This window comes from Halorubrum coriense DSM 10284 (assembly GCF_000337035.1).
Lineage (GTDB): Archaea > Halobacteriota > Halobacteria > Halobacteriales > Haloferacaceae > Halorubrum > Halorubrum coriense.
The window spans coordinates 1-56,175 of sequence record NZ_AOJL01000008.1; the positions used below are offsets into that span (position 1 = coordinate 1).

Here is a 56,175-nt window from a genome sequence, read left to right on the forward strand (position 1 = left end):
ATGTGTATAAGAGACAGGTGCTCGACGACGTCCTCGACGGGCCCGTCACCACGGCCGACGCCGGCGTCACGATATCTGCGGCGGCCGCCCGCGAACTCGGGATCGAGTAGCTCGGAGCCGCGGAAAATCGGTGCGTCGGCCCCCTGCCGTTGGAAGCCATTAAATACTCTCGGCTAATTCGTCGGCCTATGAGCGTCTCCGAGATACTCGAGGGAACGAACCTCACGCACCGTCAGATGGGGGCCATCATGGTCGCGTGGATCCTGCTGGTCTCGATCGTCGCCGTCGGCATGCTGCTGTACACCTCCTCGATATAGGCCGCGACGACGCCGCTGACCGCGAGCGAGCGACCCGGCGGGCGGGGCCGCGAGCGCAATCCTCTTTTAGCCGTTCGTTGTCGGTGTCGGTATGGTACGAGACAGCGACGCACACGGCGGTGAGGGCGACAGGGGGGACGGAGACGGGGGCGACGCGGAGCCGGAGCGCCGACTCGTCGGCGGGTGGGAGGGGCGTTACTACGAGGACTTCGCGGTCGGGGACGTGTACAAACACCCGTACGGGCGAACGGTGACCGAGACGGACAACGTCTGGTTCACCAACCTCTCGATGAACCTCAACCCGATGCACTTCAACGAGGCGTACGCCGCCGAGACGGAGTTCGGCGAGCGCCTCGTCGACGGCACCTTCGTCATCGCCCTGGCGGTCGGGATGAGCGTCATCGACGTGAGCGCGAACGCGACGGCGAACCTCGGCTACGACGAGATCCGCCACCATGCGCCCGTCTTCCACGGCGACACGCTGTTCGCGGAGTCGGAGGTCGTAGCGAAGCGCGAGTCCTCCTCCCGGGACCACGTCGGCATCGTCACCACGGAGCTGCGCGCGTACAACCAGAACGACGAGCTGGTGCTCTCCCTGGAGCGCACGCCGATGGTGTTGAAGCGCTCGCACGCCGAGCCGAGCGCGGCGCGGCCCACGGGCTGGCCCGAGGGGATCGGTACCCAGCCGGAGGACCTGGAGTGACGCCCGCACCCTCGGGTCCCGCGGCACCGACGCTCGACGACCCGGTGCCGGCGACGCGGCTCGGCGGCGACCTCCCGTTCGCCGCTCCCGAGGAGGCGGCCGCGCTCGTCCCCGAGACCGCGACGCTGCTCGTCTCCGGCTTCGGCGGCGTCGGCTACCCGAAGTTGGTCCCGGAGGCGCTGGCGGCGGCCGACGACGAGCGCGATCTCACGGTGGTCTCCGGCGGCGGCGTCGGCGACGAGATCGACCGCGACCTCGTCGAGTCCGGCGACATGGCGCGGCGCTACCCGTTCGTCCCAAACGAGACCTCGCGGGCGGCCGCCAACGAGGGCCGGATCCAGTTCCACGACCGCCACATCTCGCGGCTCGCCGACGAGGTGCGGTTCGGCGGGCTCCGCGCGGGCATGCGCGGCGAGACGATCGCGGTCGTCGAGGCGGTCGCGGTCGGCCCGGACTGGCTCGTCCCGTCTACCTCGATCGGGCACACGCCCGCGTACGTGGGCGTGGCCGACCGGATCGTCGTCGAGGTGAACCGCGCGCAGCCGATCGACCTCGCCCGCGTCCACGACGTCCACGTCCGCGACGACCCGCCGAACCGGCGGCCGATCCCGCTCGACGACCCGCTCGGCGAGACGGACGGCCCGGCGGTCCGGTTCGACCCCGGGAAGCTCGCCGCGGTCGTGGAGACGGACCGGGCGGACGACCCGTACGAGTTCCGCGAGGTCTCCCCGACCGACGAGGCCATCGCGGAGAACCTCGGCGCGTTCCTGAAGGCCGAACTCGACCGCAACCCGCTGCTCGCCGACGCGGTGAACCTCCAGTTCGGCGTCGGCAGCCTCGGCAACGCGCTGATGGGCGCGCTCTCGGACGTCGACTTCGGCGACCGCGACTTGGCGTACGTCGGCGAGGTCGTTCAGGACGGGCTCCTCGACATGCTCGACGCGGGCGACCTCCGAGGCGCGAGCGCCACCTCGCTGGCGCTGTCGAGCGAGGGTCAAGAGCGCCTGTTCGCGGACGTCGAGCGCTACGCCGAGGACGTGGTGTTGCGGCCGGCGGACGTCTCGAACGCCCCCGAACTGATCGACCGGTTCGGCGTCGTCGGCGTCAACAGCGCCGTCGAGGTCGACCTCTACGGCAACGTGAACGCGACCCACATCGGCGGCACCCGCGTCGTCAACGGCATCGGCGGCGGCGGCGACTTCGCGCGCAACTCCCGGCTCGGCGTCGTCGCGCTCCCCTCGACGGCGGTCGGCGGCGACGTCTCCCGGATCGTCCCGCTGACGCCGCACGTCGACCACTCGGAACACGACGCGAGCGTGATCGTCACCGAACACGGCGTCGCCGACCTCCGCGGACGCTCCCCCCGCGAGCGGGCCGAGGCGCTGACCGCGGTGGCGGACCCCTCGTTCCGCGAGGCGCTCGACGACTATCGCGCGCGAGCCGGAGCGGGCGGTGGCAACACGCCGCACCATCTCCCGTCGGCGTTCTCGTGGGACCGACCCGACACGTAGCCGAGCGGATCTCGTTTTTCCAACTCGTAAGCAGTGAAATTTCTCCCAAAGTAACTCGCTCCGTAGTACGGTTTCTCCGGCGATACCCGCTCTTTCCGTCAATTCTCGGGAGCGACGATACGCTTTTACGAGTCCACGGTATGGCTAAATCTACATGGTAGATAGTGACAAGCCGACTCGACGCGACGTGGTGAAGGGCGCGGCCGCGATGGGTGCCGTCGGACTCGCCGGCTGTTCCGGCGGCGACGGCGGCGACGGCGGTGACGGCGGCGGCGACGTGACCGTCACCATCGGCGGGACCTCGACCGGCAGTTCGACGCAGGCGGCCGGACAGGCGCTCGCCCGCGCCGCGTCCCAGCACAGCGACTTCCTGAACATCTCCGTTCAGGAGACGCAGGGCTGGACCGCGAACCTCTACGCGTACGACAACGGCGACATCCCGGCGATGGGCGTCGACAACAACTCGCTCGCGAAGGCGCTCAGCGAGGGGGGCCCGTTCGCCGACGACCCCGTCGACACGCTGCCGAATCAGGGGTTCCTGTTCACGTCGCTTCAGATCCACTGGGTCGGCCTCGACGGCAGCGGCGTCGAGTCCGTCTCCGACCTCCGCGAGGGCGGCTACACGATCTACCCGATCCAGCCCGGCTTCGGGACGCGGCTGCTCACCGAGGAGATCCTCAAGGAGGCCGGCATGTGGGAGCCGAACGAGATCCTCAACGTCGACACCGGCGACATCCCGGGGGCCGTCGAGGAGGGCCGCGTCGACGCGCTGTGCCTGTACGGCGCGAACGGCGTCAACCTCTCCGGCTGGTGTCAGAACGTCGACGTTCGCAGCGGCGGCGGCCTGAACCTGCTGGAGGTCGACGACGAGTTCCGCTCCGTCATCGAGAACAACCCCGGCGCGCTCCTCGAAGAGGTCGAGCCGTACGGGTACGAGCAGGAGGTCACCGCCTACACCGACACGATGACGACCTGGTCGCTCGCCGGCCAGTGGGCGTTCAGTCCCGACATCCCGGCCCGCGCCACCGAGGAGATCTGCCGCCTCGCGATCGAACACGAGGACACGCTCCGCGAGTCCGACCCGACGACGCTCGAGTACTCGCCCGACGCGATGACCCAGACCGTGATCCCGGAGATCGACATCCACGCCGGCGTGGCGAACTTCTTCGAGGAGAACGACGTCTGGAACGACTCCTGGAGTCGCGGCGACGAGTAGTCCCGACGACAGGCGTACAACCACCTGACCGCCCCCTTTCACCCTTTGACGGATGGCCACCAACCCCGACACTCCACCTGATCCGACCGATCCGCCGACCGACCCCGAGGTAGCAGAGGACGGCCTGCTCGCCGACGAGGAATCGCTCGACCTCGCGCCCGGCGACCGCGGCCGCAGACAGCTCTGGCTGTATCTCCTCTCGTTGCCCTTCTGGCTGGGGCTCGTCTTCGGTCCCACCGTCGTCCTGCCGGCGCTCCTGAGCGGCGGGGCAGCGGAGACGGTCGAGGCGATGACGCCGACGATCATCGCCGTCGGTGGCGCGGTCGGCGTCGGCGGTGCCGCGTTGGCGTCCTTCCGGCTCGGGTCGGACATCGAAGAGCGACTCCGGATGGTCCTTATCTGCTACTCGGTCCCGTTCTGGACGGTCGTCATGTGGTACTCGTACACCCAGCAGATGCCCCGCGGGCAGTACGCGGTCGCGTTCCTCGGCGGTATTCTGGGCCTGTACGTCCTCTCCGAACTCGACGAACCGCTGATCGAGCGCGACTGGGTCGAGACGGGGCTGCTCGTCGTCTCCGGACTGATCTCGCTCGGGACGAGCGGCTACCTCTTCCTGAACTACCAGCAGGTCGCGATCGACACCGTCGGGCGCGCGACCGAGCCCCAGATCGCGATGGCGTTCGCGTTCACGCTCGCCATCATCTACCTGACGTGGCGCTCGTTCGGGATCACGTTCCTCGCGGTCGTGCTGGTCGGTATCGGCTACGGGCTGGCCGGCCCGCAGATGCCCGGCGCGCTGGCCCACGGCGGCCTGAGCCCCTCGCGGATCCTCCGGATCCTCGTGGTGAGCGTCGACGGCTTCTACGGCTTCCTCACCCGGCTCGTGGCGGCGTGGATCGCCCTGTTCCTGCTGTACGCGGGCCTGCTGAAGGCGTACGGCGCGTTCGACCTCATCCTTCGGCTGGCGGTCCGCTCGGCGAAGTACGTCGACTCGGGGATCGCCCAGACCGCCGTCATCTCCAGCGCGGTCATCGGCTCCGTCAACGGGAGTCAGACCGCCAACGCCGGAATGACGGGCTCGTTCACGATCCCGCTGATGAAGAAGAACGGGATCAAACCGGAGACGGCCGGCGGGATCGAGGCGGTCGCCTCCACCGCCGGACAGGTGTTGCCGCCGGTGATGGGTGCCGGGGCGTTCATCATGGCGCAGCTCATCAGCGGAGCTACCTACGTCGACGTGATAATCTCGGGGTTGATCCCGGCGGCGGTCCTCGTGGTCTCGATCGCGATGGCGGTCCACTACGTGGCCGCGGCGCAGATCGACGACCCCGAGATGGACGGCCTCATCGGCGACACGATGGCGACGCAGACGGTGCTGCTGGAGGCGGTGAAGTACGGCGTCCCGCTCGTCATCCTGATCTACGTCCTCGGGGTGCTCCAGTACACGGTGATGACGGCGGCGCTGTACACCGTCATCTCCATGATCGCCTTCGGGATCGGCATCCCGCAGATCCAAGCGTTGCTCGACGGCGAGAGCAACCGCGAGGCGTTCGTCGGGACGCTCGAACAGACGGTCGACGGCTTCCGGGAGGGGGTCCTCGTCGTCGCGCCGGTGACGATCATCCTCGCGGCGATCAACGGCGTCGTCGACATCCTGATGGCAACCGGCGTGCCGACCGCCATCTCGCTCACGCTGCTCGACCTCTCGGGCGGTATCGCGATCATCGCGTTCATGCTGGCGATGATCATCTGTATCATCCTCGGGCTCGGCATGCCGACGACCGCCGCGTACACGGTCGTGGCGCTGCTCGTCGCTCCGACGCTGATCAACCAGTTCGCGGTGCCCGAGTTCGCGGGCCACTTCTTCGTGTTCTACGCCGCCATCTTGGCCGGGTTGACGCCGCCGATCGCGACCTGCGTCGCCGTCACCTGCGGCATCTCCGGCGGCGGGTTCTGGGGGAGCTGTAAGGAGGCGCTGCGCATCTCCGCGCCGCTCTTCGTCCTCCCGTTCGCGTTCGCCTACCACCCCGAACTCGTCTCCGGGACGTTCGACTACGCCTCGCTGTCCGCGGGGCTGCTCGCGATGCTCGGCTCGCTCGCAATCATCCACGGGATCAACTACCAGTTCGCGTTCGGCCGCGGGCAGACGTACGGGCTGCGGGTCGCGTTCTTCGCCGCCGGCGTGGTGGCGATGGTCCACCCGATGCAGGCGGTTCAGGTGGGGGCGCTCGCGGGCGTCCTCGCGCTGTACGTGCTCCAGACGGTGATCGGTCGGGCGAACCCGCTGGGCACCCTGCGCGGCGCGGTCGGGACGCTGTCGGGTCGGAAGCGCTAACTCCGAAATCGCTTCCACGGTCGTCTCTCGGTGTTTTTGCCCGCTTCGGCGCAGACCTCGGCCCGCCCCGAGCGCCCGCTCAGTACGACCGCGGCAGCCCGAGCACGCGCTCGCCGAGGTAGTTCAGGGCGAGCTGCTGGGTGACGGGGACGAGCCGCGTCAGCCGGGCCTCCCGGAAGTAGCGCTCCACGTCGTACTCGCGGGCGACGCCGAAGCCGCCGTGGGTCTGGACCGCGGCGTCGGCCGCCTCGAACGCGGCCTCCGCGGCGAGGTACTTCGCGACGTTCGCCTCCGCACCGGCCTCGGTGCGTTCGAGGTCGTCGAGGCGGTCGGCGGCGCTGTAGATCACCTTCTTGGCCGCGAGCAGGTCGGCGTACGCCTCGGCGAGCGGATGTTGGACCGCCTGGTTCGCGCCGATGGGGTCGCCGAACACCTCGCGCTCGTTCGCGTACTCGATCCCGCGCTCCAGGGCGACCTCGCCGAGCCCCAGACACTCGGCGGCGATGACCAGCCGCTCCTCGTTGAGCCCGTCGAGGACCTGATAGAACCCCTTCCCCTCCTCGCCGATCAGGTTCCGCGCGGGGACCCGGAGGCCGTCGAAGTACAGCTGGTAGGAGTGGACCGCCCGGCTCGCGGTCTTCGGAATCCGCTCGATCTCCAGCCCGTTGCCGTAGGCGTCCGCCAGGTCGACGAGGATCATCGAGATGCCGCGGGTGCGCTTGTCGACCTCCTCGCGGGGCGTTGTCCGCGCCATGAGCAGCAGGTAGTCGCTGTCCTCGACCCGGGAGATCCACACCTTCTCGCCGTCGATCACGTACTCGTCGCCGTCGCACTCCGCGGCGGTGCCGCCCCGCTCCGAGGCGCGCGACGCCTCGCGCCGGGCCCGCGTCTCCATCGCCGTCGAGTCGGACCCGGCGTTCGGCTCGGTGAGGCCGAACGCCTGGATCCGGGCGTCTCCGTCGGCGACGCGCGGCAGGAGGTCTTCTTTCAGCTCCTCGTCGGCGTACTTCACGATCGGCACGGAGTTGTAGATCCCGCCGTGGATCGACTGCGGGCCGGCGAAGCCGCCGCCGCTGGCGGCGATCTCTTCCATCATCACCACGGCCTCGCTCGTCGACATCCCCACGCCGCCGTACTCCTCGGGCACGAGCATCCCGAGCCAGCCGTCGTCGGCGAGCGCGTCGACGAACGCCGTCGGGTACGTCGCCGTGCGGTCGCGCTCGCGCCAGTACTCGTCGCCGAACTCGGCGCAGAGGTCCCGGATGCTGCGCCGGACGAGCGACTGCTGTTGGCTGAGCTCGACCGAGTCCCGCCAGTCTTGTGTCATGGTCTTTCATCCTAGTCGCGGCTCATAAGGATTCGTACCCGGGCGGTCCGCGCCGAGCGGTCGTCGCCCGTCGGGGCCGGCCCGGTTGCCGCGACGGGACCGCTTATACACCGTGGCGTGGTGGCTGGCGGTGAATGGACCGCTCCTACTGGCGCACCGTCTCGCTGGTGACCCTCTGGCAGGTGTCCGCGAGCATCTGTTACTACACCGTCTTCGCCGCGACGACGTTCTTCCGCGACGAGTTCGGACTCTCCCGGTTTCAGGTCGGACTCGTCGTCACGACGCTCACCCTCGGCTACGCGCTGTTCCTTTTGCCCGTGGGGGCGATAACCGACCGCGTCGGCGAGCGCAAGACGCTCTCGCTGGGGCTCGTCGGCCTCGCCGCGGGGACGGTGCTCGTCGCCGGCGCGCCCTCCTATGCGCTCCTCCTCGTCGCCGTCTTCCTGCTCGGTTCGGTGTACAGCACCGCGATGCCGGGGACGAACAAGGCAGTGTACGACAGCGTCTCCCCCGGCCGACAGAACACCGCGATGGGGATCAAACAGGTCGGCGTCACCGGCGGCAGCGGGATCAGCGCCCTGCTCGTCACCGGCCTCGCGGGCTACCTCTTCTGGCAGGCGGGCTTCCTGATCGCCGCGGGGGTCGGGTCCGTCGTCGCGGTCGCCTTCGCGGTCCTCTACCGCGGCGCGGGCGGCGGCTCGACGGACCGCCCGGACCTCCGCGGACTGGCGGGCAACCGGCCGTACGTCCTCCTCGTCGTCGCCGGGCTGTTCCTCGGCGCGGCGCTGTTCACGACGACCGGCTACACCGTCCTCTACGTCGAGGAGTCGGTCGGCTCGTCGGTCGCGTTCGCCGGCACGGTGCTGGCGATCGTCCAGCTGTTCGGGAGCGGCGGGCGGCTCCTCGGCGGCTGGCTCTCCGACCACCTCCCCGGCGAGCCGCGGACCCGGATCGGCGGCATCCTCCTCGTTCAGACGCTCGCGAGCGCGGGGCTGTTCCTCGTGGTCGCGCGGACCGCGACCGAGGCGACCGCCGCGGTCGCGTTCGCCGCGCTCGGGTTCTTCGTCCTCGGTTTCACCGGCGTCTACTACTCCGTGATGGCGACGCTGGTCCCGGCCGACCAGATGGGGAGCGCGACCGCCGGCTGTCAGGTCGCACTCACCTCCGGGGCGCTGTTCGCCCCGCCCGCGTTCGGCTACCTCGCCGACACCGCGACCTACCGCGCGAGCTGGACGCTGCTCGCCGGGATCTGTATCGTCGCCGCCGTCCTCGTCGCCGCCGTCATCCGCGCCGAGCCGCCGGTCGGCGAGACGGCGATGGCGGAGTGACGCGGCCGCGACGGAGTCGCCACCGCGCCCGCTCGGGGTCTCGGCAACCGCGGCGGCTACCCCCGAGGTTATGCGCGGACCCGACGAACCGTCGATTCGCATGGACGCGGCCGAGCGGCGGATCGTCGGGTTCACCGCCGGATCGCACGGGCTCGTCCACACCTACGAGCTGTCGATCCCGATCCTGCTGACGGTGTGGGTCGGCGAGTTCTCGACGACCGCCGCCGCGCTCGGCGTCGTCGTCACGGTCGGCTACGGGCTGTTCGGGGTCGGGGCGCTGCCCGGCGGCATCCTCGTCGACCGCTTCGGGTCGAAGCCGCTCATCCTCGCCTGCCTCGCCGGCATGGCGGGGTCGTTCCTCCTCGTGAGCCTCGCGCCGACGCTCCCCGTCCTCGCCGCGGCCGTCGCGTGCTGGGGGCTCGCGGCCAGCGTCTACCACCCCGCGGGGCTCTCGCTGCTCTCGAAGTCGGTCGACGAACGCGGGACCGCGTTCGGCTACCACGGCATCGGCGGCAATCTCGGCATCGCGCTCGGCCCGCTCGCAACCGCGGTGCTGCTCTTGGCGTTCGACTGGCGGCTGGTCACGGCCGCGCTCGCGCTCCCCGCGGTCGCCGTCGCCGCCTACGGCGTCACCGTCGACGTCGACGAGGGGGACTCCGGCGACGCGGACGCCGACGGTGCGGACGCCGCCGACGAGTCGCCGAACGGGTCGAGCGACGGCAGGAAAGGCGGGGTCTCGCTGGCGTCGATCACCGCGGACACGCGGCTCCTGATCGCCGGCGGCTTCCTGATCGTGTTCGCGTTCGTCACGTTCAGCGGGCTCTACTACCGGACGTTCCTCACCTTCCTGCCGGACCTCCTCGGCGACGTGCTCGGCGGGCTCGTCGACATCCGGATCGTCGACCCCGACAGCCCGTACGCCGACCAGTTCGACGTGGGGCGGTACCTGTACGTGGCGGTCCTCACGGTCGGCGTGTTCGGACAGTACCTCGGCGGGCGGATCGCGGACCGCGTCCCACCGGAGCGGGGGCTGACGGCGCTGATGACGATCCTGGCGGCGCTCGCGCTGCTCTTCGTCCCCGCGACCGGCGCGGTCGCCACCTTCGTCGCGGTGTCGCTCGCGCTCGGGGTCGCGCTGTTCACGGTCCAGCCGCTCTCGCAGGCGACGGTCGCGGCCTACTCGCCGAGCGAGGCGCGCGGCCTCTCGTTCGGCTACACCTACTCCGGGATCTTCGGGATCGGCGCGCTCGGCTCCACGCTGGCCGGGACGATCCTCACCCGGGCCGGTCCCCGGGAGCTGTTCGTCGTCCTCGCCGTCATCGCGGCGCTCGGCGCGCTGTCCGCGACCGCGGTGTCGCGCTTCGCGACGCGCCGCGACTGAGTCGGTTCGGGGGCGCTCGGATCCGCCGGGGGAGTTTAACAAGACCGACGTTCAACCCCGTCGCATGTACCACGTCCTGCTGCCGGTCGACGTCGAGGCGGACCGCGCGCTCTCGCAGGTCGACATCCTCGAATCGCTCCCGGCCGACGCGGCCGAGATCGAGGCCACGCTGTTACACGTGTACGAGTCCGTCGACGCGCCGGCGGACGAGGCGGGCTCGGCGATCATCGACGAGATCAACGAATCGATCGAAGCGCTCCGCGGGATCCCGGAATCGCTGGAGGCCGTCGAGGCGCGGCTCGACGAACTCGGGGTCGCCCACGACCGCGAACTCCACGCCGGCGACGCCGCGGACGCGATCCTCGCGGTGGCGGCCGAGCGCGACGTCGACTCCATCGTGCTCGGGATGCGCGAGCGCTCCCCGGTCGGCAAGGCGCTGTTCGGCAGCGTGAGCCAGTCGGTCATCCTCAACGCCGACCGCCCGGTCATCGTCGGGAAGCCGTCCGACGCGGAGTAGCGGCCCGCGTCCCGCCGCTCCTCACTCCGCGGTCGCCGCGTCCACGAGATCCGCGACTGACCGCTCGGGAAGCGACTCGACGACGGCCGCGAGGCGGTCGGCGTCGACGCCGCTCCCCGCCAGTAGACCCGCCGCCTTCTCTTCCGTCTCCGCCGCCGACAGCGGCCGCCCCGGCTCGCCGAGCGGGACGCTCACCGACGCCTCGCGCGTCTCGTCGTCCGCGGTGACGGCCACCCGAGCGCCCCACTCTTCGGGGAACCGGCGCTCGATCGCCGGGTCCGTCCCGACGCTCGTCGCGTCCATGAGCCGGTGGACCTCGGGGTCGTCCCAGCGCGGCGGTTCGTCGAGCCGACCGACCGCGCGCAGGAACGCCTCGGCGCCGGCGGTCCCCTCGGTGAGCGTCAGCGCGGCGGCGAACGGCGCGGAGAACTGACAGTCGACGAAGCCGTCCGGGCGGCGCTTCGCGTCGATCGGCTCGCCTGTGAGTCGGACGCCGGCGCTCGGGATCGCGACCTCGACGGCCTCGACCGCGCCGCGGTCGACCGCCGGCGCGATCTCGCGGAGGGCGTCGATCGCGGCGTGGAGGTACCGACAGCAGGGGTACGGCTTGCGCCCCGTCTCGGCCACCGCGTCGCGCTCGCCGATCCGGTCGACCGCGGCGGGGTTCGGCTCGTCGGAGTAGCCGGCGAAGAAGCCGTGCTCGCCCGCGAGCGGGTCGGCCGCGCCGACGAACCCGGCGAGGGCGAGGTCGGTCGCCTCGATCCCCCGGCGCGCCGCGAGCCCGGGGTGGAGCCGCTTGTTCCACGCGCCGTTCGCGAGGAACTGGAGCGAGCCGGCCGCCTGGCTCCCCGCGACCCCGAACGCGTTCCGGAGCTCGTCGGCGTCGAGGCCGCGGACCACGCCCGCGGCCGCGACCGCCCCGAAGGTCCCGCAGGTCGCGGTGACGTGGAAGCCGCGGTCGTAGTGCGCGTCCGGGCCGACCGCCTCACCGACGGTACAGGCGACGTCGTAGCCGGCCGCGACGCCCGCGCGGAAGCGGTCCGCGGGCGCCTCCTCGCCCTCCCCCTCCGCCGCCGCGAGCGCGGCCGCGATCACGGGCGCGCCGGGGTGGAGCGACGAGGGGAGGTGCGTGTCGTCGAAGTCGAGGCTGTGCGCGAGCGCCCCGTTCGCGAGCGCGGCGTCGGCCGGCGTCAGCCGCTCGCCGCTCGGGAGGAGCGTCGCGGTCTCGTCGGCGTCTGGGTCCGGGGTCGGCCCCGCGATCCGTCGGACGCCGTCGAGGATCGCCGGTGTGGAGTCGGCGTGAGTCGCGCCGCCGACCGCGACCGCGAACCAGTCGAGGAGGTGCGCCGGGAGGGCCGGCCGGTCGCCGTCGACCGACAGGCAGTGGTCGACGATGCGGTCAGTTACCATGGCCGGGGCTCGTCGCCGCCGACAATCAAGGTTCGCTCCGCGGCGGGGGCGCGCCGATCAGTCCGCGCGTTCGTCGTCCCCGTCGCCCTCGTCGAAATCGCCCTCGCTGCCCTCCTCGCCGTCGTCCGCCTCGGATTCGTGGTCGTCGTCCGCCTCGGACTCGTGGTCGTTGTCCGCCTCGGACTCGTGGTCGTCGTCACCGTCCTCGGAGTCTCTCTCTTCCGACTCGACGTCGATCGTCACGGGTCCGTTGTCGGTCGCGGTCGCGTCCGGGTCGGGCTCCGCCGTCTCGTGACCGGCGTCGCCGTCGTCGTGATCGAACTCCTCGTCCGCCATCGACTCCATCTCGCTCAGCGCGTAGCCGACGGCGTAGCCCGTCGACCCGCCGAGCAGCGCGCCGATGCCGGCCCCGACGGGACCGCCCCGAGCGCCGAGGACCGCGCCGGTGAAGCCGCCGACCGTCGCCGCGCGCTCCGCGTCGCGCTCGGGGTCGCCGGTCGGTTCGAGCGGGTCCGTTTCGTGTCGGTCCGCGTCGCCGCCGTGTTCGTGGCTGTTCATACCGATCGTTGCGGCCGCGCAGGGGTATATCTCCCGCCGACCCGCGCGCTCGCGACCCGGACGTTCGGGCGGCGGGGCGTCCGCCCGGCGGATCAGGCTGTGTGCTTCGCTTCCTCGGGGTCCTCGACGACCTCGACGCCGCGGTTGTTGACCGCGTACGGGTCGAGGCCCTGCTCTTGGAGGAACTGCTTATAGAGCCGCTCGGCCGTCTCGCCGTCCTTCTGCTTGTCGCTGGCGCGGTCGCAGAGTTCGAGGAGGGTCTCGGGCACGTCGTTCTCGTGGACGATCCAGTGGTTGATCGTGTCCGACAGCCGCCGGATGGGCGAGGTGAAGTGCCCGTAGATGTCGAAGTTGAGCGCGTGGTGGCCGCCGAACGGGTCGTTCATGTACTTCGCGCGCGGCATCACCTTCAGCACGGCGCGCTGGATCTTGTTGAGCTGGCGCTCGGGCGACTCTTCGAGGGCGGCGTTGACCGCCTTCCGCGGGTCGTCGCCCCACGCGTCGCCCGGGATGGAGACGCCGTCGAGCTCTTGGATCTCCTTGAGCGCCTCGTTCCACTGGTCGGGGGTCGGCTGCGGGTGGACGCGGTACATCGCCTCGACGCCGCGGTCCCACATCAGCGTGTGCGTCACCGCCTTGTTCGCTTTCAGCATCGACTCCTCGATGATTGTGTGCGCGCGGTCGCGCCGGGGGTTCAAGACGAGCGACCCGTCCGCCTTGCGCTGCTCGTGCATCCGGTCCGCGAGCTCGAAGGCGAGTTCGTTCTCCGCGCCGAGGGGGAGCGACGGGTCGTCGAGGCGGTTCTCGCACTCCGAGTAGGTGAGCCGCTCGTCGGAGTTGATGACCGACTTGTAGATGTCGATGTCCTCGAACGAGAGCGTCTCGTCGTCGATCTCCATCTCGACGGTGTGCGCGAGCCGGTCCTCGTTCGGGACGAGCGAGCAGACCGTCTCGGCCAGCACCGGCGGGAGCATGTGGATCGTGTAGTCGGGCAGGTAGACGGTGTTGGCGCGCTCGACCGCCTCCTCCCACATCGCGGTGTCCGGGGTGACGTAGTGGGTGACGTCGGCGATGTGGACCCACAGCCGGTAGGCGTCCTCCTCGCGCTCGATCGAGATGGCGTCGTCGAAGTCCTGCGCGTCGACCGGGTCGGTGGTCCACGTCGTGAGGTCGCGGAGGTCCTCGCGGTCGTCGATCTCGGCTTCGATCTCCTCGTAGACCCCCTCGGTCCGCGCCTCCGCCTCGCGCAGGACCTCGCTCGGGAACTCGTCGCGGATCTCGAACTCCTCGAACAGCTCCTCGCGCTTCTCGGCGAGTCGGTCCGCCAGCTCCGGCGTGATCGTCACGGGGCCCTGGTCCTCGGCGGACCCGGGCTTCGGCTCGTCGTCTGACATACCTCCACCAACGCGGGTCCGTTAGAAAGGCCTGTCGGGCGGGGTGACACGAGCGCGCGGCGGGCCGCCGAGCGCGCCGTCCCGCCCGCGCGGGCGAGCTCAGACGAACGCCGCGATCGCCGGCGACAGCGCCAGCGCGGCGACGACGAGCGCGACCGCGCCGAGGACGAGCGGGACGACCGCCCCTCCGACCAGCCCGAGCGCGGTCCGTCGCGCGCTCGCGTCCGAGACGACGAACGGCGAACCGCCCGCGATCCGCGATTTCACCTCGCCGACGGGCGCGTCCGGGAACGCCTCGCTGTCGCCGACGACCGTCACCTCGTCGCCCGGACGAAGCGCCCGCTGGACGTACCGCCGCCGGGGGTCGTCGCCGATCGTGAGCGGGCCGACCTCGTACCCAGTCTCCGTGTCGTCGACCGCGTCGACCGCGTCGATGAACCCTCGGACGCGCTCCGGCGGCTCCTCGCCGGCGTCGAGCTTGACCTTCTCGTCGACGTCGAGCGAGAACGACGCCGCGGCCGGGTCGACCCGGACGCCGGTCCCGCCGTCGTCGACCCGGAAGGGAACGCCGGCCTCGCCGCCGTCGATCGTAACCCACGACTGCCCCTTCCCCTGACTGCGAAGCTCCGAAACGTCGTACTCGACGCAGAGGCACGGGTCGCCGCCGAACGGCGCGGGCAGCGTCTCGCCGTCGACCTCGGCGGCGCGCCCGGTGACCCGTATCCGTCGTTCCGCGCCGTCGAGCTCCGCGGGACCGGTCGCGGTCGCTCGGAGGACCCTGATCGCGTCCCGAGCGCCGGCCGCGCCGTACGCGATGACGGCGAGACCGGTGACCAGCGCGGCGACGCCGATCGCCGTCGGGACCGGTTCGACGCTGTCGACGGCTGTCGAGACGGAGCTGACGACCGCGGCCGGAGTCGGAACCGCGGCTACCGGGTGGAGGGCGGACATGCGTACGGCCGGCATACCGAACCGCGACGGGTAGAATTATCGGTCGCGGTCGAAGCGGTCGGAGCGGTCGGAGCGGTCGCGGTCGGAGCGGCGTCGATCCGACCGGCCGCGGTCCGAGGGCCCTCCCGATCCGCCCTCGTCGGTGCGGTCGCCGTCGCCGCCCGTCACCGCGTCGACGTAGCGGCCGAGGAACTCCTCGTCGGTGAGTCCGTCCGCCTCGATCGAACAGATCAGCGACTCGAGCCCGTCGCGGGGCTGATGACAGAGCCCGTCGTCGCAGTCGGCACAGAGGTACTCGAACTCCTTGTCGCGCCGGCTCCAGCGGTCGCCCTCCTTGTCGTACTCGCGCGCGTCCGCCCGCAGCACGGAGTCCCCGCACGCGATACACACGACCGTCCGCCGGTCCCGACTCCCGCGGGAGCCCCACATAGGAGCCACGTCGGCCCCGGTCCACTTAGCGTTTGGTGCGCGGACGCCGTCCGTCGGACGCGCTCCGGTCGGCGACCGTCGACCGCGGCGGTCGAGGTACAGACATATTACCGTGGGCTCTCTGGTCACGCCATGACGATTCGCGAGTCCGACCTCCCGGGAGTCGGGAAGAAGTTCGAGATCGAGTTGGGCGGCGGCGAGGAGATGGTCGTCGTCATCCACAACACGGGCAAACGCGAGGTGTTCCGCCGCTCCGACCCCGACGCCGACTCCGTGAAGGCGTTCGAGTTCTCCGACGACCTCGCGCGGACGATCGGGTCGATCATCGAGGGGGCGTACTTCCAGCCGGTCGAGCCGGAGACGCAGGAGACGACGCTGCCGGGTGGGATCCTCCTGGAGTGGTACGAGCTCCCGCCCGGGTCGCCGCTCGTCGGCGAGACGTTAGAGGGCGCCGACATCGGCAACCGGACCGGGCTCGCAGTGGTCGCCATCCAGCGCGGCGACGCGGTGATCGACAGCCCGGACGCCGAGACCACGCTCCGCGAGGGCGACACGGTCATCGGCGTCGGGACGCCGGACGACTGCGCGGCCTTCGAGGAGATCCTCACCGAATGAGCGGCCGGCACGCGGCGACGGGTCGGGACCGGGCGGTCGGCTCTCACGGCGGTGACCGGTAGTGGCGCTGCTCGACGTCGGCGTCATGTTCGCCGCGGTCGCGGTCGCCGGCGGGGTCGCGACCCGCCTCGGGCAGTCCGTGATCCCCGCGTACATCCTCGCCGGGATGCTGCTCGGGGAGTTCGTTCTCGGCCGCGTCGCTCTTCCCTCGGTGGGGACCGTCTACGTCCCAGAGACGGAGTTCATCTCGCTCGGGGCGGAGCTCGGGATCGTCTTCCTCCTATTCTTCCTCGGCTTGGAGTTCAACCTCGACCGCCTGTTCGCCCGCGGCCGTCAGATCGGGACGGCGGGCACGATCGACCTCGCGAACTTCGGCGTCGGGCTGGTCCTCGGCTGGCTCGTCTTCGGCGCGCTCCTGCCGGCGTTCCTCGTCGCGGGCATCGTCTACATCTCCTCCTCGGCGGTGATCACGAAGTCGCTCATCGACCTCGGCTGGATCGCCAACGACGAGGCGGAGCCGCTGCTCGGCACGCTGGTGTACGAGGACCTGTTCATCGCCGTCTACCTCTCGGTCGCGTCGGCGCTCGTCCTCGGCGGCGGCGACGTCGTCGCGGCCGCGGTCGACGTGGGCGTCGCGCTCGCGTTCATCGCCGGCCTGCTCGCCGTCGTCCAGTTCGGCGGCCCGCTGTTCGAGCGGCTCGTCGCGACGGACAACCGGGAGTTCGTGGCGCTGCGCGCCGTGGCCGCGGTCGTGTTCGTCGCCGGCGCGGCGCTCGCGCTCGGCGTCAGCGAGGCGGTGGCGGCCTTCTTCGTCGGGATGGCCTTCTCGGCGACGGACCGGGTCCACGCGATCGAGACGATCCTCGAACCGGTCCGGGACGTCTTCGCCGCGGTGTTCTTCTTCTGGATCGGGCTCGTCACCGACCCGGCGCTGTTCGCCGACGTCGCGGCGCTCGTCGCGCTCGCGGTCGTCGTCACCACGCCGACGAAGGTCGTCACGGGCTACCTCGCCGGGCGCGCGTTCGACCTCGACGCCCGGCGCTCGACGCGGGTCGGCCTCGGCATGACCACCCGCGGGGAGTTCTCGCTGATCATCGCGACGGTCGCGGTCACCGGCGCGGACGCCGGCGCGTTCGACCCGGCGCTCGCGGCGACGATCAACGCGTTCGCGGTCGCCTACGTCCTCGTGATGGCGGTGCTAGGAACGACGCTGATGGGGTACTCCGCGCCGTTCGAGTCGCTCGCGGTCTCGTGGCTGGAGCGCGACGGAGCCGACGGCGGTGGGGTAGGGGGGTAGAATTCCGACGCTGGGGTCGTTTATTTATACGTAATCGCCGCCAGATCGACGGCGAACAGCTACAAAGCCCCCGCCCCGCACAGCACCACAACCGCGCCTCACGCCTCCCCAGCCTCGTCAGTCGCCTCCGCTTCGCTCCGGCGACCGACTCCCTCGCACGCGCTCCTCGCGGGCCGGTGGCCCGCTCGGAGACGCGCGCCGACCGCCGGTTTATAAACAGAATCGTCGCGTTCGACGCCTACTCGGTCGCGACCGGGCCGCGACCGACGACCGCCTCGACCGCTCGGACGAAGTCGCCTCGGCTCTCGAAGAGGGGGACCTCGCTCTCCGCGAGCACGTCGTCGAGCGTGCGCGGTCCCTCGGGCGTCCGGACCTCGACGTCGCCCTCCTGTTCGCGGACATCGCTGCGCGTCGCGGGCCAGGTGAGCCGCGACGCGACGCGGGCGACCGGCTCGCCGGCCACGTCCGGCCCGTCGCCGAGTCCGACGGCCGGCTCCACTTCCGCCTCCTCGTCTCCGTCGTCCGCATCGGTGTCGCTCATGCCCCGCGGTTCCGCTCGGGCGACACTAATGGTTTCGATGCCGCTCGGCCCTCCGCGGGGGACACGCCGCGGAACTCCATCCGACTGGGAGAATACACCCGAAATAATACGGTAATACTGTTATATTATATAACGGCAATCCACTAGTGGGGGTAGGCACACGACTCCCGCGTTCGCGTGTCGACGTCCGGCACGCCGATCCCGGTGTTTCTCGCTTCGTCAGGGAACCGGCCGCCGCCCTCGACGGCCGTCAGTCCCACCCGCGGTCGGTTCGATTCAGCCGCTCGCAGCCGTCCTCGGTGACCACCACGAGGTCCTCGATCCGGCAGCCGAACCGCCCGTCGAGGTAGATTCCCGGTTCGACCGAGCAGACCATCCCCGGCTCCAGCGGGCGGTCGTTGCCGGCGACGAGGTACGGCTCCTCGTGGACGTCTAGGCCCACGCCGTGACCGATCCGGTGGACGAACGCGTCGCCGTACCCCGCCGCTTCGATCACCTCGCGCGCGGCGCGGTCGACGGCGGACGCGGGGACGCCGGGCTCGACGGCCGCGACGCCGGCCGCCTGCGCCTCGCGCACGACCCCGTGGACCTCGGCGTACGCCTCGGACGGATCGCCGCCGAAGACGAGCGTCCGCGTCTGGTCGGACGGGTAGCCGTCGACGCGCGTCCCGAAGTCGAGGACGACCGGCTCGCCCGCCCGTATCTCCCGGTCGCCGTGGCCGTGGTGGGGTTTCGCGCCGTTCTCGCCCGCCGCGACGACCGTCTCGAAGCTGACGCCGCGCCCGCCGCGCTCGGCCAGCCGCTCCGCGATCCGGTCGGCGAGCGCGGCCTCGGTCATCCCGACCGCGTCCGCGCCCAGTTCGCGGAGGTCGCCGACGACCGCGTCCGCGACCGCGGCGGCCTCGCGCAGCGCCGCCAGCTCGGCCTCGTCCTTCCGGACCCGGAGGTCGGCGAGCGCCTCGCTCGCGAGCCCCCACGACGCGCCGGGGGCCGCCGCGCGGAGGTCCTGCGAGAACCGCGCCCACATGGTGTCGTCGACGAGGAGCCGCCCGGCGTCGAGCCCCCGGTCCGCGAGCAGTTCTCGCGTCGCGGCCACCGGGTCCTCGCCGTCGGCCCACGTCCGGACCTCCGCGACGGTCGTCGCCTCGCGGACCTGCGTCTCGTACAGCGCCGGCACGAGCAGCGCCGGCTCCGGGTCGGCGGCGCTCGCGGCCGGCACGACGAGGAAGAAGTGCCGCTCGCCCGGCTCCTCGGCGAAGCCGGTGAGGTACTGGAGGTTACGGCTCGGGAACGCGACCAGCCCCGCGGCGTCGACCTCGTCGAGCCGCCGCGCGGTCCGCCCGCGTCGTCGCTCGTGCGGTCGGGCGGGCTCCCCCGCGTCCCCCTCGTCCGCGTGTGCGTCGTCGGTCACGCGCCGGGGTTTGGGCTCGGTATATAAGTAGGATGGTGTTGACGGGGCAGCAAGCGACGCATAACTAGGGGTGGCCGGCGGCTACGCGATACCATGTCGACCGAAGACGCCGCGACGTTCGACTGTCCCGAGTGCGACGTGAGCGCCCCCTCGACGTCGGTCCCGTACGACTCGCTCGGCTACGTCGTCTGTCCGGTGTGCGGGTACGCGGCCACCCCGGAAGCCGAGAACCCGGCGATCGCGGACCGCTCGCCGAGCGCGAGCGACTGACCCGCGGGGACGAACAGCCGACCGGAGCCGCGTCCCCGCGACCGACTCGGAACCGCACCGCTTTAGCCGCGGGGCGCGTCCGTCCGGGTATGAGCTGGTCGCTGGAGCGCGACGACGGCACGGTCACCGAGTGGGAGCGATCTGACGGGTACGCGACCGTCAGGCTCCGCGAGCGGTCGGCCGGCGGCGTCGTCGCCCGCCTCGACGTGATGGAGCAGGCGGTCGACGAGTCGGCCTACGAGCGGGAGCGGTTCGACGACCGCGAGGCCGCCGAGGAGCGGGCGGCGGCGTGGCGCGACGCCCGCGACCTCGACGACTGAGCGCGGTTCGCCGGCCCTCGGTCACCTCACTCGATGTCGACGCCGTCGTCGAGGAACACCTGACACTCGACGGTCCGGCCCTCGGGGTCCTCGGCGAAGCACTGGTAGATGTCGTACGTCTCGTTCTCGCGCGGCGGCGTCACGACCGCGTCGCCGAGCCGCTCGCTCGCGGCGTCGACCGCGTCCCGGCCCGGGTAGACGAACGTGAGGATACCGCAGTCGTCGACCTCGTCGCGCTCGCAGAACCCGAACAGGAAGCCGTCGAACGCCAGGATCGTACAGTCCGGCTGTTCGAGTCGCACGGTCGCGTTCAGTCGGTCACGGTAGAACTCGACGACCTCGTCGCGCCGCTCCGTCGCGTGGAAGACGATTCCGGTCACGTCGGCCCGCTCGCGCGGCGACCACTTTATCGCTCCGGGTGCGTGGGCGCGTCGAACCCGCCGCGGACGAGGGGCTTCGCGACGTGTCTGCGCGCGCTCGGGGGGACCTCGTACCACCCGGTTTCGAGGTCGCGCTCGATCGGTTCCGCGACCTTCCCCGGCGCGCTCGTCCCGCAGTCGCGACACCGGTACCCCTGATCGCTCCCGGCCGACGACATCGAGCGGCCGCAGTCCGGGCAGGTCGGCACCGCGGGCGCGGTCCGGACGAGGTCGCGGACGGCGAACTTCTCCAGTTTCAGGGTGCTCTCCGGCCCGTCCGCGTCGTCTCGCACCTCGTGTTCGCCGCAGAGCGTGATCCGGTCGCCGGGGCGGAGCGCCCGCACGCGGTCGCGGAACCGGCCGGTGGGTGCGAACGCGACGGCGCGGAGTCGGTCGGCGTCCTTCTCTCCGTCGGCACCCGCTCCGGCGTCGTCGCTCGCGACGTCGACGTGGACGTGGCCCCCCCGTTTCGTCTCCGGGGCGCTCGCCACCGCGCCGGCGACCCGGTAGCCCGCGCCGTCGCGGAGGTCGCCGATCCGCCCGGGCGAGAGGTGGGCGTCGGTGCCCTGGTTCGTCAGGAACGTCGTAGCCCGTTCGACCCGCTCGCCGTCGACGGCGGCCGCCGCCGCTCGGCACTCGGCCGCGTCGTCGCCGCGGATCCCGTAGAGGATCGGGCCCGGCGCGTTCGGCACGCAGACGGCTTTCCCAGTCTCGCGGTCGACGGTGTCCCAGACCGTCGGGTACCCCTCGTCGGCGGCGGCGAAGACGCTCTCGACGTCGACCTCGCGGGGCGTCCCACAGCGGTCGAGTTCGCGGTAGGCGATGCGCTCGACTGTCCAGTCGCCGAACGCGGCCGGCGCGCCGACCGCGGCGAGCGCGCCGATCCGCCCCCGGCCGGCGACCGCGTCCGCCTCGCTCGCGCCGCCCGCCGACCCGACGGCGACGTGTCGGAACCCGCGTTCGTCGGCCAGTTCGACGGCCTCCGCGACCGAGAGGCGCTCGCGGAGCGCCCGTCGCGCGAACGCGGCCACCGCGTCGGGGATCGGCGAGCCGGTCGGGTCGAAGGGGTCGCCGGCGACGTCTACGTCCGCGACGACGACGCCGGGCGAGGTCCGCGGGTCCGCGGCCGCGGCGAACTCCGCGACCGTCTCGGCGGCGACCGACGCGGCCGCCTCCGCGTCCACCCCGGTGACGTGGAGCGCGACCGCGGCGTTCCCGCGCGTCTTGTGTTTCACGGCCGGGTTCAGGCGGACGAGCAGCCGGCGCCGGACCCGCGCCCCGGCGTCCGCGAGGCGCTCCGCGATCCGCGTCGCCACGTAGGTCGTACACATCCCGCGCTCGCGGGAGTCGGTGTCGTCGACGGCGACGATCGGCATGTCGCGGCGTTCGCGGCGGCGAGGCAAGCCCCTTTCGAGGCCGGTTGAGCCCGCTGCCGGCCGGCCGAGCCGACTCCGCGACCGGTCGAGTATATAACCGTTTCCCGCCGCGACCGCGGAAAATCGCACGCGGGCGGTGGGTTCGTCGGCGAGCCGGCGACACAACGCATATATACGGTGAGACGCTTGTTTCGGCTATGTCCCGGACTGCGCTCATCGGGAACGTCACCGCGATGCTGGAGGACGCAGGGTTCCTCGTCAGCGACCGGTGTGCGGTCCGGCCCAAGAGCTTCGACGTGGCGGCCCGCCGCGACGAGGACCTGCTCCTCCTGAAGATCCTCGGCAACGTCGACGCCCTCGACGCGGAGACCGGCGCGGAGATGCGCCGGCTCGGCGAGTACCTCAGGGGGACGCCGATGGTGATCGGGATCCGCACCCGCGACGAGGAGCTGAAGCCCGGTGTCGTCTACTTCCGACACGGCGTCCCGGTGATCAACCCGGACACCGCCTACGACCTGTTCGTCGAGGGGATGCCGCCGCTCATCTACGCCGCCCCCGGCGGGCTGTACGTCAGCCTCGACGGGGACCTCCTCGCCGACGAGCGCGAGGAGCGCGGCTGGTCGCTCGGCCGCCTCGCGAACGAACTGGGCGTCTCTCGTCGCACCGTCTCGAAGTACGAGGACGGGATGAACGCCTCCATCGAGGTGGCGATCCAGCTGGAGGAGCTGTTCGACCAGCCCTTCTCCAGTCCGGTCGACGTGCTCGACGGCGCGGACGACGTCCGCGACTCGGAGCCGACGCCGTCGGCACCCGCGGCCGACCCCGACGACGAACACGTCCTCCACGTGCTCACGAGCGCCGGCTTCACCGTCCATCCGACCGCCCGCGCCCCGTTCAAGGCGGTCTCCGAGGACGAGGACAGCCCCGCGACGCGCGTGCTCACCGGCCACTCGGCGTTCACGGCCGCGGCCGAGAAGCGCGCCCGGATCATGTCGTCCATCGGCGAAGTGGCTCAGACCCGCTCGGTGTACTTCACCGAGGAGGACGAGAAGCGCGAGTCCGTCGACGGGACCGCGCTGGTCTCCTGCGAGGAGCTCGCAGCGGTCACCGACCCCGAGGAGATCCGCGAGCTGATCCGCGACCGCGCCCGCGCCCCCTCCGAGGCCTGACGGGTCACCGCGCTCCGATCAGCGACCGAGCAACCGACTGAAGAACCCGCCGTCGCCCCCCTCTTCCTCGTCGTCAGCGGACGACGCCGAGGCGTCGTCCGTCGTCTTCTCGTCGGCGTCGCCGTCGGGTTCGCTCTTTTCCTCCGACAGCACGGTGTTCATCGTCCCGGTGTCGTCGTCGCGGAACGGGATGCTCCCCGCGAGTTCGTCGTCGATGTCGCCTCCCTCCGCCGAGTCGGCACCCGCGGTGCCCTCGCTGTCCGGCCCGTCGCGTTCGGTCGCCGCCTCGCGCGCCGTCTCGTCCGCGTCGGGGATCGCGTCCGACTCATCCTCCGTCGCGGCGTCCAGGCCGGTGGCCTCGAGCTCAGCGGCCGCTCTCCCTCCGGCCATGGACTCGTCACCGGCGTCGGGTCCGTCGGCCTCGTCGCCGCTCGCCGCATCGCCGACGGCCTCGTGAGTCGGTTCGTCGTTCCCGACTGACGCTTCCGGCTCGCCGCCGGCGTCGCGTGTGCCCTCGTCCGTGTCGTCGCCCACGTCTTCGTCCGTGTCGTCGCCCACGTCTTCGCCCGTGTCGTCGTCCGCGACGTCGCCCGTGTCGTCGTCCGCGACGTCGCCCGCCGGTTCGCTCTCGCTCGCGACGATGATGTCGTCGCCGTCGCCCGGTTCGGCCACGCCGCTCGCGTCGGGGTCCGCGACGATGATGTCCTCGTCCGTTTTCTCGACGGCGTCGTCCCGCTCGCTCCCCTCCGCCGTGTCGCCGTCGTCTGCGTCGTCCGTCGGGGTCGGCCCCTCGTCGACGATCACGGCGTCGTCGTCCGTCGCGGTCGGTCCGTCGTCGGATTCCGCGTCGTCAGCTCCCGGGTCGTCCGCCCCGGCCCCGCCCGCGGCGTCGGCCGCGGGTCCGTCGAGTCCCGCGCCGTCGACCTCCGCCCCGGTCAGAGCCCGAGCGAGGTCGCGGTACGCCCGCGTCGCCGGCGCGTCCGGTGCGACGGCCGCCAGGGGACCGTTCGCGGCGGCGGCCCGAGCCACCGCCTCGTCCTCCGGGATCCGGGCGAGGACGGGAGCGTCCAGTAGGGCCGTGACGACCTCGTCGGTGTCCGCCGTCACGCGGGTGATCGCCGCCCCGGCGACGGTCCCGCCGAGGCGCTCCGTCAGCTGCCGCGTCTTCTCCGTGTCGCCGAGGGCGCTCCGTTCCGGCGTCGAGACGAGGAGCGTCTCGTCGGCGATCGCGAGCGGTAGCGTGGAGTCGTGCGACAGCCCCGCGCCCGCGTCGATGAACACGTAGTCGGCGTCGGCGAACGCCTCGACGACCCCCCCGAGCCCGGAGGGGTCCGCGACCGCGTACGCGTCGAGGTCGGCCGCCCCCGGCACGACCCGGAGCCCGGACGGCCCCTCGCGGACCGCCGCCTCGGGCTCCGCCTCGCCGGCGAGGACGTCGTGGAGGGTGGTCTCGCCGGGCGTCACCCCGACGGCGCCAGCGAGGTTCGCCATGCCGAGATCGGCGTCGATCGCGACGACGTCGGCTCCCGAGTCCGCCAGGATCGTCGCCACCGCCGCGGTCGTGGTGGTCTTCCCGACCCCACCTTTCGCCGACGCGACCGCATACACCGTTGCCATACGGTGACGGTCCGGCGACTGCTACTTAAATGTAGGCGGCGGCGACCGGATCCGCGTCGCGGTTCGGTCCGAAATCCCCCCGGAACGGCCCCGAGATCCGCGCGTAACCCCGCAGGTTTTCGCAAACACCTTATACATCGCTAGTAGAGTTTCAGGCGATTAGTAGCATGGCGAGACCAGAGGTGCTCAACTCCATCAAGGAGGCCGAACGGGAGGCGGACGAGATCATCGCGGACGCTGAATCGGACGCCGAAGAGCGCCTCGCCGAGGCTCGAGAGCGCGCGGACGAGATCCGCGCCGAGGCCGAGGAGGAGGCGGAGTCCGAGGCCCAAGACCGGCTCGAAACGGCCCGAGCGGAGATCGAGGAGCGGCGCGAGGAGATCCTCGAATCGGGGCGTGCCGACCGCGACGAGCTCGAACGCGAGGCCCGCGACCGGGTGGAATCGGCCGTCGACTACGCCGTCGAGCGGTTCGAAGCGGCGGTCCACGATCAGGCCGAGGAGGCGGTGGATGCTCAGGCCTGAGCAGATGAGCCGGGTGTCGGTGACGGGCTCGAAGCGCGTCATCGACGACGTCATCGAGGCGACGTACGCCCACCACTCCCTGCACGTCACCGACTACGACGACCGGTACGAGGGGTTCGAACCCGGAACGTCGCTCGACGGGGCCGAGAGCGTCAACGAGCGGCTCGTGACGGTCCGGTCGCTCGAGAGTATCCTCGACGTCGACGAGGACGACGCCGAGGTCGCGCGGTCGCTCGACGACGACGAGCTCGAAGCCGAGCTCGACCGCGTCCGCGGGCGCGTCAACGAGCTCAACGACCAGCGCGACGAGCTCCAGGGCGCGATCCGCGACCGGCAGGAGGAGATCGATCGGATGGAGCCGTTCGCGGAGCTCGGGATCGACCTGGAGTACCTCCGCGGCTACGACTCCGTCGAGGTCGTCGTCGGCGAGGCCAAGCCCCCGGCCGTCGAGGCGGCGCTCGGAGACGCCGACGCGATAGACGCCTTCGACGTGTTCGTCGGCGGCGACGTGCTCGCCATCGTCGCGAAGCCGGTCGACGGCGACGCTGAGGGCGTCGTTCAGGACGCCCTCGTCGGCGTCGACATCGCGCTGCTCGACGTCCCGGACGCCGACGCGAGCCCGGAGGAGTACGTCGCGGAGCTGGAGGCCGAGCAGGCCGACCTCCGCGACGAGCTCGCCGGCGTCGAGGCGGAGCTCGACTCGGTGAAGGAGGAGGCGGCGGGCTTCCTGCTGCGCGCCGAGGAGACGCTTACCATCGAGGCGGAGAAGAAGGAAGCGCCGCTCTCGTTCGCGACCACCGAGAACGCGTTCGTCGCGGAGGGGTGGGTTCCGACCGAGTCGTACCCCGACTTCGAGGCGGCGGTCGTCGACGCCGTCGGCGACCACGTCGAGGTCGAGGAGCTCGAACGGGCGTCGTTCACCCCCGACGGCGACCACCACGCCGAGCCGGTCGAGGAGACCGGCGGCGCGGCGTCCGCGTCGCACGCAGCCAGCGGCAGTGACGCCGAGGACGCGACGGCCGAGCGCGAGGCCGCCACCGACGGCGGCCACGCGGCGCACGGCACTGACGACCCGCCGGTCGTCCAGGATAACGGCGGCGCGTCGGGGCCCTTCGAACTGCTCGTTCAGGCGTTCGGGCGGCCGAAGTACTCCGAGTTCGACCCGACGCTCCTCGTCTTCCTCACGTTCCCGGCGATGTTCGGGTTCATGATCGGCGACGTGGGGTACGGCGTCCTCTACGCCGCCATCGGGTTCTTCATGTACTCCAAGTTCGAGGGCGCGTTCCGCGAGCTCGGCTCCGTCGCGATGTGGGCGGGCGGATTCACGATACTGTTCGGCGTCTACTTCGGTATCGACCTGTTCGGCTACCACGCCTACCAGCTGCTGCCGGGCGACGTCCACTGGCCCGTCGCCGGGAAGGGGCTCTCGCCGGCCGACCTCGACTGGGGGCTCTCGTTCCTCGTCGTCAGCGTGGTGTTCGGGATCGTCCACCTGAACATCGGCCACGCGCTCTCGTTCGTGAGCACGCTCCAGCAGCACGACGCGAAACACGCGATCTACGAGGCCGGCTCGTGGCTCCTGATCCTCAACGGCGCGTGGATCTGGATCTTCAGCCAGCACGTCCCCGGTCCGAAGCCGGACTTCCTGTTCGAGGCGGTCTCGCTCCTCACGTTCGGGGTCGTCTCGTTCAGCGGGTTCCCGGTCGCCGTCGGCATCGCCGGCATCGCCGCCGCGGTCCTCGGGCTCGTCCTCCTCGGCATCGGCGAGCCGCCGGAGCTGGCCGAGTTCCTCTCGCCCATCGTCAACGTCATCTCCTACGCCCGGATCATGGCCGTCCTGCTCGCGAAGGGCGGGATGGCGCTCGCGGTCAACCTGCTCGCGTTCGGGGCGTACATCGACGAGGGGGGCGAGGGGAGCTTCCACTTCATCTTCTCCGCGGAGCACCTCGCGCACGTCCAGGAGACGCCGAGCGAGGAGCTGGTCTTCGCGGGGATCACCACGGCGTTCGACCCCGCCGCGATCGGCCTCGTGGGTATCGTCGCGCTGGTCGCCGGGATCCTCGTCGCGGTCGTCGGCCACCTCGTCGTCCTGCTGCTCGGGGTCACGTCCGCCGGCATCCAAGCCGTCCGCCTCGAGTACGTGGAGTTCTTCGGGAACTTCTACGAGGGCGGCGGCCGTGCGTACCTCCCGTTCGGGCGCGACCGGAAGTACACCCGCGACGACTGACGGTCGCGTCGGCCGTCCGTCGTCCCGCGGTCTCGCCGCCTCGCGGTTCGGTCGAACCCGATAATTGGGTCGGGCTTCGACGCGGATAGCGCCCGCTTTTCGCTCCGTTCTCCCGTCTCCTGTCCGGTCGTTTTGGGAAGCTTTATGACTCCTCTAGGGGCAAATAGCAACCGTTCGGAGACGAGCAACCGCAACTACTACCAATGTTTGAAGCTACCAACGAACTCGGGAACCTCGTACTGTCGACCGGTGGAACGCTGACTGACCCCAACGCCGCGGCGGCCCTCGCCGTCGGGCTCGCGGCGCTGGGCGCAGGCTACGCGGAGCGCGGTATCGGGTCGGCCGCCGTCGGCGCGATGGCCGAGGACGACGACCTCTTCGTCAACGGGCTCATCCTGACCGTCCTTCCCGAGACGATCGTCATCCTCGCACTCGTCGTCGTCTTCATCGTCTAAGCGGTACTTCCTTCACACCAATGAGTTTGGAAACCGTCGTTGAGGACGTTCGAGACGAAGCCCGCGCGCGTGCGGAGGAGATCCGCGAACAGGCCGAGGCGGAGGCCGACGAGATCGTCGCCGACGCGGAGGCCGACGCGGAGCGCATCCGCGACGAGCGGCTCGCCGAGGTCGAGAACCAGATCGACCAGGAGCGCGAACAGACGCTCTCCTCGGCGAAGCTCGAGGCCAAACAGGAGCGGCTCGGCGCTCGTCGTGACGTCTTAGAGGACGTCCACGACGACGTCGAAGCCGCCATCGCCGCCCTCGACGGCGACGATCGCCGCGAGCTCACCGAGGCCCTGCTCGACGCGACCCTGGCGGAGTTCGACGACGACGAGGACGTCGCCGTCTACACCCGCTCCGAGGACGTCGACCTGCTCGAAGACCTCGTCGCGGACCGCAACGCCGAGGTCGACGGGGAGACCGACTGCCTCGGCGGCGTCGTGGCCGAGAGCGACACCTCTCGCGTTCGCGTGAACAACACGTTCGACTCGGTCCTGGAGTCCGTCTGGGACGACGAGTTGAAGAACATCTCGGAGCGGCTGTTCGACCAATGAGCGCCGCCGGCAGCCCGAACCCCGAGTACGTCGTCGCGCGGGTTCGTGCCCGCCGCGGCAGCCTCTTCGGGGACGAGGAGTACCGGAAGCTCACCCGGATGGGCCCGGCCGAGATCGCCCGGTTCATGGAAGAGTCCACGTACGGCGAAGAGGTAAACGCGCTCGGCAGCCGCCACGGCGGGGTGGACCTGATCGAGTACGCGCTGAACCGGAACCTCGCCGAGCAGTTCGACGCCATCCTCGACTGGAGCGAGGGGTCGCTGTACGACCTGATCGCCCGGTACCTCCGGAAGTTCGACGCCTGGAACGTGAAGACGGTCATCCGCGGCGTCTACACCGACGCGGAGCAGTCGGCCGTCGAGGTCGACCTGATCCGCGCCGGCGAGTTCGACGACCGCCGGATCCGCCGCCTGCTGGAGGCCGACTCGATCGACGGCGTGATCGAGGTCCTCGAAGACACGATCTACGGGGAGCCGCTGCGGGAGGCGTACGCCGAGTTCGAGGAGACGGACGTGCTGGTGCCCCTCGAGAACGCGGTCGACCGCGCGTTCTACGAGCGGCTCCTGTCCGGGCTCGGCGGCGACGAGCCGACCCGCCAGTACGAGTCGTTCCTCAAGGCGGAGGTCGACTTCCGGAACGCGACGAACGCGCTCCGGCTCGCCCGCTCGGGGGCCGACATCGACCCCGCCGCGTACTTCATCGAGGGCGGCGACCTGTTCACCCGCTCGTCGCTCGCGCGGCTGGCGCAGAACCTCGACGAGCTGGTCGAGTACATCGGCGACAGCCAGTACGGCGAGGAGCTCGGGCCCGCGCTGCGCGAGCTCGAGGAGGCGGACAGCCTCATCGCGTTCGAACACGCGATCGACGCCGCGCTGCTGGCGTACGGCGACCGGCTCGGCACGATCCACCCGGTGTCGGTCACCCCGGTGATCTCGTACATCCTCGCGAAGGAGCGCGAGACGGAGAACATCCGGGCGATCGCCCGCGGGAAGGAGGCCGGCCTCTCGCCCGACGAGATCGAATCGGAGCTGGTGATAACATGAGCCAGGAGATAGCGGTCGTCGGCAGTCCCGAGTTCACGACGGGCTTCCGCCTCGCCGGCGTCCGGGCGTTCGAGAACGTGCCGGACGACGAGAAGGACGACGAGCTCGACGACGCCGTCGAGCGGACGCTCGACGACGAGAACGTCGGCATCATCGTGATGCACGACGACGACCTCGACCACCTCTCGCGGGGGACCCGCGAGTCGGTCGAGGGGAGCATCGAGCCGGTCCTCGTGACGCTCGGCGGCTCCGGGGCCGGCAGCGGCGGGCTCCGCGACCAGATCAAACGCGCCATCGGCATCGACCTGATGGAGGAAGACGACTAATATGAGCAAAGCAGACACAACCGACGCCGTCGAAGACAGCGGCGTCATTCAGAGCGTGAGCGGTCCGGTCGTGACCGCCCGCGATCTCAACGCCCGCATGAACGACGTCGTCTACGTCGGCGACGAAGGGCTCATGGGGGAAGTGATCGAGATCGAGGGCGACCTCACGACCGTTCAGGTGTACGAGGAGACCTCCGGGGTCGGCCCCGGCGAACCCGTCGAGAACACGGGCGAGCCGCTGTCGGTCGACCTGGGCCCGGGGATGCTGGACGCCATCTACGACGGCGTTCAGCGCCCCCTGGACGTGCTGGAGGGCAAGATGGGCAGTCCGTACCTCGACCGCGGGGTCGACGCGCCCGGTATCGACCTCGAGGAGGAGTGGGCGTTCGAGCCCGAGGTCGCGGAAGGCGACGTCGTCGAGCCCGGCGACATCGTCGGGGTCGTCGAGGAGACGGTCACCATCGACCACAAGGTCATGGTGCCGCCGGACTACGAGGGCGGCGAGGTCGTCGCCGCCGAGTCCGGGAGCTTCGACGTGACCGAGACGGTCGTCGAACTCGACAACGGCGAGGAGGTCTCGATGCACCAGGAGTGGCCGGTGCGCGAGGCGCGCCCCGCCAACGACAAGAAGACGCCCCGGACGCCGCTGGTTTCTGGCCAGCGCATCCTCGACGGCCTGTTCCCCATCGCGAAGGGCGGGACGGCCGCGATCCCCGGTCCGTTCGGCTCCGGGAAGACCGTCACCCAGCACCAGCTCGCGAAGTACGCCGACGCGGACATCATCGTCTACGTCGGCTGCGGCGAGCGCGGCAACGAGATGACCGAGGTCATCGAGGACTTCCCCGAGCTGGAGGACCCGGCCAACGGCAACCCGCTGATGGCCCGCACCTCGCTCATCGCGAACACCTCGAACATGCCCGTCGCGGCGCGCGAGTCCTGTATCTACACCGGGATCACGATCGCCGAGTACTACCGCGACATGGGGTACGACGTGGCGCTCATGGCCGACTCCACCTCGCGGTGGGCGGAGGCGATGCGCGAGATCTCCTCCCGGCTGGAGGAGATGCCCGGCGAGGAGGGGTACCCCGCGTACCTCGCCGCGCGCCTGGCGCAGTTCTACGAGCGCGCCGGCTACTTCGAGAACATCAACGGGACGGAGGGCTCCGTCTCGGCGATCGGCGCGGTGTCGCCGCCCGGCGGCGACTTCTCCGAGCCGGTCACCCAGAACACGCTGCGGATCGTGAAGACGTTCTGGGCGCTCGACGCGGACCTGGCGGAGCGCCGCCACTTCCCGTCGATCAACTGGAACGAGTCCTACTCGCTGTACAAGGACCAGCTCGACCCCTGGTTCGAGGACGAGGTCGCCGACGACTGGGCGGAGCGCCGCCAGTGGGCGGTCGACGTGCTCGACGAGGAGACGGAGCTACAGGAGATCGTCCAGCTCGTCGGGAAGGACGCCCTGCCCGACGACCAGCAGCTCACCCTTGAGGTCGCGCGCTACCTGCGCGAGGCGTACCTCCAGCAGAACGCGTTCCACCCGGTCGACACCTTCTGTCCGCCGGAGAAGACGTACCTCATGCTGACGACCATCCAGACGTTCAACGACGAGGCGTTCGACGCGCTCGACGCCGGCGTCCCGGTCGAGGAGATCATCGACATCGAGTCGGCCCCGCGGATTAACCGTATCGGCGTTCAAGAGGACTACGAGGAGTACGTCGAGGATCTCAAAGCGGAGATCACCGAGGAGCTCCGGAGCCTCTACTGACCATGAAAGAGTATCAAACCATCACCGAGATCAGCGGCCCCCTCGTGTACGCCGAGGTCGACGAGGCGATCGGTTACGACGAGATCGTCGAGATCGAGACGGCACAGGGCGAGACGCTGCGCGGGCAGGTGCTCGAATCCTCGGAGGACGTGGTCGCAATCCAAGTCTTCGAGGGGACGAGCGGTATCGACAGAGACGCGTCCGTCCGCTTCCTGGGCGAGACGATGAAGATGCCCGTCACCGAGGACCTCCTCGGGCGGGTGCTCGACGGCTCCGGCCGCCCGATCGACGACGGCCCGGAGATCGTCCCCGAGGAGCGACAGGACATCGTCGGCGCGGCGATCAACCCGTACTCCCGGGAGTACCCCGAGGAGTTCATCGAGACGGGCGTCTCCGCCATCGACGGGATGAACACGCTCGTCCGCGGGCAGAAGCTCCCGATCTTCTCCAGCTCCGGCCAGCCGCACAGCGAACTGGCGATGCAGATCGCCCGGCAGGCCAGCGTGCCCGAGGAGGAGGAGGGCGGCGACGACGAGGAGGGCTCCGAGTTCGCCGTCATCTTCGGCGCGATGGGGATCACCCAGGAGGAGGCGAACGAGTTCATGGAGGACTTCGAGCGCACCGGCGCGCTGGAGCGCTCCGTCGTCTTCATGAACCTCGCGGACGACCCCGCCGTCGAGCGGACGGTCACGCCGCGGATGGTGCTCACCACGGCCGAGTACCTCGCCTTCGAGAAGGACTACCACGTCCTCGTCATCCTGACGGACATGACCAACTACTGCGAGGCGCTCCGCGAGATCGGTGCGGCCCGCGAGGAGGTGCCCGGCCGCCGCGGGTACCCCGGGTACATGTACACCGACCTGGCGCAGCTGTACGAGCGCGCGGGCCGGATCAAGGGCCGCGACGGCTCGGTCACCCAGATCCCGATCCTCACGATGCCGGGCGACGACGACACCCACCCGATCCCGGACCTGACCGGGTACATCACGGAGGGGCAGATCTACGTCGACCCCGACCTCAACAGTCAGGGCCTCCAGCCGCCGATCAACGTCCTCCCCAGCCTGTCGCGGCTGATGGACGACGGGATCGGCGAGGGGCTCACCCGCGCCGACCACGCCGACGTGAAAGACCAGATGTTCGCGGCGTACGCGGAGGGCGAGGACCTCCGCGACCTCGTGAACATCGTCGGTCGCGAGGCGCTCTCCGAGCTCGACAACAAGTACCTCGACTTCGCGGACGCGTTCGAATCGGAGTTCATCGACCAGGGCTTCGAGACGAACCGCGACATCGACGAGACGCTCTCGATCGGCTGGGACCTGCTCTCGATGCTGCCGAAGGACGCTCTCAACCGGATCGACGAGGAGTTCATCGAGGAGCACTACCGCGAGGACGACTCCGAGCGCGAAGTCCTCGAAGCCGCCGACTGACGCGCCGCGACTCACTTTTCGCCGCGGTCGCCACCCCTCGCCAGCGACCGCCTCGGCGCGGCCGTGTTCGGGAGTCGACTCTCGGCGGCCGCCCGGGCGATCCGGCACGTCTGAAAAGAATTAACCGCCTCGGAGCGGAACCTACCCACAAGATGGCCAAGGACGTCAAACCGACGCGGAAGAACCTGATGGCGATCGAGGACCGCATCGAGCTCTCCGAGCGCGGCCACGACACGCTCGAACAGAAGCGCGACGGGCTCATCATGGAGTTCATGGACATCCTCGACCAGGCGCAGGACGTCCGGTCCGAGGTCTCCGAAAACTACGAGACGGCCCAGCGGAAGATCGACATGGCCCGGGCGATGGAGGGCGACGTGGCGGTCCGCGGCGCGGCCGCGGCGCTGAAAGAGCACCCCGAGATCACGACGCAGTCGAAGAACATCATGGGCGTCGTGGTCCCGCAGATCGAGTCCTCGAAGGTCCAGAAGAGCCTCGACGAGCGGGGGTACGGCCTGCTCGGTTCCTCGGCGCGGATCGACGAGGCGGCCGACGCCTACGAGGGGCTGTTAGAGAAGATCATCCTCGCCGCCGAGGTCGAGACGGCGATGAAGAAGATGCTCACGGAGATCGAGACCACGAAGCGCCGCGTGAACGCGCTGGAGTTCACGCTGCTCCCGAGCCTGTACGAGAACCAGGAGTACATCGAGCAGAAGCTCGAAGAGCAGGAGCGCGAGGAGATCTTCCGCATGAAGAAGATCAAAGCGAAGAAAGAGGAGGAAGAGGCCGCCGAGGAGGCCGAGGCGGTCGCGGAGGTCGCGGCCGCGGAGACCGAGGAACCGGAGCCGGCCGACTGACTTCCTCCTCTCCACCTGCCATCAGCGGTTCCGCGTCTTCTCCCCGCCGACTTTTACCCCCTCCCGCCCGTATCGACGCGCATGTCTTGTCCCGACTGCGACGCCGAAGTGGTCGCCTTCGCGGTGCCGTCCGCGCTCCGCGAGCACGCTCCCGCCGACGCGGCGGCGATCTGTACGCGGTGTCTGCGCGTCGCCGCGGCGAGCGAGGCGGGCGTCGCGGACGCGGCGACCGCCGACCCCGACCTCGGGCGCGTCGACCCCGTCTTCCCGTCGGGCGAGGCCGGGATCGCCCTGGCGCTCTGCTGTGGAAAGCTGGAGTCGTTCGCCACGAACCGGGAGTCGATCGAGGCGCTGGTCCGCCACGCGGAGGGGGCGGGCGCGGACGTGTTCGCCTTCCTCGGGCGGCTCGACGCCGCCGACGCCGCGTTCGACTTGGACCGGCGGCGGGCGACGCTGATCGACGCGCTCTGAGCCGGCGGCGTTACAGGTCGACGCCGTCCGGGTCGTTCCACTCGTCGTCCGCGTCGTCGTCGGCCTCCGTTCCCGCCGGGCCGAGCCGCTCTTCTCCCTGCCGCGACTCGTGGACGGCGAAGCCGCCGGTACGCTCGTCGCTCCCGCCGGCGTAGGGGTCGGTGTCGGCGTCGTACCCCTGCTCCCCCCGCTCGAAGATGTACGCGAAGAAGCCGAACAGCGGGACGGCGAACGAGATGAGCGCCCACTTGCGCGGGTTCATTCCGTACTTGGGCGCGTCGACGTACGCGTAGGCGGCGAAGCCGACGAGCCACATGAGCGGGACGCCGACGAGGATGACGGCGACGAGCGGCTGCATACCGGAACTTTGACCGCGCGGCAATAAGGCTGCGGACGAGTCGACGCGCCGGCGGCGAGGGGGCGCGCCGGTCAGGGGGCGCTCAGAGGAACGGCCGCCAGTAGTACGGGCTGACGAACCCCTCGATGACGGCGGCGACGCCGAGCAGGATCCCGAGCCCGACGGTCACCCAGAACGCGGTTTCGAGGGTGTCGGCGAACTGCCCGCGGCTCGCGCGGCCCCGTATCGCCCGCCACGAGACCGCGCCGAGGTGGACGCCGAGCGCGCCCGAGACGACGAGCGCCGGGATCTCGAAGATCCCGTGCGGGACCACGAACGCGACGAGGGCGAGGAGGTTCTCCTCTAAGGCGGCGGTGGCCCCGAGCGCGAGGCCGTTGAACGCGAGCGACGAGAGCGCGGGGACGACGAGACCGGCGCCGGAGAAGGCGGTCGCGATCGCGACCCCCCAGTTGTTCCCGAAGAACGTCAGCGCCGCCACGGGCGGGACGTGCCCCACCAGCCGCCCCTCGATCGACGTGGGGGCCATCTCCGCGAAGGGAGCGGCAGCGACCCAGCCGACGGCGCCGAATCCGAGGGCCACCGCGAGCGCGAGGGCGTGACTGCCCGGCGTCGACCGGACGAATCCGGCCAGCTCCCGCCACCCGCGGCGGAGGCCGCCGATCAGCTGGGCGCGGACGCCGGCCTCGGGCGGCGAGACGGGGTCGACCGTCTCGCGGTAGTCGCCGTAGAGGACGGTCTTCAGCAGGTCGAGCGCGGGCGCGACGACGACGGCGCTGGCGAGCGCGACGACGGCGCCGCCGCCGAGGAACGCGATCCCGGAGGCGACCGACGCGACGGCGACAACCGCGCCGATCGCGACCACGAGGTAGGCGGCGGCGTCGACCGGGTTCGAGCGGACGAAGCCGCCGGCCCCCTCGATCCCGCCGACGACGCCGGCGTCGTCGACGACGACGGCCACCGGCGCGAACGCGAAGAGGATCCGCACGAGCGCCACGGCGAGGAAGCCGACGAGCAGGACGCCGATCGCGACCGCCGCGCCGAGGAACGGGTTCGCGAGGGACGCCGCGCCGATCGCGATCGACCCGAGCGCGATCACGGCGACCCACAGGAGCAGCTCGGCGACGTACAGGCCGAGGAAGGTGAGCCACCGGGACCGGGCCCCGGCGATCCCGCCGACGAGCCCCCGCTCGTCGCGGAGGCTCGCGATGACCGCCGAGAGCTGGCCGGCCGAGACGGCGGCGTACGCGAGGACTGCCAGGGCGACCGTGACGAGCACGCCGCCGGCGACGAGGACCCCGACCGTCGGGGTCGCCAGCGGCTCGAACGCGGGCGCGACCCCCTCGCCCCACGCCTGAAGCGCCTCCGGGTCCTGCGTCTCGGGCGGCGGTTCGACCCCCGCGAGCGCCTCGCGGAGCGTCGCGAGCCGCCCGGTCAGTTCGAGGTGGAGGTAGACACCCGTGAGCGCCGCGAACGTGCCGAGGCGGGCGATCACCGGCACGGCGGTGCCGAGGAGGTAGAACGGGAGGAGGTCCGCGGGGCGTCGACGGAGGGTCGCTGTCGTTGCCGTAATAGCGGCGGAGAGGTCCATGGGGCGGGTTTGGTCGTCCGATACTTAAAAACGGGAGTCCGAACGGAGGCGCCGGTCCCGATCAGTCCCAGAACGACTGCGTGCGCGCGTATTCGCGCTCCTGTCGGAGCACGTCGCGGTAGAACTCGTCTTCGTCCTCGCGGAGCTTGTTGATGATCCGCGCGGCGTTGTGGGGGCCGACGCCGCGGGCGGCCAGCGCGATCACCGCCCGTTTCCCGTGCGTCTGGACGAGGCTCGCGGCGCGGTGCGCGCGCTCGGTGCGGCGCTCCTGCTCGTCGTCCTTCTCCGGCGCGCGCACCGCGGCGACCGTCTCGTCGTCCCACGGGTTCAGCGCCGCGACCCGGGTGGACCCGCACTCCGGACACTCCGGCTGGTCGCGGACGCGCCGGACCTTCGTCGTGTGCCTCCAGTCGGCGCAGTGGAGGCAAAAGAGGATGACGCGGTCGTCCCGAATCCGTTCTCTGACGGTCTCGATCACGTCGGCGTCGGCGTTGTCGGGGACGAGGAACTCCGTGCCGGCCGAGCGACCCGCCGTGCCGAGCGGCGTGCGCTCGCGGGCGATCGCGAGCTCGCGGGAGCCGTCTCGGACCGCGGCGAGCAGGTCGGCCGTCTCCGGCACCGCGAGGTCGGCGTGGAACACCTCCCGGAGCGCCTCGTCGTAGACCGGCGTGTCTTCGAGGGCCGCGAGCAGGCGGTCGCCGCCGAACCGGCCCCGCCCCTCGCGGTAGCGCTTGACCGCGCCGAACTTCGCGGCGACCTGCGCGAGCGTGAACTTCAGCGCGTCCGACTTCTTGACGGCGAGTTCGAGGTACGCCTCCAGGCGGTCCGGGTCGGTCGTCTCCAACACCTCGCGGAAGGTCCCGGGGGAGACGCCGTTCGGGACCTCGAACTCGATCCGATAGGGGTCGACGTCCATCCCGACCGACGAGCCGGCGCGCTGGCCGACGAGCGCCGCGAGCAGCCGCGCGAGCGTCTCGTTGACCTCGTGGCCGAAGGCGGCGTTGACCGCGACGGTGCGGGCGCTCCCCTCGATCACGATCCGGTCGTCGGTCGGGACGGGGTGGCCGGCGTCGACGTGGTCGACGACCGACTTCAGCGCGGCCGCGACCGTCTCCTCGTCCGTCGGATAGCGCTCGGCGAGGTCGGCGGCGACCGCCGCCGGGGTGGACCCGGCGTCGAGCGCGGCCGCGGCCTCGCCGCGGATCCGTCCGACCTCCTCGGCGACGGGCCTCGGGACGGGGATCTCTTGGCCCACCCACGACGGGACCTCGCCGGTCGGGTCGGGGATCGGCGTCACGTTCACGCGCTCCTCCTCCTCGTCGATCTCCGTGATCCGCCACATCTCGCCGCGCTGAACGAACGTCTCGCCCGGGCCGGCGAAGTTGACGACGAACTGCTCGTCTAAGGTCCCGATCCCCCGCCGCGAGGACATGTCGTACACCTCGTAGGTGGACTCGTCGGGGATCATCGAGAGGTTCGCGTAGAAGTACTGCCACGTGCCCCCCGACTTCTCGAGCGTGTCCGTCTCCTCGTCGAGCCACAGGAGCCGGTTCCCGTCGAGTTCGCGGACGACCTCTTGGAACTCCGGCTCGGAGAGGTCCGCGAACGGGTACGCGTCCGTGACGGTCTGATATGCCTCCCGTGCGTGGATCTCCCCCTCGTCCATCACGAGGCCGACGATCTGGTTGGCGACCGTGTCGAGGCTGCCGTGGTGGATGTCGGCGGGCTCGACGAGCTCCTCGCCGGCGCGGCGCGCGATTGCCAGCGCCTCCAGCGTGTCGTCGCCGCCCTGCGTCACGACCGTCCCCTCGGAGACGAGGTCGCGACGGTGGCCGGCGCGCCCGACGCGCTGGAGCAGGCGGGCGACCTCGCGCGGGCTCCCGTACTGGACCACGTGGTCGACGCGCCCCACGTCGATGCCGAGCTCCATCGAGGAGGTACAGACGAGCCCGTCGAGGTCGCCCGACTTGAACCGGTCTTCCACGTCGATCCGGACCTCCTTCGAGAGCGAGCCGTGGTGGAGCTCGATCTCGGTGGGATCTTCGGTTCCGCGATCACGTTCCTTCTCGGCGAGCGTCTTGAACCGCGAGCCGAGCGCCTCCGCCGTCTGCCGCGTGTTGACGAAGATCAGCGTCGACTCGTGGTCCGCGACGATCCCGCGGATCGTCCGGACGTGGCTCGCGGTCGTCTCGTCGACCGCGAGCTCGCCGGCCAGCGTCGCGTCGCGGTCGGTGATATCCGGGTCGAGGACGCGCACGTCGGTCCGCGTCCCGGCCGCGACCTCGACGGTCTCGAACCCGCGGTCGCCGGGGCGGTCCGGGTCGCGGGTGCCCGTCCCGACGAGGAACCGCCCGACCTCCTCGGGGTCGCCGACCGTCGCCGAGAGGCCGACCCGCTGGAACGGCCCCGCGACGCGGCGGAGGCGTTCGAGGCCGACCGTGAGCTGCGCGCCGCGCTTCGCGGCGGCGAGCTCGTGGACCTCGTCGATGACGACGTGCGCGACGTCCTCCAACGCGACCCGCATCTTCGAGCCGGTGAGGATCGCCTGAAGGCTCTCCGGCGTCGTGATCAGCACGTCCGGCGGGTCGTCGGCCTGCTTCGAGCGCTCGTACTGCGTCGTGTCGCCGTGGCGCACCGCGACCTCGACGCCGAGCCGGTCGCCCCACCACTCCAGCCGGTCCATCATGTCGCGGTTGAGCGCGCGGAGCGGCGTGATGTACAGCGCTGAGATCCCCTCTCGCGGCGGGTCGCCCGGGGCGTCGCGGGCGTCGACGATCGCGTCGAAGATGGGCAACATCGCGGTCTCCGTCTTCCCGGTGCCCGTCGGGGCGAGGACGAGGGCGTTCTCGCCGGCCGCGAGCGGCGGGATCGCCTCCCGCTGGGGCTCCGTCGGCGTCGAGAACCCCTGTTCCGAGAGCGCCGCGCGGACCTCGCTCCCGAGGTGCGCGAACGCGTCCATCCCCGACGGTTCAGCCATGCTGTGATCGTTCTTGGTTGGGCGCTCGGGCGATTAAGCCCGTCGCTGTGCGAGATCCGGACGCGGCGGTCGCCGGCCTGCCGGGCCGCCGTCGGCGGCGCAGCGTCGGCCGGCGCGCCCGGTCAGTCGGCGCGGCGCAGTTCGACGACGAACACGCTCCCGGTCGGCTCGTTGTCCTCAACCCACACGTCGCCGTCGTACTTGTCGACGAGCGTCTTGACGAGGTAGAGGCCGATCCCGGTTCCGCCCGTCTCCAGTCCCTTCTCGCCCTCTTGGAATATCTGCTCCTTGTGGTCGTCCGCGATCCCGGGGCCGTTGTCCGCGATCGACACGCGCACGGCGCCGTCCGTCGCCTCGGCCGAGACCGTGATCTCCGCAACCTCCTTGTCGTTGTGGACGACCGCGTTGGTCAGCAGGTTGCGGAACACCGCCTCCAACAGGTCGTCGGCCATCACGGTCGCGTCGGGGATCGCGCCCTCGACGGCCACCGTCGCGCGGTCCTGATCCGCGCGGACCTGCTCGATCTGTCTGTTGAGCTCCGTCTGGATGCGCATCGGCGTCTGCTCGACGCCGACCTGCAACAGCACGTCGGTGACGTCCTTGGCGGTCTCCGTGATGTCGGCCGCCTGCTTCGCCGCCTCGATGACCGTTCGCGCGTACGTCCGGCTCTGCTCGTCTGTGAGCGAGTCCTCGAGCAGTCCGGTGTACGACTCGACCACCATCAGCTGGTTTCGGATGTCGTGGCGGACGACCTGGTTGAGCAGCATGAGGGTGTCCCGCTGCTCTTCGAGCGTCCGCTCGTACCGCTTGAGCTCGGTCACGTCGCGGGCGTACCCCAACACGGCGTCTTCGCCCGTCTCGGACAGCTCGTACGGGATCTTCGTCGTCTGTAAGATCCGCGTCTCTCCGGCGGCCGTGGTCAGCGTCTCCTCCCCGATCGTCTTGGGCTCGCCCGACTCGATCACCTCCACGTCGTCCTGTCGGAACTCCGCGGAGTCGTCGGCGTCCGGAATGATCTCGCCCTCGGACTTCCCCTCGACGTCCGCCGGCGTCCGCCCGTACGCCGCGGCGGTCGCCTCGTTGGCCAAGAGGTACTCGCCCTCGCGGTTCTTCGCGAACACGAGGTCCGGCACGAGGTCGATGATCTTCCGGAGCTCCTCGCGCGTCGACTCGATGGCCCGTTCGTACTCTTTCCGCTCCGTGATGTCTTGGAACAGCCCCAACGCGCCGACGATCTCTCCGTTCTCGTCGTACTGCGGGTCCCCGACCGTTCTGACCCACCGGGTCCGGTCGGTCTCCGTCATGATCCGGAGTTCGAGGTCGTACGACTCGCCGTCCTCGATCAGCCGGTCGAACGCCGCCTCGATCGTCTCCCTGTCGTCCGGGTGGTAAAACGCCACCCCGTCGCCTATCTCGACCGACTCGTCCGTCGGGACCTCGTGGATCCGGTACACCTCGTCGCTCCACGTGAGCGACTCCTCGGTCAGATCGACCTCCCACCAGCCGATCGACGCGCTCTCCTGTGTCCGCTCGATGACCCGTCGCGTCCGCATCAGCTCCGCCTCGCGTCGCTTCTGCTCGTCGACGTCGAGGTGGATCCCGACCGCGCGGACCGGCTCCCCCTCTCCGTCGCGCTCGACGACCTTTCCGACGCTCCGGATCCACTTCCACTCGCCCGCCGCGGTGCGCATCCGGTGTTCCGTGTCGTAGAACTCCGTCTCGCCGGCCACGTGGCTCGACAGGGCGTCCTCGACGGACCCGAGGTCCTCGGGGTGAACGCGCCGCTCCCACGCGTCGATGTGCGGTTCGATCTCGTCGGTCGAGTGGCCCAACATCCGGGCCCACTGGTCGTTGAACTCGACCTCGTCGGTTCTCATGTCCCAGTCCCAGACCCCGATCTGCGCGCCCTCGACCGCGAGTTCGAGCCGGTCTTTGATCCGTTGGAGCGCTCGCTCCCGCTCCCGCCGTTCGGTGATGTCCGTCGAGACGCCGCACACACCGCGTATCTCTCCCGCCTCGTCGTACACGGGAGACTTCCGCGTCAACCGAACGCTCTCCCCGGCGGCAGTCGGAATCGTCTCCTCGATCTCGATCCGTTCGCCGTCCTCGACGACCCGGCGGTCGTCCGCGCGCGCCTCCGCCGCGACGACCTCCGGGAAGAGGTCCGCGTCGGTCATCCCGACGGGGTCCCCGTCGACGTCGAACAGATCGCGGCACGCCTGGTTCATCAGGAGGTATCGCCCCTCGGTGTCCTTCAGGAACACCGCGGCGGACATCGTCTCCAAGACGGTCCGGAACCGTCGGTGCGTGCGTCGGTACTCCCGGTCCCGCTCCTTCTGTTCCGTGATGTCGCGGGCGACCCCGACGAGTTGCGTCACTTCTCCGTCGTCGGTGACCGGCGTCAGCTTGGTCTGCCAGTCGCTCGTGCCGCCCGGGAAGTCGAGCCGTTCCTCGTACTCGATCGTCGTCCCCCGCTCGACGCACCGGCGGTAGTTCGCTTCGACCGCGGCCCCCTGTTCCTCGCCGAGGAGCTCCCGCGGGGTCTTTCCGAACATCGCGTCCTCGGTCAGGCCGGTCTGTCGCTGGTAGGCGGCGTTGTTCTGTTTGAACGTGAACGTGTACTCGCCGTCGGTCCGCGCGACGTCGACGAGGAATATCGCGTCGTCCGCCTCACGGAACATCGCCTCGTAGGCGCTTTTCACCTCGTCACCGCCGGTCTCGAACCGATCCGCACCGCCGGTCGACTGTGACCCTTTTCCCATTGTCCTAATTGTAAGACGCACGTCGTGTCGGCTGATAACACTACGGATCTCGACGCGAAAACGTCCTCGGTCGCCCCCGTTCACCCCCTCCGCTCGTCGCGACCGCTACGTCACGCCGCCCTCGCTCGTCGCGTACGCCTCGTGGGCGTCCGCGTCGAGGATCGCCTCGATCTCGTCGACGACTTCCAGCACGTCGGCGAAGGCGGTGTACGGCGCGGCCGGGCAGACGCGGACCACGTTCGGCGGGCGGAAGTCGACGATTACGCCCCGGTCGTTGAGCGCCGCGCTCAGCCGTTCTCCGTCCGGGTGTTCGAGGGCGACGTGGCCGCCGCGGGCGGCGTGCTCGCGGGGCGTTCCGACCGACACCGCCGGAAGCCGATCGTCGACGAGGGCGATGAGGAAGTCGGTGAGCGCGAGCGACTTCGCCCGCAAGCGGTCGATCCCGGCCTCGCGTAGGAGCTCGACCGACCCCTCAAGCGGCGCGGCCGAGAGCAGCGGCGGCGTGCCGATCTGCCACGCGCCGGCGGAGTCGGCCGCGGTGAAGGTCATGTTCATCTCGAACTGCGTCGCCTTCTCGTGGCCCCACCACCCCGCGAGGGCGGGGTCGAGCCCGTGGTGGCGCTCGGCGACGAACAGCGCGCCGATCGACCCGGGACCGGCGTTGAGGTACTTGTACGTGCACCACACCGCGAAGTCGACGCCGGCCGCGTCGAACTCGTGCGGGACCGCGCCCGCCGAGTGGGCCGCGTCGAAGCCGGCGTACGCGCCCGCCTCGTGGGCGGCCGCCGCGATCCGCTCGACGTCGAACAGCTGTCCCGACCGGTACAGCGCGGTCGGCATGAAGACGATCCCGACGTCGTCGTGCGCCGCCAGCGCGGCCTCGACGTCGCGGGGGTCGATCGTCCGCCCGTCGCGGCTCGGAACGACCCGGAGCTTCTCGTCCGGGTCGATTCCGCGTTGCCGCAGCTGCGCCCGGAGCGCGTAGTGGTCGGAGGGGAAGTCGAGCTCGTTGACGAGGACCGCGGGCTCGACCGCGGGGTCCCAGCTCCCGTCCGCGGCCGCGACCCCCTCGCGTTCCGGGCCGTTCCCGGCCAGCAGCTCGTCGAGGAACGTCCCGACGAGCGTGTGGACGTTCACTGTGATCGAGTTGCCGACGACCACCTCGCTCGGCGACGCGCCCACCAGCGGGGCGAGCGCGTCGCCGAGCCGTTCGCCGACGCCGAACCACGGCGGGTCGGCGTCGGTCCACCCGGCGATCAGCAGGTCGCGCCACTCGTCGACCACGCGGTCGAGGCTCGCGAGGGCGGCGTCGCTCGCGGGGCCGAGCGAGTTCCCGTCCATGTAGAGCACGTCGTCGGGGACTCGGTAGCGGTCCGCGAACGACGCGAGCGGGTCGCTCTCGTCGAGGCGGGCGGCGAGCACCNGAGCACCGCGGGGTCGGTGTCGGCCGCCGCGCCGTCGCCGCCGAGCCCCTCGCCCGCGAGCGCCTCCCGGGCGGGAGCGTACGGATCGTCCATACACGAAGACACCGCGCCGGCGACTAATCGTTACCGGGGTCGGCCGAGTTTCCCGGGGCCGCGGAGCGGGCTACTCGACGATGTCTATCGCGGGCCGGCCCGGTTCCGCCTTGCTGACGACGCCCTCGTCTGCGTCCGCGGCGCGCTCGACGCGGACGGGCGCGTCGAATTCGCGCTCGATCAGCCACGCGGCCGCGCGCAGGGCGTCGTACTCGGCGTCGCCGTCGAGCGTCTCGCGGAGCGCCTCGCGGTTCGCTTGGAGGTCCTGCCCGTACGAGGCGGCGTCGTCGCCCCGCTCGCGGATGTGGCTCTCGGCCATCAGCTCCGAGATCAGGTTGTCGGCGTCGCTGTCGATCGCGATCTCCAGCGCGTCGTACTTCCAGTCGGGCGCGACGACCACGTCGATCCGCTCGGGGTCGTCGATCCCGGCGACCTCGACGATGTCGCGCACGTCCTCCCGGGTGTTCGCCACCAGCCGCCGCCGTCGCTCGACCGTCTCGCGGTCGACGCTCGCGGTCGGCCAGTCGGCCTCCGCGACGAAGCCGTCGCGCCCGAGCGTCTCCCACAGCTCCTCGGCGAGGTGGGGCGCGACGGGCGCGAGCAGGCGGACCGCGACGTCGACGCCGCGCTCGAAGACGGCCGGGTGCGGGTCGGCGTGCCCGCGGTAGCTCCGCAGGGTGCGGACCAGCTCCTGCGCCTCCCGCAGCGCCACGTTGAACGTCAGGTCGTCGTACTCCGCGCCGGCGATGGCGACCGCGGCGTCGGTCTCGTCGGCGACGTAGTCGTCGATGGTGTCGCGGCCGGCGTCGGGGTCGGCCGTCGCCGCCTCGCCGGCGGCGTACGCCTCGACGAGGTCGCTGAGGCGGGTCAGGAACCGGTGGGTGGACCTGACGCCCTCCTCGGACCAGTCGAAGTCGCGCTCGGGCTGGGCGGCCTCCATCATGAACAGCCGCGCGGTGTCGGCCCCGTACTCGTCGACGATCCGCTGCGGCGAGACGACGTTCCCCTTCGACTTGGACATCTTCTCGCCCTCCAGCTGGACCATCCCCTGCGCCAGTAGGTTCGTGAACGGCTCGCGGTGGTCGAGCCCCTCCTCGTCGGCGAGCACCTTGGTGAAGAACCGCGAGTACAGCAGGTGCATCACGGCGTGTTCGATCCCGCCGACGTACTGGTCGACCGGCATCCAGTCGTTCGCGCGGTCGGGATCGAAGGGAGCGTCCGTCAGGTCGGGCGAGACGTACCGCAGGAAGTACCACGAGGAGTCGACGAACGTGTCCATCGTGTCCGTCTCGCGGGTCGCGGGGCCGCCGCAGTCGGGGCAGGTCGTCTCCTGCCACTCGTCGGCGGCGTCCAGCGGGTTCCCGGTCGTGTTGATGAACTCCGGCAGTTCGACCGGCAGGTCCTCGTCGGGGACCTGGACCGCGCCGCAGTCGTCGCAGTGGACGATCGGGATCGGCGTCCCCCAGTAGCGCTGGCGGGAGATGCCCCAGTCGCGCAGGCGGTACTGCGTCGTCTCGCTCGCGCCCTCGGTGTCGGCCGTGATCCGCTCGCGCGCGGTCTCGCTGCCGAGGCCGCTGTACTCGCCGGAGTCGATCACGACCCCGTCGTCGGTGAACGCGGCGTCCTCCACGTCCGGGGCGTCCGGGACGGTCTCGCCGTCCCAGTCGTCCGGCTCCGGCGCGATCACGGGGCGGATCTCGACGCCCTTCTCCGTCGCGAACGCGTGGTCGCGCTCGTCGTGGCCGGGCACGGCCATCAGCGCGCCCGTCCCCACGTCCGAGAGGACGAAGTCGGCGACGTAGACGGGGATCTCCTCGCCCGTGACCGGGTTGGTCGCGGTGAGGCCGGTCTCGACGCCGTTCGGCTCGTCGCCGTCGGGGTCGGCCTCCTCCTCGACGAATCGCCGGACGTCGGCGTCCTCCTCGGCCAGCTCCTCGGCGATCGGGTGGTCGGGGGCGATCGCGAAGAACGTCGCGCCGTGGATGGTGTCGATCCGGGTCGTGAACGCGGTAGTGGGACCGTGGCCCTCGATTTCGAAGTCGACCTCGCTGCCGTACTGCCGGCCGATCCAGTTGCGCTGCATCTGTCGGACGGAGTCGGGCCACCCCTCCAGCTCGTCGATGGCCTCCAGCAGCTCGTCCGCGTACTCGGTTATCTTCAGGAACCACTGGTCGAGCTCGCGGGTCTCGACGGGGGTGTCACACCGCCAGCACAGCTCCGCGTCCCCCTCGACCTGCTCGTCGGCGAGGACGGTCTCGCAGGAGGGACACCAGTTCACCTCGGCGTCGCGGCGCTCGACGAGGCCGGCGTCGCGGAAGCGGCCGAACAGCCACTGGTTCCACCGGTAGTAGTCGGGCGTACAGGTGGTGACCTCGCGGTCCCAGTCGTAGCCGAACCCCATCGACTTCATCTGGCCCCGCATCGTGTCGATACAGTCGAACGTCCAGTCGCGGGGGTTGGTGTCTCGCTCCTTCGCGGCGTTCTCGGCGGGCAGGCCGAACGCGTCCCACCCCATCGGGTGGAGGACGTCGTCGCCGCGCATCCGCCGGTAGCGGGCGTACGCGTCGGTGATCGTGTAGTTTCGGACGTGGCCCATGTGGAGCTTCCCGGACGGGTACGGGTACATGCCGAGGACGTACGTCGGGTCGTCCGCGTCGTCCGGGACGCGGTACACGTCGGCGTCGTCCCACGCCTCCTGCCAGCGTTCTTCGACCGTCGCGTGGTCGTATCCCTCCTGAGACATCTGCTTATATACTCGTGGTCGGGTCGGCGTCGTATAGCTTTCCATCCAGTGGTGCGCCGTGCCACACCGCCTCGCGGGCGGCGAGCGCGTCGCCGCCGGGACCGCTCCGAACGCCTACAGTTTCTCGGAGTTCTGGGCCTGTTCGACCCGGCGGGTCGCCTGCTCGACCCGCTTTCCGGTCGCGTTCGCGAGCCCGGGCGGGAGCCCCTCGCGCGCGGCCGCGAGCCGCTCCTCGATCCGGGCGATCCGGTCGAGCACGTTCGCCAGCTGGCGCTCCGTCCCCTCGGCGTCGCCCTCGCGGGCACGTTCCTCGGCCCGCTCCGCGGCGTCGACCGCGGCGGCCAGCGCCCGCTCGAGCCCGTTGACCGCGTTCGACGGGCCGCCGTCGCCGCCGTTGCCTCCGCCTCCGCTCCCGCCGCCAGCGTCGTCGTCGCCGTCGTCGCTCTCGGCCGCCGCGGCCGCGACCGCCGCGCGCGTCTCCTCGGCCACGTCGGCGACGTAGCCGGCGAGCGGGGCCGCTCCGGTCTCCGGGCGCTCGATCCGGATCGGGTCGCCGCCGTCGGCGTCCGAGTCGTCGCTCCCGCCGTCTCCCGACGCCGACGGATCGGGGTTGACCCGGTACGCGCCGACCTCGTCGTCGGCGTCGCGGACCTCCGTCGTGTACGCGCCGCCGCCGTGGACGTAGACGGCGTCGCTCCCGTCGATCGCGGAGTCGTAGATCCGCCCGGCGAAGTCGTCCTCCACCGCGGTCCGGGTCAGGTCGACGTCGCTGTCCTCGTCGGAGAGCTCGACCTTCCGGGCGCTCTCGCGGGCGACGAGCGGGACCTCGCCCTCGACGCCCGCGGTCGTCACCGACTCGTCCGCAGAGACGGTCAGGCGCTCGCTGTGCGGCGCTTGGCCGGCGGCGTTGACCGTGAACCGGTGGTCGCCCTCGGGGACGCCGTTCGCGACCGCCACGCCGCCGGCGAACGTCGGCACCGCCTCGGGGTCGCTCTCGATCAGGGCGACCGACTCGACGGTCGACTCCGTCGTCGTCAGTCCCTCGCCGTCGGGGGCCTCGTCGGTCTCCGTCGCCGTCGTGACGCGGGCGACGACGGCGTCGAGCGCGCCGGCCGCGTCGTCGGCGAACGACGGGTCGTCGGCGATGGCGTCGTACCGGGCCGCCATCTCCGACCGGTGGTTCCCGGCGGTGACGTCGAGCGCGGGGTTCTCGTAGCGGGGCTGCTCCCACGGGACGCCGGTGGTGGTGATGTGGCTCGCGACGGCGTCCTCGACGGCCTGCGGCACCGCGAACTCGAAGCTGAGCTGCGGGCCCGTGAACGCCGCGATGTCCTCCAGTTCGGCGCTCTCCACCAGCTCGTACTCGACGACCGACTCGGCGACCTCGTCGGCGAGCGCGGCGTCCTCGCCGTCGGCCGGCCGCTCGGCGTGCCGGAAGGCGATTCCGGTCTCGCGGAGCGGCAGGTCGGTCGGCGGCGACCGGAGCGCGTTGAGCGAGCGGATCGCCAGCGCGCCGTCGACCAGCGACTCCTCGGAGACCGACGGCAGGTCCGGGTGCTCGTAGATCGGCTCGCCCTCGTACTCGGGGACGACGAACGGGAGCCGCGCCCCCTCGTCGCGGGGGAGGCCGTAGGCGATCGGGATCCCCAGCAGGTCCTCGACGGTGTCTATCGTCGTGTTCGTGATGTCCGCGAGCAGTCCCGCCTCTCCGACGCGCTGGAAGCTGTCGGCCGCCTCGTTGACCGAGAGCGTGCTGGAGTGCGAGCCGAGTTCGGGGAGGATCCGCGGGACGACCTCGGGGTCCGGGTCGAGGAACTCGTTGTTCGGGACGCTCCGGGAGTGCGAGCTGGCGACGTACAGCTGCGGCTCGCCCGTGTCGAGGTCGACGAAGACGTGGAGCACCTCCCAGTCGTGCCAGTGGAAGTTCGCGGTGAACTGGTCGAACGCGGAGTAGAGCCAGAACTGGACGACCGCCAGCGGGGAGTCCTCGTACCGCATCCCGTTGTAGAACACCGTCGGGTCCGGCGGCTCGCCCGCCTCGTCGTACCGCTCGTGGTAGCCGTCGAACGCGGCGAACCCGTCGACGACCGTCTCGCCGTCCTCCTCGGTCGCGTACGGCCGCGGGTCGGTCGGATACCACGGCTCGGCGGTGTCGAAGTACAGCGTCGGCGCGAACCGCGCCGCGAGCTCGTCGAGCCGGTCGGGGCCGAGCCCGGTCGTCGACGCGTCGCTCGGCTTCGAGCCGGAGCAGCCGGCCGCCGCGGCGCTTCCGGCCCCCGCGAGCGCGCCGAGGACGGTCCGGCGGTCGACGCCCTTCGCGGGCGACCCGTCGGACCCGTCGCCCGGTTCGACCCCGTTCGCGCCGCCGTCGGCGTCGGCGTCCCGATCCATGGTCACGGGCGACGAGAGCCGGACGAATAACACTTCTGCCGGCGGCGAGCTCTCGTTCCGCTCGGCTGTCACGTCCCCCGACCGGCCGGAGAGATGTCCGACACGACGGCGTCGACGCCGGCGGCCGCGACCGCCTCGTACTCCCGGTCCAAGGTGACCGTCCACGGGAACACCCGGAGTCCGGCGTCCGCGGCCCGCGAGACGATGTCCGTTCGGAGGCAGAGCTCGTACCGCGGCGACACCGCCGCACAGCCCGACTCGCTCGCCGTCTCGATCATCCCCGCCACGTCCTGCGGCGGGTACGCCCACTCCGGGACCGTGACTCCGCCTCGTCCCCCCGGAATGACCGGTCGGAGGAGCCGCGCCGGGACGGACTCGCGGACGCCGTAGACGGTCGGTACTGTCGGGTCGGCCGCGGCCGCCGCCTCGATCACCGCGGGGTCGTCGGCGGTGACGGCGAGGTCGTGGTCGCGCGCCGCGCCGGCCGCGACCGCGTCGGCCGCGACGCCCCGTTCCTTCAGGTCGAGCAGGACCCACGCGTCCGCCGGCACGGCGTCGAGCGCCCGCGCGAGCGTCGGCACGGGTTCCCCCGACCCCTCGACCGAGAGCTCCGCGAGCCGGTCCGCCGAGGTCCGGTCGACGCGACCGGTCGCGTCCGTCACCCGCCCCAGCGTCGCGTCGTGGAAGACGACGAGCTCGCCCGTCCCGCAGCGGCGCACGTCGAGCTCGATCCGGTCGACGACGGCCGTCGCCGCCTCGACCGCCGCGACCGTGTTCTCCGGGTGTTCGGCCGCGAAGCCGCGGTGCGCGATGAGTGGGGGACCGTTCGTACCGCCCCCTTCGGCGTCATCGTCGCTCCTGCGGGTGGCGCAGCCGGCCAGCGCGGTCGACCCGGCCGCCGCGACCGCGCCGACCCCGAGCGACCCGCCGCGCCGGAGCACCGCTCTGCGGGTCGCTCTCGACCTTGCGTCGGATTCGGGCGGGTCGACGTCGTTCACGGCGGGCTCCGGCCGTGACGTTCGGAGCCACGGACAAAAGTCCGTGGGCGCGGACCGAACCGGGCGGCGTCGCCCGCGGGAGAAGGTATTTGCGGGCGGCCGCCCGACTTCGGCGCATGGACGGGAAGAAGGTCCTCTACTACGCGGCGATCGCGATCGCGGTGTTGATCGGGGTCAGCGTCGTCGCATCCGCCCTGTTGACTCTCGTATCCACGGTCATCTCCGGGATCGTCTCGCTCGCGGTGCTGGCGGGGATCGCCTACGTCGCGTATAAGACCGGCTCGTGGCTCCTCGGAGGCGACGACTCGCCGTCGATGGACTCGCTCGGCTCGGGCTCCTCCCGGTCGACCTCGGCCGACGCCGGGAGCAGCCGGCAGGACCGCCTCCGACAGCAGTACGTCGAGGGGCAGATCAGCGAGGCGGAGTTCGAGCGCCGGATCGGCGAGGAGTTAGAGACCGAGGAGCTCGACGAGATCGACCGCGAACTCGAACGGGAGCGGTAGCCTCCGGTCGGCGGCCTCCGCGGCCTCTCAGAACCGCTCGCGGAGCTCCTCGCGCAGGTCGTCGACGCCGAGGTCTTTCATCGCGAACAGCACGAGCAGGTGGTAGACGAGGTCGGCGCTCTCGTAGGTGAGCTCCTCGCGGTCGTCGTCTTTCGCCGCGAGGATCGCCTCCGTCGTCTCCTCGCCGATCTTCTCTAAGACGGCGTTCTCGCCCTTCTCGTGGGTGAAGAGGGAGGCGGTGTACGACCCTTCGGGGAGCTCCTCCCGCCGCGACTCGATGGTGGCGAACAGCTCGTCGAGGACCGCCTCGCTCGGGACGTCAGACGCCTCCTCGTCCGGCCCGCCCGAGGTCGCCTCCTCCTCGGTCGAGTCGCTCACGCGAGCACCTCCCGATCGGGGAAGAAGGCGAGGTCGTGGATCCGCGGGTCGTCGGTGAGCTCCGGGTGGAACGCGGTGGCGACGACCGGCCCGTCGCGCACCGCGACCGGGCGACCGTCGACCGCGGCGAGCGTCTCGACGCCCGCGCCCACGTCGTCGATCGCCGGCGCGCGAATGAACACGGCATGGAAGGGGTCGTCGAGGCCGTCGACCGGGATCTTCGCCTCGAAGGAGTCCTTCTGTCGCCCGAACGCGTTGCGGTCGACGGAGACGTCGACAAGCCCCAGCGGCTCGACGCGGTCGTCCTTCGCGTCGGTCGAGCAGACGATGAGCCCGGCGCAGGTGGCGAGGATCGGCTTCCCGGCCGCGACGTGGTCGCGGATCTCCGCCGCGATCCCCTCCCGCTGGATCAGCCGCGAGATGGTCGTCGACTCCCCGCCCGGCATCAGGAGGACGTCGCAGTCGGGCACGGTCCCGGAGTCCCGGATCTCGACGACCTCCGCGGACTCGTCGTGGGCGGCCGCGGCGTTGCGGACGGCGGCGGCGTGTTCGGCCACGTCGCCCTGAACGGCGATGACGCCTGCTTTCATACGGATCGATGGGGCCGGCGCGTGGAAAAAGGGCGCGCTACGCGACCGGGTGGGTCGTCGGGAGAACGGGAGCGGTGGCGGGCGTTACGCGACCGTCAGCGAGAGGATCTGGACGAACACGCCGAAGAGGACGCAGAACGCGAGGACCGTCTTGGGGTCGATCGCGATGGCGTTCCGGTCCTCGTTCTCGAAGTAGCGGACCAGTCCCGCACTGGACATCAGTCCGCCGGAGTTGGAACCACTCATATCGACTTCTGGACTGCGACGCGTCCTAAACGTTTCGTTCGCCGCTCGGACCGCGGTCAGCGCCGTCGCCGCGCAGTCGGCAGGATAAGGTCGCTGCCTCTCCGCACCCGCCGAGATCTGGTCGCCGTCGCCGCCGCGCGGTCGCCCGGTTAGGCCGCTGGGTGCGGGCCGCGTGGAACCCGCACACGCACAAGTGGGAAACCCTTATGCGCGGGCCGGCGGTAGTTGACTCCGACTATGACCGTCCGACTGCTGGACTTCCACGCCGAGTGGTGCGGCCCGTGTAAGACCCAAGACCCCATCCTAGAGGAGATTCAGGAGGACCTCGGCGACGCGTTCGAGCTCCAGAAAGTCGACGTCGACGAGGAGCAGGACGTCGCCAACCAGTACCAGGTCCGCTCGCTGCCGACGCTCATCGTCGAGAACGACGACGGCGTCGTCGACCGCTTCGTCGGCGTCACGCAGCGCGAGGACATCGAGGCCGCCCTCTCGGAAGCGGGCGCCTGACCCCGGTCTCGCTCGGTAACGCTCTTTCCCCGCGGCCGCCGGTTTCGCGTCACTTCTCCGCCGGCGAGTCGCCTTCCGGACGCGCGACCGCCAGCCGCGGCGTCTCGCAACCTTTTACAGCACCGCACGCCCAGAGAGGGTATGGCCAAATTCGACGCCGCCGAACGCCGCATGCTCGACCGACAGATCTGTATGCGCTGTAACGCTCGCAACGCCTCCGAGGCCGAGCGCTGCCGCAAGTGCGGCTACACGAAGCTCCGCCCGAAGGCGACCGAGCGCCGCGCGGCCTGATCGGCGCGCTCCGGGCCGCGTTCGGCCCTTTTCGCGACCGTTCTCTTCCCTCGAACAGCGGTGCTCTTCTCTCTCGGCTCTCCTACCATTCCTCCCCTCCGGGCCGACCGGCACCTCGCGCCCGACCCGCGTTCAGTCGTCGTACTTCGGCTCGCGGCGCTCGGCGCGGTCGGTCGCGCGCTCGATGACTTCCCGGAGGGTGTCCGGGCCGTCGGCGGCGCGGTAGACGTCGCCGTGGCCGGGGAACATCGCCCCTGCGGTGTCCGGCAGTCGGTCGAGGATCTCGTGTAGGCTCTCGATCAGGCGCTCGCGCGACTGGCCGGCCATGTCGGTCCGGCCGAACGAGCCGTCGTCGAACGCGCCGTCGTTGTAGACGACCACGTCGCCGGAGTAGAGTCGCTCGTCGCCGACGAGCGCGACGTGGTCGTCGGCGTGCCCCGGCGTGTAGACGACCTCGCAGTCCTCGTCGCCGACGCGGACCGCGTCGCCGTCTCCGAGCGCGGCGTCGCGGTGGGGGTGATCGGCGTACGCGAGCACCTCCGGGTCGAAGCGCTCGACCACGGCGTCGAGCTCGCCCACGTGGTCGCGGTGCTGGTGCGTGATCACGACGCGGTCGAGGCCGTCGACGCCGGCGTCGGCGAGCGCGTCGGCGACCACGTCGTCCACGCCCGGCATCGTCCCGGCGTCGACGAGCGTCGTCTCGTCGCCGACGACGAGGTACGCGTTACAGGTGAACTCCTCCGCGTCCGTGGTGACGGTGATCGGCTCCATGACCGTACTCGCTCGCGGAGCGACAAAAGCGTACAGCCGCGCCCCAGTGAGCGCTCTCGGGCCCGCTGCCGGCCGTGGATTTATCACTCACCCCTTGTTAGTCTCATACACATATGGGCTTCGGCAGCTACGACGAGTCCGAACAGGAGAATCAGGACCTGGACGCGGACTTCGACGACGACGACGGCGTCCAGGCTGCCCAAGAGACCCACGAGGGGTCAGTCGACTACGAGCCCGGGGCCTCGAACGACGAGCTTCTCGACCGGCTCCAGGAGATCAAGTCCGAGGACGCGTGAGTGAACCCGCCGAGCCGCGCGCTCGGCCTCGCCTTCTCCGACGCCCGCGACGCGAGCCACGCGGCCGGCGTCGTCGTCCGCGCCGACGGGAGCCCGGACGGCTTCGCGTTCGCGCGGTGTACCGTCGGCGGCACCGACGCGACCGACGCGGTGATCGACTGCTGGCGCGCGCTCGACCGCGAGGACGTCCGTCACGTAGTCTGCGCGGGGGTCGCGCCGGCGTGGTTCAACATCCTCGACCTCGACCGCCTCTCCGAGTCGCTCGACCGCCCCGTCTACGCCGTGAGCTACGAGGCGAGCCCCGGGCTCGAACCGGCGCTCCGCGACGCGTTCGACGGCGAGGCGCTCGCCGACCGACTCGCGACGTACCGGTCGCTCCCGCCTCGCGTTCCGGTCGACGGCACAGACTCGGACCGGCCCCGCTTCGTCCGCGCGGTCGGCATCGAGCCGGAGCGCGCCGCCGCGGCGATCCGGGGACTCACCCGAGACGGGTCCCGACGCTGCGAGCCGCTCCGGGTCGCGGCGCTCGCCGCGAGCGCGCACCGCGAGGCGGTGACGGGCGGGTGAGACTCCTCGGCGAACGGACCGGTTCGACCGACGCTACTTAGACGACCGCGCCCGGAGCCGTGTGTATGAGTGAATACGGCGGCGACGGGGGCGCGCTCGACGAGGACCTCCGGGTCCCGGCCTGCGAGCGATGTCCGGCGCTGGTGGAGTCGCGGAGCCGGATCGTCGACGGCGTCGGCCCGACGGACGCGGACCTGCTGTTCGTCGGCGAGGGGCCGGGCGCGACTGAGGACGAAGAAGGGGAGCCGTTCGTGGGGCGGTCGGGCGACGTGCTCGACGAGGCGCTGCGTGACGCGGGGCTCGCCCGCGCCGACGTGCGGATCACGAACTGCGTGCGCTGTCGCCCGCCCGACAACCGCGACCCGACGACCGAGGAGCTGGTGAACTGCCGCGGCCACCTCGAGAGCGAGATCGACCGGCTCGACCCGGAACTGATCGTGACCCTCGGGAAGGTGCCCAGCGAGCACCTCCTCGACCGCTCGGTCGCGATCACCGGCGAGTCGGGCGACGTGGTCGACGCGCGGCTCGCCGGCGCGTCGCGGCGCGTGCTGCTCTCCGTCCACCCCGCGGCGACCCTGTACGACCGGAGCCAGCGCGACGGCTTTTTCGAGACGATCGGCCGGGCCGCCGAACTGAGCGGCGTCGGCGACCGGGGAGAAGGCGGCGGCGACGGGCAGTCCCGTCTCGGCGAATTCTGAGTCGGCAGTCGACGACCCCGAGTGCGACGGTCGTTCGGTATCTATATAGAAAACATAGAAAACGATTAGTCACGCGAACGAAAGTATAGGCTGTATGTCCGACAACAAGTGGTCGGCGAATCGGCGAACATTTGTCAAGACCGCGGGGGCGGGCGGCGTGGTCGCACTCGCTGGGTGTTCTGGGGGTGACGATGGCGCCGACGGCGGATCGGGAGGCGACGACGGCAGTTCGGACGGCGGCACCGCCGGAGACTCCGGAAACTCTGCGACGGAGATCACGTGGGTGTTGAACCCCGCGGAGGAGGAGATCGATATTCAGGTACAGTATCAGCCGCTGTTCGAGTATCTAGAGTCCGAGGCCAACATTGAGATCGTCGAACAGCCGACTGCGAGCTACTCCGGGACTGCCCAAGAGCTTCGACGGGCCGCGGAAGGCGATCGACTCTTCGCCGACGTGTCACCGGGCGCAGTCGCGCAGATCCCGAACGAACTCGACGTGACCGGGATGCGAGTGGCGTATGGCGCGGAGCAGTACTTCTCGCTCATCACGACGACTCCGGATAGCGAGATCGAGTCGCTTTCTGATCTTGAAGACGAGGTCGTCGCATCGGCCGCGCCGACCTCGGTTTCCGGAACGTTGTTCCCGCTGTACATGCTGAGCAACGCCGGACTCGACATCGGGAGCGCCCCCTCCGGCTCCCCGGAAGACTTCGAGCTTCGGACTTCGGACCACACCACTGCCCGAGAACAGCTCATCCAGGACGACCGGATCGCGGCCGCCGGAACGGGTGCGTTCTCCACGGCCGCGCACGTCTCGAAAGAGCAGTTCGACGAGATGTCTCAGGACTTCGTCGACATCTCCTCCGAGTACGAGGGCGCCGGCGAAGCCGACCCCGAGCTTCAGCTGCTTGCGGTCTCCGATCCGATCCCGCGTGCGCCGATCGTGAGCAACGCTGCGTGGGGGGAGTCGCTCAAAGACGACCTCCGCCAGCTGATGGTCAATGCGCCTCAGGAGGCGTTTGAGCACGACTCACAGGCCGACATCGCTGAGGCCCTCAGTATCGACCCCGAGATCCTCGAGATGGAGGAGTCTGAACTTACCGAGGAACAGCAGGACGACTTAGAGCTGGTTGAGGCGCACTCCCTCTGGTTCAGCGGCGTTGTCGACGCGAGCGTCGAGGATTACGACCCCGTCGCGGAGCTCGGCCAAGAGCTCGGCCTAGAGTGGAGCGCGCTTTAGTCTGAGCGGCTACTCACTCCCCTTTCTTTATGACTTACATCGAAGTAGACGGTCTTACGAAACGGTTTGGCGACACGGTCGCGATCGATGACGTGTCCTTCGAGGTTCCCGCAGGAGAGTTCGTCATCGTGTTGGGCGTCTCGGGGTCCGGAAAGTCAACCCTGCTCCGGACGCTGAGCGGACTGCTCTCTCCGACGGAAGGTGAGATCCGGATCGACGGGGACGCCATGCTCGGACCTCGGCCGGAAGTCGCGATGATCTTCCAGCAGCACAACATCATCGGCGACATGACGGCGTACTCGAACTCGCTGTCCGGCGGTGTACACCGCGCCGGCTTCCTCTCTAGCGTTCTACAGCTTCAGGACACGCCGGAGAAACACCGCGCCCTCGACGCGCTCGACACCGTTGGACTTCTGAGCGAGGCCGAACAAAAGGCGCGAAGCATGAGCGGCGGCCAACAGCAGCGCGTCGGTATCGCCCGCGCGCTTGTCCAGCAGCCCAACGTCTTACTCGCCGACGAACCGGTCGCGAGCTTGGACCCCGGCAGCGCACAGAGCGTGATGGAGTACCTCCAGACTGCCTCCGACGACCGCGATCTGACGACCTTCTGTAGCCTCCATCAAGTGAACATTGCCCGGAAGTTCGGACACC

53 protein-coding genes and 1 pseudogene (1 of these 54 only partly in view) are annotated in these 56,175 nt (G+C 70.7%); 31 read left to right on the forward strand and 23 right to left on the reverse strand.

From position 1 onward, the window contains the following. Window positions 1–188: 188 nt before the first annotated feature. From C464_RS19815 to C464_RS01005, 5 genes are all read left to right on the forward strand, one after another. A complete protein-coding gene (locus C464_RS19815; RefSeq protein ID WP_006111608.1) occupies window positions 189–317 on the forward strand; it encodes a hypothetical protein in 129 nt (42 codons plus the stop codon). Between the two features lie 91 nt (window positions 318–408). Continuing rightward, on the forward strand, window positions 409–1,020 hold the full coding sequence (locus tag C464_RS00990; RefSeq protein WP_006111609.1) for a MaoC family dehydratase: 612 nt from the start codon (window positions 409–411) through the stop codon (window positions 1,018–1,020). Further along, the gene (locus tag C464_RS00995) at window positions 1,017–2,531 is read left to right on the forward strand and encodes an acetyl-CoA hydrolase/transferase C-terminal domain-containing protein (protein WP_006111610.1); all 1,515 of its coding nucleotides are present in this window, start codon (window positions 1,017–1,019) and stop codon (window positions 2,529–2,531) included. The genes C464_RS00990 and C464_RS00995 overlap by 4 nt, the downstream gene beginning before the upstream one ends. 190 nt (window positions 2,532–2,721) lie before the next feature. Next, complete coding sequence (locus C464_RS01000) at window positions 2,722–3,747, forward strand: TAXI family TRAP transporter solute-binding subunit (protein ID WP_049910747.1); 1,026 nt, start codon at window positions 2,722–2,724, stop codon at window positions 3,745–3,747. 52 nt (window positions 3,748–3,799) lie between these two features. Then, on the forward strand, window positions 3,800–6,082 hold the full coding sequence (locus C464_RS01005) for a TRAP transporter permease (RefSeq protein WP_006111612.1): 2,283 nt from the start codon (window positions 3,800–3,802) through the stop codon (window positions 6,080–6,082). A gap of 79 nt (window positions 6,083–6,161) precedes the next feature. On the opposite strand, the gene C464_RS01010 is transcribed toward C464_RS01005, so the two are convergent. Continuing rightward, on the reverse strand, window positions 6,162–7,409 hold the full coding sequence (locus C464_RS01010; protein WP_006111613.1) for an acyl-CoA dehydrogenase family protein: 1,248 nt from the start codon (window positions 7,407–7,409) through the stop codon (window positions 6,162–6,164). Window positions 7,410–7,543: 134 nt separating this feature from the next. Between C464_RS01010 and C464_RS01015 the strand changes: the two genes are divergently transcribed. The 3 genes from C464_RS01015 to C464_RS01025 all read left to right on the forward strand — a co-directional run bounded on the left by C464_RS01015 (window position 7,544) and on the right by C464_RS01025 (window position 10,635). Next, window positions 7,544–8,737, forward strand: coding sequence for an MFS transporter (locus tag C464_RS01015; RefSeq protein WP_006111614.1), 1,194 nt, complete (start codon window positions 7,544–7,546; stop codon window positions 8,735–8,737). A 100-nt stretch (window positions 8,738–8,837) separates the two neighbouring features. Further along, window positions 8,838–10,118, forward strand: coding sequence for an MFS transporter (locus tag C464_RS01020; RefSeq protein WP_049910740.1), 1,281 nt, complete (start codon window positions 8,838–8,840; stop codon window positions 10,116–10,118). Window positions 10,119–10,182: 64 nt separating this feature from the next. Next, window positions 10,183–10,635 (forward strand): universal stress protein, encoded by a 453-nt coding sequence (locus C464_RS01025; protein ID WP_006111616.1) that lies wholly within the window; start codon window positions 10,183–10,185, stop codon window positions 10,633–10,635. A gap of 21 nt (window positions 10,636–10,656) precedes the next feature. Here the strand turns inward: C464_RS01025 and C464_RS01030 are convergent, their stop codons facing one another. From C464_RS01030 to C464_RS01050, 5 genes are all read right to left on the reverse strand, one after another. Next, a complete protein-coding gene (locus tag C464_RS01030) occupies window positions 10,657–12,045 on the reverse strand; it encodes an MmgE/PrpD family protein (protein WP_006111617.1) in 1,389 nt (462 codons plus the stop codon). Window positions 12,046–12,102: 57 nt separating this feature from the next. Continuing rightward, a complete protein-coding gene (locus C464_RS01035; protein WP_006111618.1) occupies window positions 12,103–12,603 on the reverse strand; it encodes a hypothetical protein in 501 nt (166 codons plus the stop codon). 92 nt (window positions 12,604–12,695) lie between these two features. After that, window positions 12,696–13,997, reverse strand: a complete 1,302-nt coding sequence (locus tag C464_RS01040; RefSeq protein WP_006111619.1) for a ribonuclease catalytic domain-containing protein — start codon at window positions 13,995–13,997, stop codon at window positions 12,696–12,698. A gap of 99 nt (window positions 13,998–14,096) precedes the next feature. Then, window positions 14,097–14,948, reverse strand: a complete 852-nt coding sequence (locus tag C464_RS01045; protein WP_006111620.1) for a GIDE domain-containing protein — start codon at window positions 14,946–14,948, stop codon at window positions 14,097–14,099. A 36-nt stretch (window positions 14,949–14,984) separates the two neighbouring features. Beyond that, window positions 14,985–15,377, reverse strand: coding sequence for a DUF7562 family protein (locus C464_RS01050; RefSeq protein ID WP_006111621.1), 393 nt, complete (start codon window positions 15,375–15,377; stop codon window positions 14,985–14,987). A gap of 132 nt (window positions 15,378–15,509) precedes the next feature. On the opposite strand from C464_RS01050, the gene C464_RS01055 reads away from it, so the two are divergent. Continuing rightward, a complete protein-coding gene (locus C464_RS01055) occupies window positions 15,510–15,992 on the forward strand; it encodes a cation:proton antiporter regulatory subunit (protein ID WP_006111622.1) in 483 nt (160 codons plus the stop codon). A 61-nt stretch (window positions 15,993–16,053) separates the two neighbouring features. Next, window positions 16,054–17,289: a cation:proton antiporter gene (locus C464_RS01060; protein WP_006111623.1), complete on the forward strand. Its 1,236-nt coding sequence runs from the start codon at window positions 16,054–16,056 to the stop codon at window positions 17,287–17,289. 238 nt (window positions 17,290–17,527) lie between these two features. On the opposite strand, the gene C464_RS01065 is transcribed toward C464_RS01060, so the two are convergent. Then, entirely contained in the window at window positions 17,528–17,830 is a 303-nt protein-coding gene (locus C464_RS01065; protein ID WP_006111624.1) for a DUF5789 family protein, read from the reverse strand. A 250-nt stretch (window positions 17,831–18,080) separates the two neighbouring features. After that, on the reverse strand, window positions 18,081–19,241 hold the full coding sequence (locus C464_RS01070; protein ID WP_006111625.1) for an aminopeptidase P family protein: 1,161 nt from the start codon (window positions 19,239–19,241) through the stop codon (window positions 18,081–18,083). 93 nt (window positions 19,242–19,334) lie between these two features. Here C464_RS01070 and C464_RS19085 point away from each other — a divergent pair, with 93 nt between their 5' ends. Together C464_RS19085 and C464_RS01075 are read left to right on the forward strand one after the other, a co-directional pair. Next, window positions 19,335–19,511, forward strand: coding sequence for a hypothetical protein (locus tag C464_RS19085; RefSeq protein WP_006111626.1), 177 nt, complete (start codon window positions 19,335–19,337; stop codon window positions 19,509–19,511). Between the two features lie 89 nt (window positions 19,512–19,600). Beyond that, complete coding sequence (locus C464_RS01075) at window positions 19,601–19,831, forward strand: DUF7543 family protein (RefSeq protein WP_006111627.1); 231 nt, start codon at window positions 19,601–19,603, stop codon at window positions 19,829–19,831. A 26-nt stretch (window positions 19,832–19,857) separates the two neighbouring features. Here C464_RS01075 and C464_RS01080 read toward each other — a convergent pair whose 3' ends face one another. Together C464_RS01080 and C464_RS01085 are read right to left on the reverse strand one after the other, a co-directional pair. Then, entirely contained in the window at window positions 19,858–20,211 is a 354-nt protein-coding gene (locus C464_RS01080) for a VOC family protein (protein ID WP_006111628.1), read from the reverse strand. 26 nt (window positions 20,212–20,237) lie between these two features. Then, on the reverse strand, window positions 20,238–21,626 hold the full coding sequence (locus C464_RS01085; protein ID WP_006111629.1) for a tRNA(Ile)(2)-agmatinylcytidine synthase: 1,389 nt from the start codon (window positions 21,624–21,626) through the stop codon (window positions 20,238–20,240). Between the two features lie 197 nt (window positions 21,627–21,823). Here C464_RS01085 and C464_RS01090 point away from each other — a divergent pair, with 197 nt between their 5' ends. Beyond that, the gene (locus C464_RS01090; protein ID WP_006111630.1) at window positions 21,824–22,795 is read left to right on the forward strand and encodes a transcriptional regulator; all 972 of its coding nucleotides are present in this window, start codon (window positions 21,824–21,826) and stop codon (window positions 22,793–22,795) included. 18 nt (window positions 22,796–22,813) lie between these two features. On the opposite strand, the gene C464_RS01095 is transcribed toward C464_RS01090, so the two are convergent. Continuing rightward, on the reverse strand, window positions 22,814–24,412 hold the full coding sequence (locus C464_RS01095; RefSeq protein ID WP_006111631.1) for a nucleotide-binding protein: 1,599 nt from the start codon (window positions 24,410–24,412) through the stop codon (window positions 22,814–22,816). A 167-nt stretch (window positions 24,413–24,579) separates the two neighbouring features. Between C464_RS01095 and ahaH the strand changes: the two genes are divergently transcribed. From ahaH to C464_RS01145, 10 genes are all read left to right on the forward strand, one after another. Next, window positions 24,580–24,936 (forward strand): ATP synthase archaeal subunit H, encoded by a 357-nt coding sequence (gene ahaH / locus C464_RS01100; RefSeq protein WP_049910741.1) that lies wholly within the window; start codon window positions 24,580–24,582, stop codon window positions 24,934–24,936. A gap of 4 nt (window positions 24,937–24,940) precedes the next feature. Next, a complete protein-coding gene (locus C464_RS01105) occupies window positions 24,941–27,163 on the forward strand; it encodes a V-type ATP synthase subunit I (RefSeq protein ID WP_006111633.1) in 2,223 nt (740 codons plus the stop codon). Window positions 27,164–27,366: 203 nt separating this feature from the next. After that, complete coding sequence (locus C464_RS01110; RefSeq protein ID WP_006111634.1) at window positions 27,367–27,618, forward strand: hypothetical protein; 252 nt, start codon at window positions 27,367–27,369, stop codon at window positions 27,616–27,618. A gap of 20 nt (window positions 27,619–27,638) precedes the next feature. Beyond that, complete coding sequence (locus tag C464_RS01115; protein WP_006111635.1) at window positions 27,639–28,217, forward strand: V-type ATP synthase subunit E; 579 nt, start codon at window positions 27,639–27,641, stop codon at window positions 28,215–28,217. Then, window positions 28,214–29,260 carry a V-type ATP synthase subunit C gene (locus tag C464_RS01120; RefSeq protein WP_006111636.1) on the forward strand — a complete coding sequence of 349 codons (1,047 nt, stop codon included), beginning with the start codon at window positions 28,214–28,216 and terminating at the stop codon, window positions 29,258–29,260. The genes C464_RS01115 and C464_RS01120 overlap by 4 nt, the downstream gene beginning before the upstream one ends. Further along, window positions 29,257–29,586: a V-type ATP synthase subunit F gene (locus C464_RS01125; protein ID WP_006111637.1), complete on the forward strand. Its 330-nt coding sequence runs from the start codon at window positions 29,257–29,259 to the stop codon at window positions 29,584–29,586. The genes C464_RS01120 and C464_RS01125 overlap by 4 nt, the downstream gene beginning before the upstream one ends. 1 nt (window position 29,587) lies before the next feature. Further along, window positions 29,588–31,351 (forward strand): ATP synthase subunit A, encoded by a 1,764-nt coding sequence (locus C464_RS01130; protein ID WP_006111638.1) that lies wholly within the window; start codon window positions 29,588–29,590, stop codon window positions 31,349–31,351. Between the two features lie 2 nt (window positions 31,352–31,353). After that, window positions 31,354–32,778: a V-type ATP synthase subunit B gene (locus tag C464_RS01135; protein ID WP_006111639.1), complete on the forward strand. Its 1,425-nt coding sequence runs from the start codon at window positions 31,354–31,356 to the stop codon at window positions 32,776–32,778. Window positions 32,779–32,930: 152 nt separating this feature from the next. Further along, entirely contained in the window at window positions 32,931–33,632 is a 702-nt protein-coding gene (locus C464_RS01140; RefSeq protein WP_006111640.1) for a V-type ATP synthase subunit D, read from the forward strand. Window positions 33,633–33,713: 81 nt separating this feature from the next. Beyond that, on the forward strand, window positions 33,714–34,103 hold the full coding sequence (locus C464_RS01145; protein WP_006111641.1) for a DUF6276 family protein: 390 nt from the start codon (window positions 33,714–33,716) through the stop codon (window positions 34,101–34,103). Window positions 34,104–34,113: 10 nt separating this feature from the next. On the opposite strand, the gene C464_RS01150 is transcribed toward C464_RS01145, so the two are convergent. The 8 genes and pseudogenes from C464_RS01150 to C464_RS01185 form a co-directional block, all read right to left on the reverse strand. Then, on the reverse strand, window positions 34,114–34,461 hold the full coding sequence (locus tag C464_RS01150; RefSeq protein WP_006111642.1) for a hypothetical protein: 348 nt from the start codon (window positions 34,459–34,461) through the stop codon (window positions 34,114–34,116). A gap of 82 nt (window positions 34,462–34,543) precedes the next feature. Beyond that, a complete protein-coding gene (locus C464_RS01155) occupies window positions 34,544–36,049 on the reverse strand; it encodes a stage II sporulation protein M (RefSeq protein ID WP_006111643.1) in 1,506 nt (501 codons plus the stop codon). A 61-nt stretch (window positions 36,050–36,110) separates the two neighbouring features. Next, window positions 36,111–39,026 carry a DEAD/DEAH box helicase gene (locus C464_RS01160; RefSeq protein ID WP_006111644.1) on the reverse strand — a complete coding sequence of 972 codons (2,916 nt, stop codon included), beginning with the start codon at window positions 39,024–39,026 and terminating at the stop codon, window positions 36,111–36,113. Between the two features lie 122 nt (window positions 39,027–39,148). After that, window positions 39,149–41,788 (reverse strand): PAS domain-containing protein, encoded by a 2,640-nt coding sequence (locus C464_RS01165; RefSeq protein ID WP_006111645.1) that lies wholly within the window; start codon window positions 41,786–41,788, stop codon window positions 39,149–39,151. Between the two features lie 105 nt (window positions 41,789–41,893). Further along, window positions 41,894–43,305 (reverse strand): annotated as a pseudogene (gene kynU / locus C464_RS01170) (kynureninase). Window positions 43,306–43,375: 70 nt separating this feature from the next. Then, window positions 43,376–46,048, reverse strand: coding sequence for a leucine--tRNA ligase (leuS, locus tag C464_RS01175; RefSeq protein WP_006111647.1), 2,673 nt, complete (start codon window positions 46,046–46,048; stop codon window positions 43,376–43,378). Window positions 46,049–46,162: 114 nt separating this feature from the next. Next, entirely contained in the window at window positions 46,163–48,439 is a 2,277-nt protein-coding gene (locus C464_RS01180; RefSeq protein ID WP_049910742.1) for a hypothetical protein, read from the reverse strand. Between the two features lie 68 nt (window positions 48,440–48,507). Further along, on the reverse strand, window positions 48,508–49,437 hold the full coding sequence (locus C464_RS01185) for a glycerophosphodiester phosphodiesterase (protein ID WP_049910743.1): 930 nt from the start codon (window positions 49,435–49,437) through the stop codon (window positions 48,508–48,510). Between the two features lie 116 nt (window positions 49,438–49,553). Between C464_RS01185 and C464_RS01190 the strand changes: the two genes are divergently transcribed. Continuing rightward, on the forward strand, window positions 49,554–49,940 hold the full coding sequence (locus C464_RS01190) for a DUF2062 domain-containing protein (protein WP_006111650.1): 387 nt from the start codon (window positions 49,554–49,556) through the stop codon (window positions 49,938–49,940). Between the two features lie 27 nt (window positions 49,941–49,967). Here C464_RS01190 and hisE read toward each other — a convergent pair whose 3' ends face one another. The 3 genes from hisE to C464_RS01205 all read right to left on the reverse strand — a co-directional run bounded on the left by hisE (window position 49,968) and on the right by C464_RS01205 (window position 51,154). Continuing rightward, window positions 49,968–50,318: a phosphoribosyl-ATP diphosphatase gene (gene hisE / locus C464_RS01195; protein WP_006111651.1), complete on the reverse strand. Its 351-nt coding sequence runs from the start codon at window positions 50,316–50,318 to the stop codon at window positions 49,968–49,970. Beyond that, window positions 50,315–50,908, reverse strand: a complete 594-nt coding sequence (gene pdxT / locus C464_RS01200; protein ID WP_006111652.1) for a pyridoxal 5'-phosphate synthase glutaminase subunit PdxT — start codon at window positions 50,906–50,908, stop codon at window positions 50,315–50,317. The genes hisE and pdxT overlap by 4 nt, the downstream gene beginning before the upstream one ends. A gap of 84 nt (window positions 50,909–50,992) precedes the next feature. Further along, a complete protein-coding gene (locus C464_RS01205) occupies window positions 50,993–51,154 on the reverse strand; it encodes a preprotein translocase subunit Sec61beta (protein WP_049910744.1) in 162 nt (53 codons plus the stop codon). 237 nt (window positions 51,155–51,391) lie between these two features. Here C464_RS01205 and C464_RS01210 point away from each other — a divergent pair, with 237 nt between their 5' ends. Both C464_RS01210 and C464_RS01215 read left to right on the forward strand, forming a co-directional pair. After that, window positions 51,392–51,661, forward strand: a complete 270-nt coding sequence (locus C464_RS01210; protein WP_006111654.1) for a thioredoxin family protein — start codon at window positions 51,392–51,394, stop codon at window positions 51,659–51,661. Between the two features lie 141 nt (window positions 51,662–51,802). Then, window positions 51,803–51,952: a 50S ribosomal protein L40e gene (locus tag C464_RS01215; protein ID WP_006111655.1), complete on the forward strand. Its 150-nt coding sequence runs from the start codon at window positions 51,803–51,805 to the stop codon at window positions 51,950–51,952. Between the two features lie 132 nt (window positions 51,953–52,084). Here C464_RS01215 and C464_RS01220 read toward each other — a convergent pair whose 3' ends face one another. Next, window positions 52,085–52,723, reverse strand: coding sequence for an MBL fold metallo-hydrolase (locus tag C464_RS01220; protein ID WP_006111656.1), 639 nt, complete (start codon window positions 52,721–52,723; stop codon window positions 52,085–52,087). Between the two features lie 113 nt (window positions 52,724–52,836). On the opposite strand from C464_RS01220, the gene C464_RS01225 reads away from it, so the two are divergent. The 5 genes from C464_RS01225 to C464_RS01245 all read left to right on the forward strand — a co-directional run. Then, on the forward strand, window positions 52,837–53,019 hold the full coding sequence (locus C464_RS01225; protein ID WP_006111657.1) for a DUF5786 family protein: 183 nt from the start codon (window positions 52,837–52,839) through the stop codon (window positions 53,017–53,019). After that, window positions 53,020–53,586: an endonuclease dU gene (locus C464_RS01230; RefSeq protein WP_006111658.1), complete on the forward strand. Its 567-nt coding sequence runs from the start codon at window positions 53,020–53,022 to the stop codon at window positions 53,584–53,586. A 65-nt stretch (window positions 53,587–53,651) separates the two neighbouring features. Continuing rightward, complete coding sequence (locus tag C464_RS01235; RefSeq protein ID WP_006111659.1) at window positions 53,652–54,284, forward strand: uracil-DNA glycosylase; 633 nt, start codon at window positions 53,652–53,654, stop codon at window positions 54,282–54,284. A gap of 94 nt (window positions 54,285–54,378) precedes the next feature. Continuing rightward, on the forward strand, window positions 54,379–55,524 hold the full coding sequence (locus tag C464_RS01240; protein ID WP_006111660.1) for a phosphate/phosphite/phosphonate ABC transporter substrate-binding protein: 1,146 nt from the start codon (window positions 54,379–54,381) through the stop codon (window positions 55,522–55,524). Window positions 55,525–55,553: 29 nt separating this feature from the next. Further along, a protein-coding gene (locus C464_RS01245; RefSeq protein WP_049910745.1) for a phosphonate ABC transporter ATP-binding protein crosses the window boundary here: on the forward strand, window positions 55,554–56,175 show its 5' portion. 164 nt of this gene lie beyond the right edge of the window; 622 of the gene's 786 nt are visible here — the first part of the coding sequence; it begins with the start codon at window positions 55,554–55,556; its stop codon lies beyond the right edge, outside the window.

What these genes read in the sequence shown, in the direction of transcription:
- C464_RS01145 (WP_006111641.1), top strand. Translation starts at nt 33,714, where the DNA reads ATGTCTTGTCCCGACTGCGACGCCGAAGTGGTCGCCTTCGCGGTGCCG.
- C464_RS01065 (WP_006111624.1), bottom strand. Translation starts at nt 17,830, where the DNA reads ATGAGCGACACCGATGCGGACGACGGAGACGAGGAGGCGGAAGTGGAG.
- C464_RS01095 (WP_006111631.1), bottom strand. Translation starts at nt 24,412, where the DNA reads ATGGCAACGGTGTATGCGGTCGCGTCGGCGAAAGGTGGGGTCGGGAAG.
- C464_RS00990 (WP_006111609.1), top strand. Translation starts at nt 409, where the DNA reads ATGGTACGAGACAGCGACGCACACGGCGGTGAGGGCGACAGGGGGGAC.
- C464_RS01165 (WP_006111645.1), bottom strand. Translation starts at nt 41,788, where the DNA reads ATGGGAAAAGGGTCACAGTCGACCGGCGGTGCGGATCGGTTCGAGACC.
- C464_RS01005 (WP_006111612.1), top strand. Translation starts at nt 3,800, where the DNA reads ATGGCCACCAACCCCGACACTCCACCTGATCCGACCGATCCGCCGACC.
- C464_RS01210 (WP_006111654.1), top strand. Translation starts at nt 51,392, where the DNA reads ATGACCGTCCGACTGCTGGACTTCCACGCCGAGTGGTGCGGCCCGTGT.
- C464_RS01225 (WP_006111657.1), top strand. Translation starts at nt 52,837, where the DNA reads ATGGGCTTCGGCAGCTACGACGAGTCCGAACAGGAGAATCAGGACCTG.
- C464_RS01120 (WP_006111636.1), top strand. Translation starts at nt 28,214, where the DNA reads ATGAGCGCCGCCGGCAGCCCGAACCCCGAGTACGTCGTCGCGCGGGTT.
- C464_RS01190 (WP_006111650.1), top strand. Translation starts at nt 49,554, where the DNA reads ATGGACGGGAAGAAGGTCCTCTACTACGCGGCGATCGCGATCGCGGTG.
- C464_RS01055 (WP_006111622.1), top strand. Translation starts at nt 15,510, where the DNA reads ATGACGATTCGCGAGTCCGACCTCCCGGGAGTCGGGAAGAAGTTCGAG.
- C464_RS01160 (WP_006111644.1), bottom strand. Translation starts at nt 39,026, where the DNA reads ATGGCTGAACCGTCGGGGATGGACGCGTTCGCGCACCTCGGGAGCGAG.
- C464_RS01105 (WP_006111633.1), top strand. Translation starts at nt 24,941, where the DNA reads ATGAGCCGGGTGTCGGTGACGGGCTCGAAGCGCGTCATCGACGACGTC.
- C464_RS01110 (WP_006111634.1), top strand. Translation starts at nt 27,367, where the DNA reads ATGTTTGAAGCTACCAACGAACTCGGGAACCTCGTACTGTCGACCGGT.
- C464_RS01045 (WP_006111620.1), bottom strand. Translation starts at nt 14,948, where the DNA reads ATGTCCGCCCTCCACCCGGTAGCCGCGGTTCCGACTCCGGCCGCGGTC.
- C464_RS01140 (WP_006111640.1), top strand. Translation starts at nt 32,931, where the DNA reads ATGGCCAAGGACGTCAAACCGACGCGGAAGAACCTGATGGCGATCGAG.
- C464_RS01115 (WP_006111635.1), top strand. Translation starts at nt 27,639, where the DNA reads ATGAGTTTGGAAACCGTCGTTGAGGACGTTCGAGACGAAGCCCGCGCG.
- C464_RS01075 (WP_006111627.1), top strand. Translation starts at nt 19,601, where the DNA reads ATGAGCTGGTCGCTGGAGCGCGACGACGGCACGGTCACCGAGTGGGAG.
- C464_RS01125 (WP_006111637.1), top strand. Translation starts at nt 29,257, where the DNA reads ATGAGCCAGGAGATAGCGGTCGTCGGCAGTCCCGAGTTCACGACGGGC.
- C464_RS01025 (WP_006111616.1), top strand. Translation starts at nt 10,183, where the DNA reads ATGTACCACGTCCTGCTGCCGGTCGACGTCGAGGCGGACCGCGCGCTC.
- ahaH (WP_049910741.1), top strand. Translation starts at nt 24,580, where the DNA reads ATGGCGAGACCAGAGGTGCTCAACTCCATCAAGGAGGCCGAACGGGAG.
- C464_RS01180 (WP_049910742.1), bottom strand. Translation starts at nt 48,439, where the DNA reads ATGGATCGGGACGCCGACGCCGACGGCGGCGCGAACGGGGTCGAACCG.
- C464_RS01040 (WP_006111619.1), bottom strand. Translation starts at nt 13,997, where the DNA reads ATGTCAGACGACGAGCCGAAGCCCGGGTCCGCCGAGGACCAGGGCCCC.
- C464_RS01035 (WP_006111618.1), bottom strand. Translation starts at nt 12,603, where the DNA reads ATGAACAGCCACGAACACGGCGGCGACGCGGACCGACACGAAACGGAC.
- C464_RS01090 (WP_006111630.1), top strand. Translation starts at nt 21,824, where the DNA reads ATGTCCCGGACTGCGCTCATCGGGAACGTCACCGCGATGCTGGAGGAC.
- C464_RS01220 (WP_006111656.1), bottom strand. Translation starts at nt 52,723, where the DNA reads ATGGAGCCGATCACCGTCACCACGGACGCGGAGGAGTTCACCTGTAAC.
- C464_RS01130 (WP_006111638.1), top strand. Translation starts at nt 29,588, where the DNA reads ATGAGCAAAGCAGACACAACCGACGCCGTCGAAGACAGCGGCGTCATT.
- leuS (WP_006111647.1), bottom strand. Translation starts at nt 46,048, where the DNA reads ATGTCTCAGGAGGGATACGACCACGCGACGGTCGAAGAACGCTGGCAG.
- C464_RS01215 (WP_006111655.1), top strand. Translation starts at nt 51,803, where the DNA reads ATGGCCAAATTCGACGCCGCCGAACGCCGCATGCTCGACCGACAGATC.
- C464_RS01020 (WP_049910740.1), top strand. Translation starts at nt 8,838, where the DNA reads ATGGACGCGGCCGAGCGGCGGATCGTCGGGTTCACCGCCGGATCGCAC.
- C464_RS01135 (WP_006111639.1), top strand. Translation starts at nt 31,354, where the DNA reads ATGAAAGAGTATCAAACCATCACCGAGATCAGCGGCCCCCTCGTGTAC.
- C464_RS01030 (WP_006111617.1), bottom strand. Translation starts at nt 12,045, where the DNA reads ATGGTAACTGACCGCATCGTCGACCACTGCCTGTCGGTCGACGGCGAC.
- C464_RS01240 (WP_006111660.1), top strand. Translation starts at nt 54,379, where the DNA reads ATGTCCGACAACAAGTGGTCGGCGAATCGGCGAACATTTGTCAAGACC.
- C464_RS01235 (WP_006111659.1), top strand. Translation starts at nt 53,652, where the DNA reads ATGAGTGAATACGGCGGCGACGGGGGCGCGCTCGACGAGGACCTCCGG.
- C464_RS19085 (WP_006111626.1), top strand. Translation starts at nt 19,335, where the DNA reads ATGTCGACCGAAGACGCCGCGACGTTCGACTGTCCCGAGTGCGACGTG.
- C464_RS01150 (WP_006111642.1), bottom strand. Translation starts at nt 34,461, where the DNA reads ATGCAGCCGCTCGTCGCCGTCATCCTCGTCGGCGTCCCGCTCATGTGG.
- C464_RS01050 (WP_006111621.1), bottom strand. Translation starts at nt 15,377, where the DNA reads ATGTGGGGCTCCCGCGGGAGTCGGGACCGGCGGACGGTCGTGTGTATC.
- C464_RS01155 (WP_006111643.1), bottom strand. Translation starts at nt 36,049, where the DNA reads ATGGACCTCTCCGCCGCTATTACGGCAACGACAGCGACCCTCCGTCGA.
- C464_RS01010 (WP_006111613.1), bottom strand. Translation starts at nt 7,409, where the DNA reads ATGACACAAGACTGGCGGGACTCGGTCGAGCTCAGCCAACAGCAGTCG.
- C464_RS01205 (WP_049910744.1), bottom strand. Translation starts at nt 51,154, where the DNA reads ATGAGTGGTTCCAACTCCGGCGGACTGATGTCCAGTGCGGGACTGGTC.
- C464_RS01015 (WP_006111614.1), top strand. Translation starts at nt 7,544, where the DNA reads ATGGACCGCTCCTACTGGCGCACCGTCTCGCTGGTGACCCTCTGGCAG.
- C464_RS01085 (WP_006111629.1), bottom strand. Translation starts at nt 21,626, where the DNA reads ATGCCGATCGTCGCCGTCGACGACACCGACTCCCGCGAGCGCGGGATG.
- pdxT (WP_006111652.1), bottom strand. Translation starts at nt 50,908, where the DNA reads ATGAAAGCAGGCGTCATCGCCGTTCAGGGCGACGTGGCCGAACACGCC.
- C464_RS19815 (WP_006111608.1), top strand. Translation starts at nt 189, where the DNA reads ATGAGCGTCTCCGAGATACTCGAGGGAACGAACCTCACGCACCGTCAG.